We start from the raw sequence: 57,671 nt of genomic DNA, 5'->3' as shown, positions 1-57,671 counted from the left end.
ATGCGTTTTTTTCTAAGAGCAGAGTTTTGACCAAAGATATTAGCCAAAAATTCCAAAAGTTCTTTTACTGAGACATAATCCGGTAATATATTTTCTTCTGACAAGTAGCCAATTTTGCATCTAAGCTCATCACTATGTACATTAAAATTCTCACCAAAAACCTTAACCTCGCCTCCTGATTGCCTTAGCAATCCGGCAATTATATTTAGGGTGGTGGTCTTGCCGGCTCCGTTTGGTCCGAGAAGGGCAAAGATATCACCTTTGTATATCGTCAGATTCAAGGCATCCAGGGCTTGGACCTTTTCTAGGGAGAATAGATTAAGACGTCTATTGTAATACTTAGTTAAATTATTAATCTCTACAATTTCTTCCGGCATGGTTTTAAGTAAAAATGTCGAATTTATCTAATTAAATAATTACTACAAGGCACTATTTTTCTGAATAAGAAATAACAATATCAAAACGTTCTTGTTTTCTTTTTAAATCTTCAGGAAAAGGCGGAAAAGGACTTGAGGCAAGTACTGCCTTTAAGGCAAGCTCTCCTAAATCATCACTTGTGGCAAAGGCAACCTCTGGATCTGCCAACAACTTACCATCAGCACCCAGAACAAAAGAAATCTCTACTTTCCCAGATGAAAAATCATCTCTGGCAATATTGCTTGCCTGCTCAGCTATAATTTTGCGCAAGCGGGTAAGATATCCAACGTAACTTAAATCTAGGGAATCCTCATCGTTCTTTAATTCTGCTTGGCTCTCCTCGGACTTTAGCGAACGTATCTTGTCTGGCTCAGGTTTATTATAATGCTCTAAAGTATTAATGCTTTCTTCAAATTCTAAGGCATTAGCCTTGGTTTCAACTAAGGAAGGAGAGAGTATATGAGGAGTTAAAAATATTACAAGTTCCTTCTTTCTAACCTCATCACTCGTGTTTTTAAATAGGTGGCCGAGTATGGGTATATCTCCTAAAACCGGGATTTTATTTATTGTCTGAATTATCTCGTCTTTAATTAAACCAGCAATTATTATAGTTGAGCCGTCTTTAACCATCACCGATGTCTCGGCCTCAGAAGTAGAGACAATAGGTATTTCACTTATTGTATCGCCGCTTGTTATCTCTGTGCGTACAGCAGAGCTTACTACTGGCTTTATTTTCATTGTCACAAAACCTTCTTGATTGATAGTGGGCGTAACGTAAAGCTGAACTCCCACATCAACAAAATTAACGCTTTCGGCAGTTATAGTTGCTCCTGTGCCCGATTGAGAAGTAGTCTGGGTAATATAGGCTTCTTTTGTGCCGATAAGAATCTTTGCCTCCTCATTATTCAATGCCGTTACTCTGGGACTTGAGAGAACGCGCGTGTCTCCAATAGTTCTTAGCATGTCAACAACACTTTTATATTCACCTACCTCGTCTATCGCGCTAGTAGTACCCAGTGTCAATGTGCCGCCTGTAGTAAGGCTTAAAGGAAAGGTATTGCCAACCTTGAAATTCTTTTCAATCCAATATTCCCAGTCAATGCCAAGTTGAAACCTATCACTTAAGGTGATTTCAACAATCTTAGAATCAATGAGCACCTGACGCGTACGCGAATCAAAGGCATTAATAATCTTTGCAATATTATCTATTTTTTCAGAATAATCAGTGACAATAATCTTATTAGTGCGCTCATCAATCGTAATGGTTCCTATGTTTTTACTTAGCATTTCTTGAATTTTATTCTGGAGCTTATCCGAATCTGAGTAGTTAAGATCAAATATGCGCGTCTGGGTTGGACGGTCAATATGAAGTAACATCTGGCGCATCTGCGATAATCTCTCTGGGGTATCCATAAGTACAGCTACATTAGATCCCTCATCGACAAAAACCTTACCAATCGTAGACTTCATCTGGTTGAGGGTAGGGACCAAATTCGCTGCCTTAGCATATTTTAACTTTACGACAGAAATCTCTTTTTTGTCGGCAAATTTTTCACCGAAGCGCGCTTCATAATCGCGGTCAGTCATTACACTAATAATTCCATCCTGCTCTTCGTATGCAAGACCATTAGCCAATAAGATTATGTCAAGGGCCTGACGCGGCATAACACCTTTTAAGAAGATGGTGACCTTTCCCACTACATTTTTACCCACGACGATATTTAATCCTGAACGCATAGCCAATGTCTTTAGGACATCTACAATATCCATACCCTTGATATCAAGAGAAATCGTCTCATCCAAGGGCTCTTCTTTAATTTGCAGCTCCTTGTTCATTGGGTCTTCTTGAACTTCTGCTTCTTGCTGGGCAAGGACACCAAAAGGAAAGATCAGAAAAATCACTAATGTCAAAATTGGGAATATTTTCGTATTAATCATAATGGACCTCCATTTAATCTATTATGTCCACCTTAGCCAAACGTGTCCGCAGGTAGACAATCGTTTATAGATACAAATCAAACTTCTCACCCTTATAATCAAATAGCACTTTACCTTTTCCTACTTCTTCAACTAAGAACTCCTTTAAATAATCACCAACACTTAAGGTGTAATTTTTATTTTCGTTCTGATCCTCAACAATTGCTTGAGACTTAATGCCTGAAATTATGCCTAATAATTTTAGCTTACCAACATACTGCTCCGCATCAAATATAGAAGATGCTAAACCTTCGGATATCATCTGCATGCCAGAGGAAGTAAATATATCACGCCTCCTGCCGGCTGACAGATAGTCAGTAAATTCCCCCTCAAGGGTTTCAGGAAAAGAAGCAAATTCTAAATCCTTATCCTTTTCAAATCCCTCTCTTTCTACCTGGCTTATTTCTCTGCTGCTATAGATAATGTTAAAAACAAAAAATAAAAATATAATTACAAGCAAAGTATGCAAGACCTTATTTATAAATTTAAAGCTGAAAATAGGGGTTTTGAGCTTCTTGATCCGCTTTTGATGTGTCCGCAACTTTTGGGTTCGGACTGGAAGCTCTGGCGACGAAGGCTGCACGCTCTCCTGTGCATCGGCCTGCTTTTTCTTCTGCCGGGCCCCCTTTCCAGTAGCGTCTTTAATCAGGCGCAATAATTTTTCTTCTGGTGATGGTCTATCCATTTAAAAAAGACTCTCTGTTTATAATCTCTTCAACAATTCCTCTATCTACTATTCTCTTTTCTTTCATGATCAAAAGTTCCAATGCGTCATGGCAAAGAAGAGTAATCTTGCGCGGATAACCTTGAGTATATTCATAGATTAATCGCATCGCCTCTTCACTAAAGAGGCTGGCTCCTTTATCAAATCCCGCCTGATGTAATCTAAATTCAATCATCTGTTTTGTCTCGTTCTCGCCCAGGGGATTAATTATGTATTTTAAGGCTATACGGTCAGTGAAATTCTTCGCCCTTCTTAAACGTGGTAAGAGTTCCATTTGAGACATAATCACAAGTTGTAATAGTTTATACTCATTGGTTTCATAATTAAGCAGGCTCCTTAGAATCTCAAGGTGATCCGGAGTCAACTTCTGCCCCTCATCAATTAATAAAATTATTGTCTTGTTTTCCTCTACACCTTTTGCGAATAGATAATCCTTTAGTGACTCCTTATAATCCAGCGTGGACTTAAAATTCGGGTGTATCCCCAACATCTTAATCAATGAAGAAAGAAATTGAAATTCAGTTTTGTAATTAGGATCTAGTATGAGGTGAAAAATAAAGTCTGGCTCATTCTTAAATACCTGAAAGAGGGTGCGGCTAAGAGTGGTCTTTCCTGTGCCAATATCACCGACAATAAGACTTAATCCTCTGCGTAAGCGTATGGAGATCTCAAGCCGCCTCAAGGCAGTCTCGTGACCTAGGGAATGATAAAGAAATTCAGGATCTGGGCTTGTCGAAAATGGTTCCTGGGTTAGGCCAAGTTGGCTAAAATAGCTCATTTTTCTATTAGCTACTTAGTATACTTTTTATGTTTAATAATTTCTTTTATGCACGCAATGGATTTTTTTTCTTTACGCAGTTGCCGAATATAACCTAGGAGTTTAACTGTATTGTCTGTAAAATAACGGAAGTTAGTTTCCGGGCTACGGCCAAACTCCTTAATAAGACCAATTTTAAGATAATATTTTATAGTATGCGTTGAATAGCCTGTAATTCTTGCTAAGTCTTTTAATAGATATATGTTGCGAACCATAATCACTCTCCACCTAGAGAGTGATTTTACCGCAAAAATTAAACCTTGTCAAGTAATTTTTAATGGGTTCTGACTTCATTTAAGGAATTGCCACTCTAGAGACGGTTAATGTGGCATTAAGGAGATTCCCCTTAGAGATTCTTGAGCTGAGGTTAAACTTCTCAATCCTCAACAGGAGTTGTGAGGATTCTAACGAAAATATAAATCTTAAAATTTGCTGGCTTGTTCCTTCAGACTTTAATTCAATGAGAAATCTCTTATAAAACCTCTTATCTTCTATCTCATGAGGTCTTAAATTCAAGATATTCACACCTGCCTCTTTGGCTATTGACTCTATTTCAGAAAGTAAGCGGGCCATTTCCAAATCCTGGCTTTCACCCATCTTAATCGCAGCAATGAATGCATCATATTGACTTTGCACTGATCCGCCTTTAGAAAGTCGCCTCGCCCTTACCAGTTCTATCTCTTTTGCTTTAACCTCTTGTGTTAATCTCTGATTTAAATTAAACAAAGGCAACAAGATAAATTTGAATATCAGGCTAAAGGCAATAATTAATATAGTAAAATAAAAAATGTTCTTTTCTCTTTTCGACAGCTGACTTATCAATTTCATTTTATTCTCTAGCTATTCGCTATCCTTTAGGGGACAATCTATCTGAAAATCCGTAATTTCAACTGTTTTGACTTTTCTCTTCGTAGCATAACGCACGCGTACGTCTTGGAAATATGTACTTTTTTCCAAGGCCCCTACAAGAGTAAAGACATTAGATAATTTATCGGCCTGCCCCTTTATTATCAAAATCTCATCTTTTTGAATACTAAGGCTATTTAAATATATCTTGTCAGGAATGATAGTGTATATTTCTTTTATAAGCTGGGCGGTAAAAACCTTTGATTTTAACTGCTCGCGTATTATCTCCAGGCGTGAACTTATCTTCTCTCTCATAGTGGCTTCTGGCAATAATGTTGCTATCTTCTGCTCTAATGTTTTTAAGAGCCTCTGTTTATCATAAATATGTTTAACAAAGAGACCAAAAGAAAATGCAATAATTAATAGAACTAAAGATATACATTTGACTCGTTCCTTTTTTAGCCTTTGCCAATTTAGCCTGGCCTTAATATCCGCAGGTAAAAGATTTATAGAAAAATTCTGCCTGCTAACTGCAGCTCCCATAACTGAGGTAAAGGAGGTATCTGATTCTCGTAAGGTCTTTGCTATTGAGGCCTGCGACTTAATACATTCCTCCTCAAGTCTAGAGATAATTTCTACAGGACGAGAAAAATTTTCGGATAATGCCTTATCCGTATCCTTTGTGGCTAAACGGCTGCCGCTTAAGATAAGGCGAGTTATATTCTGCTTACCTATTTCCTTTTCAGCAGTCTCCAATGTACGCCTTATCTCATCCTGAAGTTTATTCTGCCAGGATAGACCTTGCGTATCTTGTAATTCGCGTGAAAAACTACGAGTAAAAATTAGTTCTCCCCCATTTATAATCATAATATCAACACTACTCGTATCGACATCAATAAGAACAATCGTCTCATTTTTAATGTTCACTTTATTAATAAATCTTAGCCAGTGAGCACATACTTCTGAACTTAAAATAACACTTGAGGCCTCTATGCCTATGGCCTTAAGAAACGAAAGATAACGCCTTACTAGATTTTCTTGGGCTAAAATCACAATACAATAAGTATAACCTTCACTATCAGAAGTAATCTTTTTGTAACTGGATAGTATTTCTCCCGGTGCATAAGGAAGCAATTTAGGGATTTGAAGCATAAGCATCTTTTCAATCTCTTGCTCTTCTAAACTGGGCAGCTTAAGATAGCGGGTTGTTACGTTGTGGCGAGGCAGACAAAGAAGGCAATTTGTAATTTCGATTTGCTCCTTGCTTAAGAGGCTCCTAATCTTGCCTTGAGTTTCTTTCTTAGATAGGTCGCCGACGCGGGAGTAAAAAAGATGGGTAAATTTTGGTTTTCCTAAAATTGACTCTGCCTGAGCAATTTTAATCGAGTCATGATTCAGCTCGACGCTGCTAAAGACATTCTTCTTGGCTTTTAATCTCTTCATTGTATTAATACTCTTGCCATTTAACTACCTTGGGCATCTTTACTGCTGCTCGGTCTTTCTCTAATATACACAATGCCCTCTTCTGAGCAACTTTATTTAAAGACTGGGCCCAAATATCTGCCCGAAAAAAACTGGAGTTGAACTTAATTATATCCGCGCACTTAGCAAACTCACCCAAAGAAGTTTGGCTACTCAAGGCCAAAACAATATCTTGGAACTTTTCAAAAATTCTATCATCTACAGTTCCGATCTCACCATCATCGCCAAGCCTATAATCAACAACCTCACCAGCTAATTTCCTGGCAGTCGAATCCAAAGTTCCGCGACTAATAAGCAGGGAACTCAAGAGGAGCTCACTTACAGTATTAATATTTATTTTACCATCACCATAAACAGTTATAAAGGGTTTAATTTTTTCAAATTTATCAGGATCCATGCCTTTAATAAATAATAATTCTTCAATGCTAGATAAGGGTGCGTTTTTACAATGATAAGGCATATCCAGGCCAGTATAGTAATCATCCTCAGCTCCGTCAAAAGATGTAATCTCATCCTCATCAATCCAATCTAAAATGGAAGCGGATATTTCTCTGGAATTCTCTATTTCAGCTTCTAGAAAAAATGTCTGCAAGTGATTGGCCGTAGCGGTATTGATATTCAGCCTCGCCTGCTCATCGCTAAGCCCATAGAGTAAAGATAGGACGCCAGTTTCATCATCTACTTTATGTATTATGCTAAATACAGCCTGTTTAAGCTTGACATCCTTAAAGATTGACTCGTTAAATTCATCCCATATACCATTAGCCCAGATCTCGTTCATGCTGTCGTAACCATTTATATCTTGGGCGATGATATAAGCTGCTGATTGTACTGCAGCCTCTAAGGCAGAGCAGGCCTTTAATCTGTCACGAGAGAATCTAATCAGATGAAGCTCAATAGATATGCGATGTGCCAGGCCAATAGCCAATAAAGTCAGAATAGCTACGATCCATAAGGCAACAATTAGAATCAAGGCCTTATTGTTAACTTTTTTATACGGCTTTATGTAATCCATAACTCCTAACAATAATACCCCATTATTCCTCAGGCCTTCCTAATTCTCCCGTCGGAATATATATGATTTTTGTCAACTCTATGGGTTGGCCCGTTTCAGGTTCATCTATCTTCAAATAAATCTTTACTGCTAAAGGCAACTCATCGCTTGCCAGCCAGTAATCATTCCAAACTACTGATTGAGCCTCTTCATCTTTATAGGGAAATTCAATGCTGAATTCACTTAAATTATCCAGCAGGAGACCAGCACTTACTTCTTCTTCGGAAAATGCCAAATTGCCAGCAAAAACCTTTCTAAATAATTCTTTATCCTCTTTCCAATATTCTATCTTGCAAATCTGAAAGTTATCTTTATGTTGTTCTGAAGTAAAATTCTTAAGAGTATAAAATGAGACCTTCGATTCTTCTGCTTTAAATCTGACATCGGATTCAGAAAATTTATAGCTATTTCGTAAATCCAAGGCAATTGAATCTAAGGCCAGACGTATCCCTTGATAGCAAGAGGCAAACCTCTCACCTCTTTTGTATGCAGTCAATCCTACTCTAAATGCCGAATACAGCGAGGTAACAATAATGGAAAATATCAAAATTGCAATTAAGAGCTCAACAAAAGTTATGCCTCTCTTATACCTAAGCACACTACTCTTTAGCCGATAGTTTAAGATATTAAAAATCATGCTAGACTGCCTCACTCTTCTACTTGTGCCGTCAGCACATACGTCGATGTTGAGAATTCTCCCTTTGTCCAGGAGACAGTCAAAACCATCTCTGAAAGATTAGGAAAATCCGTTAAAAATAATTCTTGCCTCAAATTAAAGTCTGTTTTACCTTTAGAAACTTTAGAGCTTTTAGGGAAATCCCCTCTACTTAGAAAAGGTTGGGAGTAGGTTTCTAACTTGACATCCCAGTTGAGTTCATCCATTAACATCAATGCCTCTGTATAAAGAGAGGCTCGTCTTGCAGCAAAAAGAGAAGAGCTTAATGCCTGAACAATAAATACAATCGCCGTACCTAGAACTACTACAGTTATCAACACTTCAATCAAAAGAAAACCAGCTCTTGCCTTATCCCTTAACCTACTATAAGAGTTCTGATTTAAAAACCCACGGAATCGCTTAAAAATCTGCTTAGTCATTATATCCTATTCTTTTTCCTCAATAATCTTAAATTCGCCAAAGACCCCTGACTTTCCTATTGTATAGACTCTGCCATCAGTATTTTTAAGAACAACTATTATTTCATCAGAATCTCCGCTTGGATAAAAATTGACATGATCTGCTGAGGTCTTAATGTTGATATCGTCTGTTATCTGAGCTATCTTTCCGAAGCGACCACTAATAGGCTGGAAGCCTTCGATTTTGTCATCGCTTTCTGTGCTGAGTGAGTAACTCTTATCTTCGATATCAAAATTTAGACGATAAATCCTTGACTCGACAATTGCCTTAGCCCGAGCATAGCGCGCAGTACTTAAAATATTAAGGGCAATATTTTCTAAATTCAGACGGTTATATGTTTTTTTGAATGCAGGCAGACTAATTCCAACCATTACGGAAAGAACCGCTACAACCAATAGAAGTTCAATTAACGTGAAGGCGAATTTATTTTTATGGAGAGATCTCACTTTGCCAGCTGGTAATATCATCAGCGCTTTCGATCCCGTCAGGCCCTAAACTGGATAGATCGTAATCCTGGCTGTGGTCTCCGGGAGATTTGTATACATAAGCTCTTTTCCATGGATCTTGGGGTATCTTTTTCAGATAAGGCCCGTGCCAATTGTTAGGTAGGGGCGAAACATCCGATTCAACAACCAATGTCCTTAAACCCTGTTCTGTCGTAGGATATCTTCCGTTGTCAAGCTCATACATATCTAAGGCTGTAGCTATATTGGCATTTATATCCGCGCCTGCTGCCGCAATCCTTGCTTGTTCTGACCTTCCGGCAAGACGCGGCAGAACCATAGAAACAAGGACGCCGATGATGATTACAACGAGCATTAATTCGATCAACGTAAAGCCACTATTACTCTTGCGCATATTTACCTCCGGTTATCTGCGATCATCCCTGCATCAACCCACAATCAAGTTAATCTGGAAAATTGGAAGCAGCATTGCTATTACTATAAAACCAACAACTAAACCAATGAGGAAAATGAGTGTTGGCTCTAAGGCTACGGTAAATGTCTTAATAATCCTTTCTACATCACGCTCAAAACTGCTTGCTAAACGCGCAAGCGACCTATCTAAACTTCCTGATTCTTCTGCAACGGCAATAATACTGGAGACGAATGCAGGAAAATATTTGCTCTCCTTTATTGAGGTTGAAAGACTAGCTCCCTCGCGTATTGCAGTAGACATTGTCTTTACCTCTTGCCTGATCATTCCGTTAGATAAGGTATTAGCCACCAGCTCTAAGGCAGTCACAATTGGAATACCGCTTGCTAAGAGTAGAGATAAGGTGCGAGAAAATTGAACGATGTGTTGTTTACGAATGAACATCCCTAAAAGAGGAGTTTTGAGTTTGCTGCGGTCAACAAAAATTCTACCTTCTTTTGTTTTAATCCTCTTATTAATGAAGAAAAATAAAACTACTATAATTGCAAAAAAAACAAAAAAATAATTTACTATCATTGAGCTTATACCCACGACTATCTGTGTGGGAAGAGGCAACACCTGACCCATATCCTCAAACATTACCCCGATACGCGGAATGACAAAAATCAAAAGGACTGCTACTGTTAAAATGCCTACTGCCAAAACCAATACAGGATAAACTAAAGCAGAGATTATTCTCTGACGTAGATCTTCGCCTTTTTCTAAAAAATCAGCTAAGGTATCTAATACGTGATTTAACCTTCCACTCAATTCGCCGCTTCTTACAACATTGATATAAAGGCTAGAGAAAATATCTTTATGGTGGCTTAGACTTTCGGAGAATGATGCACCATCTTTTACATTTTGGGCAATATCATCAACGAGAGAAACTAAAGCAGGCATTACTAATTGGCTTTTTATGGCATTAAGGGCTGGGAGGATATTTAATCCAGCTTCCAAGAGGCTTGCTAACTGGCGGGTCAAGCTAATAACTTCCTGATTTTTAATCTTGTTTCTCTGTCCAAACCTAGCGAATAAAGATATATTCTTTGACTGCTTATAAGGCCGTACCTCTACAGGAAACAGCCCTAAATCACTTATCTTCTTAATTGCCTGTTCTTGATTTTCAGCCTCGATTGAGCCTTGTTCTAATTTGCTGGGACCTAATTTTGCCTTGTAGGTAAATGTAGGCATAATCTTAAGTAGTCTAAAGATCTAAGACTATTAACTCATCCTATACTGGTAATTCTTCCTGCTGCGTTAGGCGGATGACCTCATCTATTGTAGTAATCCCTTCTAAGACCTTCTGCCAGCCATCCTGCCTTAAAGTAAGCATGCCTAAATCTATGGCCTTCTTTTTTATCTGCTGACTTGAGGCGCGACTTAAGATGAGCTCGCGTATAGGTTCCCTTACTAATAAAATCTCATATATCCCGGTTCTTCCGCGAAAACCTGTCATACGACAATCAGAACAGCCTTTGCCTTTATATGTCAAGACTTCATTCTCTTCAATGCGAAATCCCAATTCCTTAAGGGCAGCCTTGCTCATCTTCTGCTTGTTTTTACACTTAGGGCATATCACTCTCACCAAGCGCTGGGCAATCAAACACTCTATACTGGAAGAGATTAAAAACGGTTCAACGCCCATATCCAGAAGCCGCGTTACTGCACCAGAGGCATCATTTGTATGCAGAGTTGAAAATACAAGGTGGCCAGTTAAGGCAGCTCGGATTGCAATCTCTGCAGTATCAAAATCACGCACCTCTCCTACCATCATAACATCCGGGTCATGACGCAACATAGAGCGCAATCCTTGGGCAAAATCAAAACCGATTTTGGGCTGCACTTGAAGTTGAATAACACCTTTAAGTTGATATTCAATTGGATCCTCAATGGTAATTATCTTTAAGGGGCTCTTGTTTATCTTAGCTAGGCCCGCATAAAGCGTAGTAGTCTTACCGCTTCCAGTCGGGCCGGTAACAAAGATTATACCGTGGGATGTCTTAATCGCTTGCTCAATTATCTTAAGGTCCTTTTCAAGTAGGCCTAACTTCCCTAACTCCAAAAATGATTCTGGACTTAAGATTCTAATATGTACTGATTCTCCAAAATTAGAAGGTATTATGGAAACACGCAGGTCCAGTTGATATTTACCGATCTTCACTTTAATCCGGCCGTCTTGAGGAAGCCGTCTCTCAGCAATATCTAAATTAGACATAATCTTAACGCGCGAGACAATGGAGGCATGTAGATAGCGCAGATTAGAAGGAATGTTGATTGCATAGAGAACACCATCGATTCTAAAACGCACACGCAATTCATCTTCGAAAGGCTCAATATGAACATCAGTAGCCCTGTCCTTAAGGGCCTGAACAAGCAGCTGATTTACAAATTTGACAATTGAGGCATCTTCTGCCATTGCCTCCAGGTCCTCGATATCGGCCTTGGTTGAAATTGGCTTCTTTGTCTGGGGAGAAGTCTCTTTAACAATCCTATCAACAGTTTCTGCGCCTATGCCGTAATATTTTCTGATTGATTCTGCAATATCGTTATCGCCTGCTAATACAGGAACCACTTCTACGCCTAAAAAAAGACGGATATCATCAAGGGTATGCAAATCCAAGGGGTCACTCATAGCAATGGTCAATTTATTACCTACCATAGAAATGGGCATCAACTTATAATGGGAAACAAATTTTGCCGGAACCTTCTTTATTACCTCAGGAGCAATATTTATGTTTTTGATGCGGATATAGGGTATGCCTAACTGATTGGCTAGAATAGGAAAAATCTCTTCCTCTTTTGCAAATCCTAAATTTACAATTATCTGGCAAAGATAACCGCTGGTTTTTCTCTGTTCCCGCAGGGCAACCTCTAACTCCTCTGCAGTAACTATCTTCTCAGCTACAAGAATCTGACCGATTGTTTTTGTGGAATCGCGTAGAGGCACTCTGTACTCCTTTTAATTTCAATGTAAATTATACAACCTAAAACGCAAAAAGTAAACCCCGTTAAATGTTTGTTACCTAACGGGGCAAATCTAGCCCCTAACGGAGAAGGCCCTGTCAGATAAATCCAACAGGGCCTTATTCTCCTCCATGGCTGGTGGAGAGAATTCATTATAATCTATTAGTTTCCTACGCACACCGGTGCTGGGCCGCCCTTGAAGATGTAGTGAAGCAGATAAACAGCATCACCTATATTAACACTACCGTCTCCATTGGCATCGCCTGCCTCCAGAGGTTCAGGTGCTGGGCCGCCCTTAAAACTATAATTAATCAAATAAACAGGATCTCCTATATTGAGGCTACAATCTGCATTAGCATCACCGCAGAGGAAAAGATGTGGTTGTTCATCTGCAAATTTATCTTGTAAAGTGTAATACACTAAACGAGGTGTCATAATATCTGGCCCCCCATCATCAGGGTATGGACGGCTAATAGCCATAATCCCCCACCATTCAGAATTAAAAAAATTATCCGGACTAGCAGGCCACCAATCAATTCTTTCTTCATCATCAAGAGGATCAGGAGGACAGTCAGTATCAGTAGGGCCAACGCCATCGTAATCATGGATACCTGATTCTTCCCATTCAATCGGCTTCCACCACTCATCTGAATATTCCATAACTGTTGCTCCTATGCTTATCCCACACTTGGCAACTGATGAATTAGCAGCAATCTCATCCCAAAGCTTACCAACCCATTGAGCTTGGATATCCTGATTTTCAAAACCAATCCCAGGCTGCTCATCCTGCCAGTCATCAACATGCCAGGCATCTACGCCGTATTCAGCTATCCAAATTGGTTTATCTGAGTTAGCTGCAAAATCAGAGAACAGCTCACCAAAAGAATCCCCTCTATAGACGTTCGCTCCCCAAATATCCAAATGGCTCATCTGTGCATCTGTCGTTCCAAAATCATAATTTCCAATAACAACAGTATCTTTATCAAACATGATATCTCCGTTAACAACTGCAACTGGATGATAATAACCAAAGTTATCAGGATCTTCAACCTCATGAGCAATCTCAGCCATCTTATCTACGAACGCATACCACTCATGCAATCTATCCGGCGGTATATGAAAGTTGTTTTCGTTACCGATAGCCCAAAAGAGAATAGCAGGATCCCATTTAAATTTATTAACATAGGCTCGGAATCTAGATAACAAATCATCTTGTTCAAGGCTGCCCTCAGTAAGAAAAGCTAATTCATCATATATTACCTTCCCATCCTCACAGCGCGGCTGTTGCGTCTGGATCCAAAATCCCGCTATGACCTTGATACCGTATTCATCTGCAATATCAAGCGTTCCTGGGTTTTCTGGATTAAAAGTCCTGGTGATCTTACAAGGAAATTTGCCATTATCTTCTTCAGTATCATCTCCTTTCCAGATACGAATAGTGTTACAATTCATTGCTTGTAACAGGGAAAAATCACGATGAAGAATTTGGCTATCATTAAATATATTGGGTTTATTCCACTCAGTAGGCTGTCTGCCTATTGGATAAGGACTATAGCCAACACCCTTAATAAAATATAGTTCATATATTCCGTCTTTATCAAAATCTACTAAAAGCTTTCTACCTTCTATCTTGACATAGCCGTAAGGTTGCGTCTGCCCTGCCACTTGGCTATCTGTTTTTACGTCTAGAGTCAAATCAATAGCAGATAGTCGAGCTGTCCAAGAAATGCATATCAAACATACTAATATAAATAACCTTGTCTTTTTCATTCTAGGTCTTCTCCTATCTATTCTCTATTTATCTATTGCCCTTCGAACCGCTCTAAGGCCTTGAGGATATGTTGCTTTAACTCTTCTTTAGAATCAACGCCTTTACCTCCAACACCCATCTCCATCATCAAGTTAACCAATGCCTCGATTATCTGGGTGCGAGAAAGTTTCATCCCTGTTGAAAACCAGGCGTCTTTTCCTAGCTTGTCTAAGAAGTCTATCTCCTCGCGGTTTAGGAAGGTAACTACCTTTTGTTTTAGTGCTTTTCTTTTAGCGTCCATCTTCAATCACCCCACTTTTCATCAATTATACTTCAAAAAAATCCCCAAGCCTAAAAGGACAGCTTGGGGCAAATAATATTCTATAAATAGTTTATATCTTGGTAACCCAGCTGCCATGTCCCTAAAACATCTAGGGGACTTTAGGCCTTATGGCTTTGCCTTCCCTTAGGAAGATCCCTTCCGGGATGCCCTCTGGCTTTCACCAGAGTTCGCCTTTTTCAAGATTTAATCTTAGCCTTAATAAAGATTATTATAACTTCTGCTCTTTGAGCAGCCTTGGTATCTTGCCTCCTTCTTCCCAATTCATATAATAACTATACTTATGCAACTTTCCGTTGCGCTTTAGCTCTAACTCTATCTCTTCTTCATTTCTTAATTTATTATAAACATCTAAGGCTTGTTTTACACCTGTCAATTTCTGGTTATTGACCGAAATAACTATATCACCTTCGCTCACGCCAGTTGCCTTAGCAAGCTCTTCATCATTGATACGCACAATCTTTAATCCTGCTAACTTGCCCTTTTCAATGTGAGGAAACACAATACCAGCGCCAAAAACTTCGTTCAGATTCTTATAGCGCTCATTTAAAGCAGTGCGGTTAACAATGCGTTCGTTTCCAGAAACGATTGTGATGAATTCAGCGCCGCCTCCTAAGGGCAGCCTTAAGGAGGAAATCTTTCCTTGCCTTAAAAGTTCTACCTCTGCCCGTTTTATTCTAACAATGTAATATCCATCAAGAATTTGGCCAACCTTGTAACTTGCATCTTTATCATTCGTGCTATCTCTAATGATTGCCAAGGAGTCTCTAGGATTATCCTTGACAATCGTACCAATCAAGATATGGCGAGAATTCAATATCTGATTCTTTTCAAAATCAGTGGCATAGCAGGAAATGTTGATTGCAAATATAAACCCCAGGGTCATAGCAATAATCATCTTTGTTCTTTTGATAATCATGACTATCCTCCTGCCTCTAGCAAAAATTTACTTAGATTAACAAGTGGTTTCAAGAATAATCTAATTGCTACCTTTAAAGATTCCTTATCTTTAATAAACTCTGCTAATTTCGGAGAATGTTGATAATAGAATCTTACAAACATCTCACCAGCTCTATTGCTCAACAAGTATCTATCTCTGAATTCAGAAAGTGTCTTAACTTCTTCTTCTAGCGGACTGCCAAAGGCGGCTGTGGCAATAAAACAACTACCTCCTCCGCCACCTTCAGAAGTAGAAACAGGCAGAATAGGTGAATCTGAATCAGAAGAAACATCATCTCCGTCCTCACCAAGGCCTCCTAAACCAAACAAGCTAAAATGATTTATCTTTACGCGCACAGTCTTCTCTATTAGGTCAATCGTACTGTTAACCTTCTGCCAAACATTGCTGGCTTCATTAAATTGATAGATACTAAGCGTCTCTACATTAATAGAGGTGCCGTCCACAATGCCATCATTATTAAGATCAGGGTAAGGGATTACTAGTGTAAGGTCTTTATCAAAAAGGTATCTGCCGCTTTCAAGGCTAAATTTCTTATACTGTCTGGCATCTGCTAAGTCTTGACCTTCAAGTTTATTAGGCACTAATGCCGGATCAGCGATATTCATGATTAGCTTATCTTCAGCACCTAAAGCTCCCTGGGGAACAATAATTACAGTACCATCCCAGAGGCTAATTGTGTAATTTTCCTCTTTGTTTATTTTGACCTCCTTAGTATATTCACCCTGTGCATTTGCTGTTGTCTCTCTTATATCAGGATTAGAGTCATTATTATCCAAGGTTATAGTTATTGCATCAGATATGTATTCTCCGCCTCCTGCGTCAATTACCTTGGCACGAATATTGTATTCCTTAGAATCCGCTAGACCAGAAACATCCCATTTTAGATTGTAAGGAAATTCGGTTAAGGAGTTAGACACCTCCTGCCAAGTAGTCTCGTTATATGCCTTAAACTCGAAACTTAATTTCAAGATATCTATGCCAACAGGAGCATCAGCAACAAGCCCTATAGAATCTCCAGCTAGAGTCTTGCCATTAGAAGGTTCTGTCATTATTGGCTTGGCAACAGCATCATTTATCCAGATAATCCTACTGGCAAAGCTTACATCACCACCTGTTCCCAATACCCTTAATAATGGGGTATAAAGCCCAGGATTCTTATAGAGGTACGTCTTAAATTCGGCTGCCTTACTACTTAAATCAAAACTGCCATCGCCGTCAAAATCATAGAGGCTCTCTATTGAATTCTGACTGGCATTTGCAAATGTTACCAGCAAAGGGGCAATGCCTGTAGCCTGAGATAGAGACAATGAGCTTAAGACAGTTGAACCGCTTTCATCTGAGTCTTTTTCAGGCCCTTTAATCTTTATCTGTTTATATCCTAAGCCTGCGATGGATTTATCAGTGATAATCTTAAGAACAACATCAAAGGTGCCAGCATTGCGATAAGTGAATGCTCCTTCTGGACTATTGGATACCAAATCTACTACTTTATCTCCATCAAAATCCCATTCATATTTTAAGGCAGTAAAATCGTTGTCCTTGTTAACAGTAAAATTAACCAATAAAGGCACCTTTCCAGAAACCCTATCAGTTACAATTGAAAACTCAGGCGTTCCTTTTATGCTTCGGGCATCAATTATAACCTGGTCTTCTGCAGAAAGACCTTTACTATCCGTTACCTTAATTCGCGCCTGATAGACGCCAGCAACTATATAGGTATGGATAACCTTAGATGATCTACTACTATTAAGTTCAAATACACCGTCGCCATCAAAATCCCATTCATATTTAGATATTGTATTTGCGGCCTTAGCATTTGCAGTGAATTTTACCCTTAAAGGCGTACTTGCGCTTGTTGTATCTGCTGAAAGTGCTACAGTTGGAGCATCAGGATTTGCGTTCACATTAATCGCAAATGAATATGTCTCATAGTTACCAGCAGAATCAATCGCCTTGACTGTAGCCACATATAAACCAGCAGCAGTATATATATAACTTACATCTGGAGAGGAAACCACTTGCTTCATGCGAAATGTATTATGGCCCTCCAAGTCCCATTCGTATCTTACAATAGCGCCTTCAGTACTTGAGGCCTGAGCCTGGAAATCAACAGTCAAAGGTGCGGTGCCAGAAGTAGGACTTGCAGAAGCAGTCAATGTAATACCGCCTGTGGGCGCTGTATCAAGTGTAACAGTAATAGAGACTTCGGCTGTATTGCTTGCAGCATCTGAAGCAGTAACAGTAATTATATTCTCTCCTAGTTCTAAGGCTACCAAGGCTGAGAAGCTGCTATTTGAAAGCGCTACTTCCTCTGCATTGACCTTAACACTAGCTATAGAACTTAGAGCATCGCTAACTGTACCGCTCACTTGTATCGGGCTCTCAAAAACTATTGCGTTATCCCCGGGTGAAGTAATAGTTATGGCTGGTGGGGAGTTATCTATCTTATTAACAGTTATTGTTATATCTTCTGAATCAATTTCCGCACCATCGCTTACGCTAAAAGTAACCAGATATTCTCCTGCCTGTCCATAATCAGGCCTCCAACTGAATGCCTGGTTAATAAATATAGCTCCTTGGGGCAGACTAGAGGCTGAGTAAGTTAGGGTGTCACCATCTGGATCAGTGGCTGAAATATTAAAGGTAAGGCTTTCTCCTTCATTGATAGATCTATTGCCAATTGAGTCTAATACCGGCGGCTGATTTAATGGTGGAGGAGGTGGAGGCAGTGATCCTTGACCTTCAAGATTTATGATAAGTCTGGGTTTAAACTCCTGACCTAGGCTATTTTCTTTCGAGGCAAAGCCCATACCGCGTGCATCAAGAGTGTCTATCTCAAAAACGAGGCCATAATTAGGGTATGTCCCATCCAGCCATTTTTCAGCAATGTTATCACCTGATTCTAAAAGATTAAAGCTAGCCCATGTGTCTGTCATCCTATATAAAATAAGATCTGGCTTGGTAGGATTGTGAGTAACTAAAGGCGTAAGATTCCTATCGAGTCCATCTGCATCTGCTCCGGCTAAGGCCCAATATGTAGAAGAATTAGCTTTATTCCAAGTTACTTGAGATTCCACCCAAGGCCTCAAGATCCGGCGCGCCGAGATATTTTTTTTCGAAGTACGCGAAAGCTCAGAAGAAGTCGTATATATCTGTAAAATGCAATCTTTTATTTTTGACCCTTGAGGAATCGATGAAATATCAAATTCTATCACGAATTTATACTCTGCCGAACCCTCTGTCCAAAGCCCTAGAGCACCTGAGGAACCAGACACGCTGGTAGGTTTGGTGCTCAACAAAGAAGTATCTTTAGTTCCTGAATATCCATCCAGGCCATCCTGCAATATGAATGAAGGACAACTATCTGCTGTATTATCTATACAAGCCGTACCCAATGCATCACAAGTTCCCGAACAGTTAGAGTTAGTCACACAGAATTGATTCGGCCTGCATTCTTCATAGCCACAAGCTGTATACGGATTATATATATTACCTTCACAACAATATCCTGTATATCTTTGTTCTCCTTCACATATACATCCTTTTGCATGAATCTGGCCAAAAACAGTATCTCCTGTTACACACTGCTTGCAAGCCTCATCGCCGCTTCGACAATCATCATCTTCGCCATTGCCACAGATTTCTAAATGACCAGGATTGACATTAGGATTACTGTCATTACAATCTAAATCAGGAAATTGACAGGCAAATGAGGCAGGTTTACCATAACCATCATTATCATTGTCAACGCATGTACCTGGACAGCTATCCCCAACTATATCCTGACATGAACTCCAAGTGCTGCCGCTACAAGTCTGTAGGCCTTCGCAGCTATGAGTGGTAACACAGCTTCGCGTCTGGCCATCGCTGCAGGTTTCCGGAAACCACTCTGTCCATGGAGATACACTTAAATCAATGTATGCACCAGCGTCTAAAGTGAGTGCTTCAGAATTAATTGTCTGTAAATAACTCTTTGGGTCATTTTCAGGTAGGCTTGCGTCAGCCATTATTCGCAAAAGCGTTCCTGGGTTGGAGGCAATCTTTGAATTTTGATCCAACGCGCTTACCTGTTGCCACTCATCAATACTAGTGCTACCAGTTACTGCTTCCTCACTGCTATAATTTCTAAATCGATAGTCGCCATCTCTTCGATAGTAGATATTATTTCTCATGTTTAAATGGTCAGAATTCCTACCATTATAAAAAGGACCGTTAATCGCAACTATGGGTAACTGGATTCCATAACCTTGCTCTATAGAATCCACTACGATATTATTCCTAAAATAAACCTCGGCATTGCGCAGCCTTAACTCATCAGCCCAGATGCCATCAATGGACTTCTTCGCATTCTTGAATATTGAAAAAGAACCTGAATAATCAGTCAAGTAGCCCCGCGGAAATTCTTTTCTGTTTTTGTTATAAACTGTGTTGTTATACACAGAACAATTTTTACAAGACATCACTCGTAAGGCATCGCCTTGAGTATTTGCAATAATATTATTTCTGGCGATACTATCTTCAATCTCATAATTGTGGGGAGGCTCAGGGATATATGCAAGCATTGAGTCATCCCCTAGCCATAATCCGCCCCAAGTATCATTGACGTTATTCGGATCAAGCCCTCCAGTTCCAGTGTTGTAGAAAAAGTTTTCTTCCACTATAATACCTTTAGAATGGCCCTTGAAATAAAGTCCTGATCCTTGAATATCATGGAAATAATTATGCCGCACTATTGTATTATAGGTCCCCATGGCATCAATGCCCTCATCACCGATAGTGCTTTTAAGTCCAGAATCATAAATCTCATTATCTTCAATAAGTGCGTTCTGATTACATAAATAGTTGTCATAATCTAAGTTCCCACTCACTCCGCAACCAACAATCTTTATTACATCATATCCTGAGCCATGTATTTTATTTCCTCTTATGGTTACATCCTTGGTGTTTTCATAAATCTTTAAGGCATAAGAATAGCCACCTTCTATATCTAGGCCTTCAACAGTTACATTTTCGCAACTGTAGCCAGAATAACCCACTCCTAGGGTAAGTCTATGTGTATTTGCACTGTTGTCTCCTTCAAGCCAAACTCTTGGCCTTTCTCCAGGCCAATTTTTTAAAACTACATTGGAACGACGTAGATAAACAGTACCAGCATGATGATAATCTCCTGCTCGCATTACTACAGTCCTTAGCTGAGAATCTGCCTTATCAAGCTTTGCACTATAGTTTCCACCAACAGAGAACAAAGGAGCTAAAGTCCTGTAGGGCTTGGTGAGACTGCCATCTCCTGTAGTATCACTACCATCTTCAGCAACAAAAAAGCAGTGGTCTTTATCTGGATTTACACAAAGCTCCGCCTCTGTGTAGGCGAAAGCATTAGTTAAAGGAAGAAATAAAATGGCAAGAATAGAAGCTGTTATGAAACCAAATATTTTCTTTTGTTTTGACCTTATTTGCATACTCATCACTACCTCCTAATATGACTCTTATCCTTTTTAAAACATTTTAGAAAGACTACAAAAAAAATCCCTTGGCTTTTTCGTCTCGCCAAGGGGTCTTTATCCTCCTGGCAGCATTTCCACCATAGCCTCAATAGTCGGCCTTAGGTATTTGCTTTGAGTGTCTCAGGTTTCCCTGAGGTTTCCTTTTTCAAAAGGCGAAATTTACCAAATTACCAATTTACCAAATTATCTATACACAAGTATACCATGGGTATCGCTAAACGACAAGGGGCAATGAAATAAATTATTTGTCATAACTCCTTGTCTTATATTAAGTTATAGCAAGCATCTTATCAATCGCCTTTTTTGCCTTCTTGCGAATCTCCTCTGGTACCTTTACCTCTTCTTTTAACTCTTCTAAAGACCAAAGCACCTTTTCCAAAGTAGTGCGTTTCATATTAGGACAAGTTGCATGTTCTGAGGCAGGGAAAAATCGCTTTTGAGGGTTATCGCTACTTAGACGATGAAGCATTCCTGTTTCTGTTCCTATGATAAATTCCTTTGCATCTACATCCTTAACATACTTACACATCTTACCGGTTGAGACTGCTGCATCAGCTAGGGCAATAACCTCAGGACGACACTCAGGATGAACAATAACCTTAGCTTCAGGATATAGGCGTATGCTATGGATTATATCCTCGGGCATAATCTTTACGTGCGTAGGACAATAACCATCCCAGGCGATTAATACCTTACCTGTGCTTTTTGAAACAAAATCTGCCAGATATTTATCCGGAACAAATATAATCTCCTCACGATCTCTTAGATGATTTATGATCTGGACAGCATTAGTTGAGGTACAGCAAAAATCTAGCTCAGCCTTAACTTCTGCTGAAGTATTTACATAGCCAACAACTATTGCCTTTGGATGCCTTCCTTTAAGTTCTCGTAAATCCTCTGCAGTAATCATATTCGCCATAGGACAGCCAGCGTTAATCTCAGGCATAATGATTTTTTTGTCAGGACATAGTATAGAGGCAGTCTCAGCCATAAAATGTACTCCACAAAAAACAACTATATTGGCATCAGTTTGGGAGGCAATACGACTTAACTCTAAGGAATCACCACGATAATCAGCAATATCCTGAGTTTCCGGAAGCTGATAATTATGGGCCAGAATTACTGCCTTGTGTTCTTTTTTTAATCTTTGGATTTTTTCTGTTATCTCCGGCATTTTTTAATTTGAGCCTTACGCTAACTTATCTTCTCTGTGATTACACCGCCACCGATTACTGAGTTACGTTTGTAAAATACTACTGCCTGACCCGCTGCAACAGACCTAAGCGGCCTGGAGAATTTGACCTCTGCAGTTATATTGCTGGTGTTTCTTTGATTTGGCAAGTCAGACAGACTCACCTTTGCCCTTACATCTGGCTGATTATAGCGAATCTTTACCTTTAAATCAAGCCTTGGTTTATTCACAGGATATAAGAAATTCAGATTTTGGGCAATCAGGCCTTTGGCATAGGTATCTTTATCTCTGCCTAAAGTTATAGAGTTAGAGGCAGCATTTATATCAACAATATACAAAGGCTCTCTGAAACTTATTCCCAAACCTTGCCGCTGACCAATGGTATAGAATGCAATGCCTTGGTGCTGACCCAAGAGATTGCCTCCTAGATCCAGAATAGGTCCTGGTTTTATTTTCCTCTTCATCTGAGATAATCTGGTTTTCAAAAATCCACGGTAATCTGCGTTGGGAACAAAACAGATCTCCTGACTTGCCGGCTTCTCATGCACAGGCAACTTAAATCTCTTAGCCAAGCCTCTAACCTGATTCTTTTCTAATTTGCCGAGCGGAAACAAAATAAAAGGTAAATTTTTTCTCTCTATTGAATAAAGAAAATAAGACTGGTCCTTATTTCTATCCTTGCCTTTCTTTAATAAATAACATTTGGTTTTTCGCATCCATTCTAACCGCGCATAATGACCTGTAGCTAAAAACTCTGCATCTAAGGCACGTGCCTTGTTTAACAAGGCATCAAATTTTATAAATCTATTGCAGCGAACACAAGGGTTTGGAGTTCTGCCTGCTAGATATTCTCCTAAGAAATCTCTGATAACATACCTTTCCAGCTCTTTGGAGAAATTTAAAGTGTAGTGTTTGATTTTTAGTACATTGGCAACTTTTCGAGCATCTTCAATCGCTTCCGAGCCACAACAGAGGGGTCTTTTACCTGATTCTCCAACTGCCTTTCCAAAACACATAGTAATGCCAATAACCTCATAGCCAGCCTCCTTAAGAAGTGCGGCGCTGACTGAAGAATCTACTCCTCCGCTCATAGCTACGACAACGCGTTTATTTTTCATTAGACTCCTGTTACTTCCTCAATTGCTTTAAAAGTGACTTCCAGAAGATACTTTAGCTGCTTGGCAGTTATAACCAGAGGCGGCATTAACACGATAACATTGCCTAATGGCCGCAAAATAATGCCTTGCTTTCTGACTCGTTGACAAACCTTTACGCCAATCCTCTCTTCCCATGCATAGGGTGTTTTTCTCTTCTTGTTTTTAACCAACTCGATTCCGACCATAAATCCCTTCTGACGGATATCGCCTACATGTTTTAAGCTAGAAAATGCCCTTAATCCTTGCCTTAGTAGGGCAATCTTTGGCTTAAGCTTCTTAAGCGTCCTCTCCTTTAGAAAGATATCTAAATTGGCAATTGCTGCTGCAGCTGCCAATGGGTTTCCTGTATAGGTATGGCCGTGGAAAAATGTCTTTCCTGCAGCAGAGTCGCCTAAAAAAGCATTATAAACTTCTCCAGTTGTGAGTGTGGCGGCAATGGGCAAATAACCTGCAGTTATACTCTTTGCCAAACACATAATATCAGGATTCACTTTTTCATGTCTAGAGGCAAACATCTGTCCTGTCCTGCCAAAACCAGTTGCCACTTCATCAACAATCAATAACACGTTATATTTATCGCAAAGTTTTCTAATATGTCTCAGGATACCCGCCGGCCAAACAATTATACCAGCTGCAGCCTGTACAATTGGTTCTGTGATTAAACCTGCTATGGAATCTCCTCTTTTCTTTAATATATCCTCTAATTTTTCTAAGCAGGCTAAATTGCACTCGGGATAATTTAATTTAAACCTGCAGCGATAACAGTAAGGAGATTCGATTCTTATGGCGTTGAATAAAAGTGGTTTGTATGTTTTGTGAAATAGATCTATACCTCCCACGCTTACTGAGCCAATCGTATCGCCGTGATAAGAGTTGCGTAAATGTATAAATGTATTTCTCTTGAGCCTACCTTTATTATGCCAGTATTGATATGCAATCTTTAACGCAATCTCTACTGCTGTTGAACCATTGTCTGAATAAAATACCTTTTCTAAACCTCTGGGAGTAATTTTTACCAACCTTTGTGCAAGCTCTATTGAAGGGATATTACCAAGACCAAGAAGTGTAGAATGCGCTACTCTTTCAAGCTGGCCTTGAATAGCCTCATCAATCTCTTTCTTCCTGTGGCCATGTATATTTACCCATAGGCTCGATACACCATCTAGATACCACTTTCCATCAGTTGCCTTCAAGTAACAACCCTTAGCCTCTTCTATTATAAGCTGTTCTTGTTTTTGCCAATCCTCCATCTGAGTAAACGGATGCCATAGGTATTTCTTATCAATCTGAAGATAGGAAGCTCTCGATAGTTTTTTATCTTTTAATATATCCCTGATGTTTATCTCATCTTTTATCTTAAGTATATTCTTTTTATCAATCTTAGAAAAATACGGCAAAACACCCAAAAGCGGAACATCAATAAGATCTTTAACTACTTTTGGATTTGTGCGCTCAGCTAAGCCAATCCTTGATTTTGAATTTCTATTTAAGATTACACCCAAAACATCTATTGCTGATTTCCTGGCTTGGCTTAAAGTCAATAGAGTATGGTTTATCGTTCCCAATCCAAGCCTGCTTACAATTATTAAAGGCAGATTCATATCATAAATAAGATCCACCATATAATAATCTCTAGCTATAGGCACAAATAATCCGCCCGCACCTTCGACGATAATAAATTCGTGCCTTTTCTCTAACTGACTAAATGCATCAGAAATCTTATCCTTATCAAACTTCCTTGCTTCCAAAGAAAATGCTAAAGAAGGAACAACTGGATTCTTTAGATAAAAAGGATTAATGAGATCTTGGGGGTCTTTCAGGTTGAGCTTTTTCTTTAAAAAAGAGGCATCATTCCCACCACACTGGATAGGCTTCATTATGCCCACATCTATACCTTTGGCTTTTAATAGAGTAGCCAAGGTAAAGGTGGCTAGGGTTTTTCCTACTTCAGTATCTGTTCCTGTTAGGAAAATTGCTTTTCTCATTTTTCTGCACAAGCCTCAATCACATCAAAAGTAGCCAAGACCTTTCCGTTTTCCCTAAAGTTGGCTTGATAAAAATCATCTGCTTTATGAAATAAATCTCGCTTTATAAACTTGGGTTTCTTTAGGCAATTTGCACCGATTGCCTTCAGCCATCTTAACAGCGAAAACAAATCATCAAAATATTCACAATATTTCTCATTATTCAGAGAGATTTTCCTAAATCCACTTTTTTGAAGCGCGAGGCGAATCTTTTCTATATTCGGTAACTCACTGCCGTTAAAAAAATCTCGGCCGCCTGTTGCGTTAAAAGCTAATTTCAATTCCTTCAATGTGTCTTTTGCAAAACAGTTAAAATGAAAACTTGAGCCGAATTTTAATACCCGATAACCTTCAGAAAATGCTCCAGATAAATCAGGAACCCATTGATAAGTAAGATTGGAAACAGCCAGATCAAAGGCCTTATTTTTAAAAGGGAGATTACAGGCCTCTGCCTGAACTGTTTTTATTCCTCTTTTTCTAGAAACATAGACCATGCCAAAAGCGCTATCAACTCCAAGCACCTCTGCCTGATAAAACTTGGCCAGATCAATTCCCATCCAGCCTGTACCCAGACCAATATCTAGAATCCTGTAGGCCTTTACATTTTTATTCTTAACATTCTCAAAGAGCCTAAATCCGATTCTCTTCTGCAAATGGGCGTTTTCTTCATAAGACCCAGAGGCCCTAGTAAATGACTGTCTAATTCTATTTACATCCAACATATGCATCTAAATCAGCCTAAGTTCTTTTGCCGTCTTCTTAATCGCCGCTAAGGCGCGCTCTAAATCTTCCCTAGTATGACTGGCAATAACAGTTAGCCTTAATCGTGCCTGATCCTTAGGAACAGTGGGTGGTCTAATACCCTGAATAAATATACCTCTATCAAATAACCTTTGACTAAATTCCATAGTAAGTTCATTTTCTTTGGTTAATATGGGAATAATTGCTGATGAGCTATTCAAGGGTCCTAAGCCCATATCGGCTAAGCCTTGTTTTATAAACCTTATATTGCCCCAAAGTCTTTGGCGTTGCTGCGGCTCTTTTTGGATAATCTCTATTGCCTTAATACTTGCAGCTAAAACTGCTGCTGGCAAACTTGTCGTATAAATAAAAGGTCGACTTGCATTTATTAAATATTGGACTAGATTTTCATCAGCACAAACAAAGGCGCCAAAACTCCCCAAGGCCTTACTTAATGTCCCCATCTGAATATCTATTTTATCCGAGAGGCCTAACTCTTCCACCAGACCTCCACCATTAGGGCCTAAAACGCCAGTAGCATGAGCCTCATCTACCATGACAGAGGCATGGTATTTTTCTGCTAGATTTACAATTCTGTGTAAATCAGCCAAATCACCATCCATACTAAATACCGTATCAGTAACAATTAATTTCTGTTTTGCATCTTTGTGTTTTTCTAGGAGATCCTGCAGCTGACTCATGTCATTGTGATTATAACGAACTATATGGGCCCGGCTTAATATAATCGCATCTACAATAGAGGCATGATTTAACCTATCAGAAAAAATTACCCCGTGCTTTTGTATAAGGCTTGAGATTAGACCTAGGTTTGCAACATAACCACTGTTAAAAACCAAGGCGCTAAGGCTATGCTTGAATTTAGCGATTTTTTCCTCAAGTTCCTTATGCAACCGGAAACTGCCACAAGTCAACCTTGAAGCAGCAGAGCTTGTACCAAAGGCCTCTACTGCCTTAATCGCAGCCTGCTTTAGGCGTGGATCATTTGCCAGGCCTAGATAATTATTAGAGCAAAAATTAATTAACTTCTTGCCATTAAAAGAGACGATCCTATCCTGAGCGCCCTCTAATGTCTTTAGGGTCCTAAAAAGTCCCTGATCCTTTCTTTCCTCTAATACACTAGAAACAAAACTGTCAATACTCATATTGATAGCCCCGCAGCCTTGATCATTTCTAAATCTTGATTGGGGGAATTTCCTTTAGTAGTCAAATAATCACCGAAGATAATACTATCAGCGCCAGCCTTAAATATTAATGATTGTTTGTTACCTAAAACAGACTCTCTTCCGCCGCAGACCTTTATTTCTCTTCTAGGATGGACGAGACGAAAAATAGATATAATCTTTAAACATTCTTTGTAGGTTAGCTTTTTCTGATGTCCAAGAGGTGTAGCAGATATGGGATTGAGGAAATTCAAAGGGATACAATCAACCTCTAAGTCTCTTAAGGCAAGGCTGAGTTTTAGCCTGTCTTGTTGAGATTCTCCTAACCCAAAAATACCGCCGCAACAGACCTCAAGACCTGCTTCTTTCACCGCTTGAACAGTCTCAACTCGCTTGAGGTATGTATGCGTACTACAAATTTTAGGAAAATAATCAGAGGACGTTTCTAGATTGTGATTATAGCGGGATAGGCCTGTTTGCTTTAACCTCTTGGCCCTACCTTGAGTTAAAAATCCTAAAGAGGCATCAAGTTTTAAATCGGAAAATCTAGATTTGATTAAGTGAAGTCCCTCACAAATTTTATCAAATTCATCCTCTCCCAGACTCTCTCCGCTAGTAACAAAACAAAATCTCTTAGAAAAAGACTCATGCGCAAGGCCTGCTCTGCGCAACATCTCTTGCGGCTCTATTAGAGGATAAACAGGCACGTCTGTCTTATAAGCGGCAGATTGTGCGCAAAACTTGCAGTCTTGGCTACAGGCGCCGCTTTTGGCATTGGTAATAGAGCATAAATTTACTTTATTAGCGCGAAAATGCTGGCAAACTCTAGCTGCTGCCTCTAATAATAGAGGCAGGTCGCACCCTTTAAGAGAGATTAAGTCTTCGGCTTCTTTAAGACTTAAGTCTTTTCCGCCAATAATCTCCTCTGCCAGGACCTTTATGAATTTGCGCATAATGACCTCTTTTGCCTAACAAAAAACCCTACTACAATTATAGTAGGGTCAAAACAACTGTCAACTAAATATTAATTTGAGGTTTACAATCTCTTCAATCTAACAACATCTCCCGCCATAACCTTTTCGACAAAGCCGGAATCCTTCCTGATTAATAGCCCGCCGTCTAAATCGATATCTACTGCCTCTCCTTCGATATGCTCTTTCTGGCAAATTACCTTAATTCGCGAATGTAGCGTTGAAGTAAAATCTCTCCACTTCTGGATAATGAAACTTGAGCCTTCCTTAGTAAATTTTAAATAATTTTGCTCAATTCTTTTTAGGATCGTTTGTAAAATCACGACCCTTTCTACTTCCTTAGCGCCTTCTACTTTTAAAGATGTTGCCCCCGTAGGAAGCTGTGTCTTGGACTGACTGACGTTTAGACCTACGCCTACTATCACAAATTTAATGATGTCCATCTCCGCGTTCATCTCTACCAATATACCGCCTAATTTCCTATCACCAAGTAAAATGTCATTTGGCCATTTTATTGTAGGATCCAATCCACAGGTCTGCTTTATCGCTTCAGCAACAGAAACAGCAATTACAATAGTTAGGATTGATGCCTGTTGGGGAATTATCTTGGGCATTAAAATCAATGAAAAATATATGCCTTTGTGCTTGGGAGATATCCAAGACCTTCCGAGTCTGCCTCTTCCTTTAGATTGAGACTCGGCAATGACAACAGTGCCATTTTGCGCAGCATCCAAAGTAAGCTGCATTGCTTTATCCATAGTGGAAGAAAGTGAATCAAAATAAAAAATATTTTTCCCTATAAATTGAGTATTAAGATTATACTTAATCTCCCTGGGAAGAAGTTTGGGAGTGAGCTTTTCCAGCCTGTAACCAAGGTGAGGCACTGCAACAATCTCATAGCCTTCGTCAATAAGTGTATGGATATTTTTCCAAACTGCGGCACGGCTAATCTTTAATTTATGGCTTAGTTCTTCGCCAGAAATATAAGAATCGGATTTACGTAAGTGTTCTAGAATCTTCTCGTTCATGGTTTTTAACAGAGGTAGCAAGGTATATATAGCAAAGATACAGAAGTATTTTAAGACTAAACTCCTAACAAAGCAAGATAAAAGCTTTCCGGTTCTAAAATTCTTGACAAAGAGCCTCTGATATGTTTTACTAAGATTGCAATTAAATATGGGGAGGTCGTGAAGCGATCTGAGAGTTCTGCTTACGTTAGCAGATTACCCGAAGAACCTGATCTGGATAATGCCAGCGGAGGAAAGATTCTGCAATTACCCTTATGCTCGGCATAAGGGTTTTTTATTGATATAAATAAATTGAAAAAATGATTTTAAAAACGGGGGTAAGATGAAACTGGATGAAATAACGATTTCCAAGGCAATAATAGAAACCTATAATAAAAAACTTATTGCCGCACTTGATGTAGACGTGGCTATTGCCGGAGCAGGCCCAGCTGGCATGTGCTGTGCCTATTATTTAGCCAAGGCAAATAAAAAGGTGGTTATCTTTGAAAGGAAATTATCCGTTGGCGGCGGCATGTGGGGCGGCGGAATAATGTTTAACGAAATAGTAATTCAGAATGAGGCAAAGAAAATCCTTGATGAATTTGGGATTAAGACTAGGGTTTATCAAAAAGGATATTACACGGCAGATTCTATCGAGGCGGTCTCAACCTTTTGCTCAAAAACAGTCAAGGCGGGCGCTAAAATATTTAACCTCATGAGCGTTGAGGATGTAATGATAAGGAAAAATAGCATTTGCGGGCTGGTATTAAATTGGACTTCAGTAGAAATGGCTAATCTGCATGTAGACCCAATTACCATGCGAGCAAGATATGTAGTTGATGCTACAGGCCATGCATCAGAGGTCGTGCATATTGTCGAGAGAAAATCCGGCATACGCTTAAATACAAAAACAGGCAAAATCGTGGGTGAAGGTTCGATGTGGGCAGAGGTAGCTGAAGATATGACAGTAGAGAATTCTAAAGAGGTATGTCCTGGTCTATATGTAAGCGGTATGGCTGCTAATGCAGTATTTGGCGGCCCAAGAATGGGACCAGTATTCGGCGGGATGTTATTATCCGGCAAGAAAATAGCTCAAGATTTAATAAAGCGCCTCTAAAACCAATCTTTATTTTCCCGGATAAAGAGGTGACATCTGACGCAACTTTTCAATGACTGGCGATAATTGTTCCAGGCAATAGTCTATCTCTTCTTCTTTAGTCCAGCGTCCGAGTGTAAATCTCAAAGAGCCATGCGCTAATTCATGGGACAGGCCAATGGCAAGCAATACATGAGAGGCCTCAAGATTTGAAGATGTACAGGCAGATCCAGTTGAGACTGCAATACCTAACATATCCAGATTCAAGATAATAGATTCGCCTTCAACATATTTAAAGGAAAAATTTACATTATTAGGCAGCCGTTTAGTAACATGACCATTCAATAGACAATCAGGTATTTTATCCTGTATGCCTTTAATTAATTTATCTCTTAATGCAATTTGTTCTTTTTCTTCCCTGGCCAAATTCTGTTGGCAAAGCCTTACAGCCGCTCCCAGACCAACAATCCCCGTAGTATTATGAGTTGATGACCGCTTGCCTTTTTCCTGATCGCCCCCATGTAAAAAACGCCCTATGCGCGTGCCTTTCCTAACATATAAGGCTCCCACGCCTTTAGGCCCATAGAATTTGTGCGCAGAAAGTGAAAGCAAATCAACATTCAGCTCATCAACGTTAATAGGGATATGTCCGACTGTCTGGACTGCATCTGAATGAAAGGTTATGCCTTTGGCCTTAGCAATAGAGCCAATCTCCGATATCGGTTGGACAGTGCCGATCTCGTTATTCGCATGCATTATGGAAATCAAAATAGTCTCAGGTCTAATTGCCTTCTTAACATCCTCCGGATTAACCAGGCCTCCTTTATCTACAGGGATATAAGTTACATTGGTGTCGCGTTTTTCCAGAAGCTTTGCCGGCTCATGCACAGCATGATGTTCTATAGCTGAGACTATAATGTGATTACCTTTGTCTTTTTTGGCCTCAACCACTCCAAAGAGCGCCATATTATCTGATTCAGTGCCGCCAGAAGTAAAGATAATCTCCTCTGGCTTTGCGCCTAGAGATTGCGCTAAAGTGCTCCTTGCCTCTTCAATCGCCTGTTTTGCCTCCTGGCCAAAAGAATGCAAACTCGAAGGATTGCCAAAGCGCTCAGAGAAAAATGGCTTCATCGCTTCGACTACCTTCGGGTCAGTAGGCGTTGTTGCCGCGTAATCAAGATATATTCTTTTCATATCGTTCACACTAAATCTTTTATACAGCCTCTACGCTCTTAACCTCAGGAACTTCCTGCTTTAGCATGCGTTCTATACCATTTTTCAATGTCATGCTAGACATGGGACATCCTGAACAAGCGCCCTTAAGACGTACCTTTACAACTGCATCATCACTAATATCAACTAATTCTACATTTCCGCCATCGCTGGCTAACATAACACGAATCTTTTCGAGTGCCTTCTCTACTTTCTCGCGCATTATAAACCTCCGCTATACAAATTAGAATATTAATATGACAATAAAGAGAAACAACCGAAAAAAGCCTCTCTCAATCAAACAATTACAACACGGCTTGAGTTAATTGTCAAGCCTATATACAATAATCAAGTGAACTAGCTGTTGCACGCGCAAAAAACCTATTAGCCAAATCTTCAAATGTAACCGTATCTATAATCTCTGCTGTAGCTTCGGCTACACGAGTCCAGATATCTCTAAATACGCAATTATATACATCCTTACAACCTTTATATAAAGATTTTTTGTCAGCGCAGGCAATAGGTTCAATAGGGCCTTCGATAAACCTCACAACTTCACCTAAAGTAATCTTTGCCGGATGTTTTGCAAGGCGATATCCTCCATGCGTACCGCGCCTACTCTCTAAGAACCCTGCACGTTTCAAATCTAAGAGGACTTGTTCTAAAAACTTAAAAGGAATATCCGCCCCTTTGGCTAACTCTGTAATGGTTGTTGTTGTGTCAGGAAAACGTATGGCCAACTCCAGCATTGACTTTAAAGCATAATCACCTTTATAACTAATATGCATGAGTATCTCCTTTTCTATAATCCCTATCAACTAAGTAGAGTATATATGAAAATAAAAAAGCTGTCAAGTTAAATCATTTCCAGAAAGAATTTATATTATTAAACTGGATAAGCTCTCGCTAGATATAGGCGGGCTATCAAAGTACTCTTTCTTTCGAGTCCTTCTATCTTCTATGTCTATTCTCACCCTAGAAGCCACTCCTTTATCGCAATAGCGACTTACTATGGAACATGCTAATTGCCTCTGTTGAGTGTTAAATCTGCCTATGCCTAAGGCTGTTGGACCGGCTATTGTTTCTTCAGGTGTAATCATCAAATCATCATCCTTGACCAGTTTGAGAAGCGCATTATTTTCCTTTTCATTCCTGCCTACAATCAGCCTAGAGTCCTGATTTAATCTAAAATGTCTACCCAGCTTAAGCAGTAATATATCATTTAAACTAAAATCAGGCTTATAATTCATCAAATCTTTAAGCCTTCTGCAGAAATTAGGATCAGTAAGTAAACATCCACCAGCAGGACAAGGATAATCATTGATACCTAATTTCTTAGCAATTGCGATTTGTTCTTTTCTACCTCTGCCAACAATGTTGAGAAGCCTTCCTCTATCTATCCAATTTTTTTTCTCTGGAATAGTTTCTTCCAGTGATTGTGCGCAAAGCGGTCTTACGATTAAACCGTCTAATCCTGATTCTTTTTCGACTAATTGCAAGATATGTCGCCTCTGAGACATTGGCCTTTGTCCTAAGACCTCACCTGTAATTACAAAAGATGCCTCTATCTTTAGCATATATTCTTTAGTTTTCTTTAACATAAGAATGCGGCAATCAATACAGGGATTTAATCCTGAACCATAGCCATGTTTAGGTTTCCTGACGCATTCTAACATCTCGTTCGTATTGTCTATGGTTTTTAATTCTATGCCCAAACTCTTAAGGGTACTCGGCGAGTCATGATTACTACAGCCACCTTTTTTATTGCACATGCAAAATGGACTGACAAATTTTAATGCCTCTAGTTTTAGTCCCTGTTGCTTGGCAAGATGAGCAGCCAAGGTGCTATCAAGCCCTCCTGAGAAAAGAATAATTGCCTTGATTGATTTGGCAGGGTTAGATTTAGTTAATTCTGCGCACATATATGTCTTTTAAAATTTCCTCTTCGATGGCAATTTGAGTATGTTCTACATCTAATATTGGGGTGGGGAATCTCTGACGCAGAGATACCACAACTCCTGGCATGACACCCAGCGAAGATAATCTATTTAATCTGTGCAAATGCCCGGTGGTAATATAGACCACCTTACACCTTTGGCCAAATGGCATCTCTGAAAGCGGTAGGATGATTCTGGCGATTTCTTTCGTTGTCTTTAGACAACATTCACCTTGGGGTATGGGCCTGCCATGAGGACACTCCTTGGGATGTCCTAACAATGTACAGATTGCTTCAGCAACTTCATCATGAACAATATGTTCAAATTTACAGGCATTACTTTCAATTGTTCTGATATCCAATCCCAAAACATCAGTAAAAAGTCTTTCTGCGAGACGATGACCGCGAATTATCCTGCGGGCAATAGTCTCACCTTTAGTAAGAAAATAAATGCAGGACTCTTCTATCTTAAGAAAACCTGCCTTAACTAGATAATCAATTTCGCTTGTTTTGACTTTCTCGCCTTTGGAATCTAGGATTTTATCCAGTTGAGTCTTTCCATCTTCGCGTTGCATCCAGAAAAATTCAAGTAGTTCTTCAATATTTCTTTTATCCATACTCATGTTATAACCCTATATTTAAAAACTGTATAATAAAATTAACTGCACCGCCTATCAAAACCGCAATCGTCATTACTGAAAAGAATATCAACAAAGAAACCTTTAGGCCTCTTTCTCTCATAGTCACAAAAAATTGAGCGATACAAGGAACAAAGAGTGTAATTACGATTATACTTACCAGGATTTGTAGATTGCTCAAGGCCCCTTCTCGAGCTAAGACATACAAACCAGCAACCCCATAATCTCGCCTTAAGAAACCAAGTATAAATACCTCTGTCGCCTCTTGCGGCAGACCCAAAAAGCCTATAACTACAGGTGAGAAAAATTCTTTTATTTTTGTAAGCAGGCTTAATCTATCTAGAATAAACAGAAAAATCGTACCCAAAAGGAAAATTGGGACTGCTTCCTTAAGGTACCATTTTAACCTTGCGAATAATTTTGTCAAAACATTATTTACATGCGGCAGGCGTAAAGGAGGGATTTCTAAAATAAAATCCGAACGCCTTCCTTTAATCATACTGTCTAGGGCAAACCCTGCCAGAAACATTGTGGAAACTATAACGGTGATCCAGATAAATGTAGCCTTAACTGAAATACTGCTCAGCATCGCTAAAATAACTCCTAACTGGGCAGAACAAGGAATTGCCAAAGAAAGAAGAAAGGTGGCGATAAATCGCTCTTTGGGTGTATCCAATATTCTTGTGGTCAAAGTAGCCATAGCATCGCAACCTAGACCCAATACTAACGGTAGAACCGCCTTACCATGTAGACCAATCTTTCTGAACAATCTATCCGCTAATGCCGAAAGACGAGGTAAATATCCAGAATCCTCTAAAATACCAAAGGCAATAAAAAAAGTAGTCACTACAGGAAGGATTATTGCAAAGGCATAGGTTAAAGCCATGGTAAACAAACCATAATCTCCTATGAGAAAATCTCGCAAAAATGCAGAGCCAATCAAGCGATTTACGACATAAATTATTTTGGGATTAATAAACTCCTGAAACAAAACCGCCTCGAAAAAATCAACCATTATTCCCGCGCCAAATCCTCCTACAAATTTGTAAATTACAAATAGAATAAAAATAGCAAAGGTTATGCCACCTAGAGGAGTAAGCATTATATTCCCGATGCTCTCCAAGAACACCTTTGAGCTGTCAACGCTAAGGCGACAGACCCGTTTTATAATTTCCTCTGCGGCCATGGCTCTTCTGTTGTTTACAATAAAAGAAATGGGTTTTGATAATTTTGACTGTAACTTAGCCCTGACATCATCGAGCCTTACTTTCAAACCTCCAGATAGATTAGAATAAGCCAAATAATCCGAAACGTAAACTTCATCTGTCAAGCTATAAATTTTTTGGGCTAATACAGCGGGGGAGCGGTTTAAAGGTAAAAAGGCAAGCTCATCTAATGATTTTGAAATCTCGCTACCATAATCAACTTTGAAATTAGAAATTTTTGCCTTGGATATGAGCTGAGGCAAGGCCTCTATGCCAATTTTCTCTGTGGCCACAGAAAGCAGACAATCTATGCCTAGAATCTTAGATAGCTTATCTACATCAATCTTAATGCCTCTTTGTTTAGCCTCATCATAAATATTCAAAACTAATATTAAAGGCTTCCCTATCTCAATCAACTGAAAGGTTAAAACCAAAGAGCGCTTTAAATTTTTGGCATCTGCAATCTGAACAATTGCAGAGACATTCTCGTTGAATATTAAATCCCTGGTAACACGTTCGTCTTCCGAGGAGACAGAGAGATTATTTATCCCCGGTGTATCTATTATCAGTGTATATTTGGGGTTGAAATTAGCAATACCTTCTGCTATCTCAACAGTTGTACCAGGATAATTGGAGACAGTGACATACTGACCAGTAAGCAGATTGAAGATTACGGACTTTCCAACGTTAGGATTGCCGACTAGAAGCACGCGCCTTCTCTTGCTTAAATCGATTAGGGACTCATCCTTACTATGTATCATGTTTTAGTTCAAGAACCTATTAAATTAAGAGATAATCTGGAAGGTCTTCTCTCTAGAATGTTTCCCGCAAGTTATCAGGAAATCTCGTGGCCGTTTATTAAAAAATTTGGCAAGGATAGCGATAACAGACTTATTCGCCCTATTCTTTTCAGGAGAGGCAGTAGTATAAACCCTGAACTTGTCCCCTTCATGCTTAATCCTGTTTTCGCATGCTCCTGTTATGACCTTTACTTTTATAAATCTATTCTTGAGGCGATTCACTTTTAGTCAATGCCTGCTTAACCAATGCGCTGACGCGTCCTCCTTGAGCCTTTCCAGATGCCTTTTCCATAACCTGTTTCATGACTTTGCCCATATCCTTTATAGTTGCATCAGGAAATTCCTTTAATACCTGAGAGATTATCTCTTTTATCTGGGCATCCTCTAAGGATTTGGGCAGGTAAGTCTTGATAATCTCTAATTCCTTTGTCTCTTTCTCAACCAGATCCTGACGGTTGCCTTTCTTGAATTGCTCTATAGAATCCTCATGCCGTTTAGCTTCCTTTCTGAGAACAGATGCAACCTCAGCATCATCAAGCTTATCTTTTTTCTCTGCAATGGCTGCATTTTTAAATTGTGCACGCAGGAAACTCAAAATTGAAGAACGCACCTTATCCTTTTCCTTCATGGCCTGTTTAAAATCCTCTAAGATTTTTTCTTCCAGCATAATCTACTCCTTGTTTAACATCTCTTGCCATGTTTATATGGCCGTTTTTTGTTTTTTTTCATTTTTTTCATAATCTCTTTTTCTACATCGATGTTCAACCCGCCGCTTAAATCAAAAAGCCTAATAAATGTATCAGCGATTTCTTCCTTAAAATTCTCCTTATCATTTAAACGATAAGATTCCATGGCCTCGGCAAGCTCTGTAACAATAAGCATCAACATCTCTCCCACATTGCGTTTCTCATCCCAGAAACCTTTCTCTCTGGCGATTCTATTGCAAAGTTGAGTCAATGATTTTATATCACTCATAAGTTAAGCTCCCCTTATTAGAAAGAAGAAAATTAAAACAGATAACCCCCAGCAGTAATAAGCAAAGTGATAAAATTTAAATCTCGAAACTAAAACTAGCAAAATTCTTAAAGCCAAAAGAGAAAAAACAAATGCACTAATAAAGGCTATTAACAAATATCCGAAGTCAATACTGACAGAGGTGATTTCTTTTATCTTATAGAGCCCAGCCCCGATTATTGCCGGAATCGCCAACAAAAAAGAAAGACGCACTGCCAATACAGGTTCTATACCTCTAAATATGCAAAAGCTAATCGTCATAGCGCTGCGGGAAAGACCCGGAACAAGCGATAGGCCTTGGGCAAGACCGATAAAGGCCCCATCAGTAAGCTTTAAATCTTCTCTTTGGCGCATACAGCTAGCCTGCTTAAACTTTGTTAAAAAAAGTACCCCTCCAGTAATTACTAAAGACACTCCGACTACCCAAAGCGAAGAAAACATGCGTTCAATAAAATTATCGAAACTAATGGCAATTACTGCTGTAAAGATACTGGCAATAATTAAGAATTTAGCTACCTTTAGATAGGGCCCTGGCTTAACATAAGTACGCCTCAGTATGGCGCTAAGAATATTCTTTAATTCCGGCCAACAGAAAAGCACTATGGCGCAAAGGCTACCAAGATGTACTATGATATAAAAGACAATATCGCCTTCTGCCGTGTCTAGTAATCTGTGTAATATAACTAAGTGCCCGGAGCTACTAATAGGCAAAAATTCAGTTAGGCCCTGAATTACCCCTAAAAGCACATAACGAAAAACCATTATCCCCGACAAGGTTTCCTGCCTTTGTTGGCTCTTTTTGAACGCCAGGAAAGCTTGCCCCTACGTTTACGTCTGCCTGTACCCATATTAGGCCTCCTTTTAGTGAGTGAACAATTTAATCTAGGTTATCAATAATTTCTCTAGTTGTTTTATATTTGATATTATTTGATATGGAGCTTCTCTCTTGATTTCGTACAAACTGCTTGAACCAGTCGTAACAATAATTGATTTTATTTTTGCACTATTGGCAGTCTGGACATCAATGGCCATATCTCCGACATAAATTGCTTCATCGTGCTGCATACGAAAATACCTTAAAATCTTACGAAGAATCTCTGGGTGCGGTTTGCCTCTCTTTAGTCTATCCCCGCAGAGCAAAAAAGAAAAGTACTTATTTATATTAAGCGCCTTCAATATGATTTTGGAAAATCTTGTCGGTCTGTTGCTTGCAACAGCTAGATGATACCTCGAAGATAATCTCCCAAGCAACTTCCTGACTCCTGAAAATAATCTCGATTTCTTCGGCAGTGACTCCCTATGATGTGCCCGGTAAATCCTTAAGGCAGAATTCAATGCCTTTTTTGGCACAAAAGGCGATAATAACTTTTTATCTCCCCAGCCAACAGCCCTTTTGATTACTGACTTACTTTTTGTGGGTAGTCCTAATTTTTTCATAGTAAAATTAAAACTGGACTCGATCGCCTCATAAGCATCTATCAATGTGCCATCGAGATCAAAGATGACTAATTTAATATTGTTAAACGAAGTAGTTATCACCTTTTTAGGCTCTTCTCTCTAGCCGATGTAACTTATCAACATGGCTATTATATAGGTATTTTCTCCTGCCTATAGTAATCAGCAGTTCATTATCAATTTGAACCTTCATCCTATTAAAATTTGATCTTGGTTCTATCTCATTGTAATCAAATCTCAGCCGCCTTAAAGCACTAAAGAATTTAAACATCATATTTATCTTTGAATGGCTATTGCGTATTAAGCGACAATACTCTCTATCACTCAAAGGATAAGGAAAGAGACATTTGGGACATGAATCTTTCGCTAGACAACTATTGCAACCTCTCTTATTCTTCAAGTTAGACGATAGCATGTTCATGTTCCTGGCTATGGTCTTTGGTTCCTGACCAACCTTTGCTATCGGCTTAGCATTAAAACAAGGAATAATCGAATTGTCCCTATTTATTATGGCCCGTCGAAAACTTAAAGCAGGACACTCTTCGTCAGAGAATCTACATTCATCCAGAAAATAGCAATCAGATTTGGCCATGTCACCTTTTAAAATTAGATTATCAGAAAAGGAAGCTAAATCTATAAGACTCTCTATATCCTTAGGAGTAGATAGGTTAAAAATCAACTTATCAGTAACATTACTGCCTTTGGAAGCTGAATGATTATTGCGATAGCTCCCAAAAGGGATAAATTTAAATAGGCCTAAATTTAGGAACCGCTTAGTTTTATTAGATAGTATCTCACTTGCAAAGGTTACTTTATATCTTCCGGATATAGGATTTAAATCAGCTGGATTTATGCCATCATTATTAAGCAAAGAGAATAAATAAATATTTGAGATAGGCAAACCTGCAGAAATAATTTTTTTCATAAGTCGATAAAAAACTTTATCTTCAGCATAGCTGGTCAGGAAACCTATAGCTGGAGCAATCTCTGCATAATTTCTTAACCAGTGCAGAGTCTTTGAATCTAGATAATTTTCTCTCATCAGGAGGTCAGGATAAGCCCCTTTGCAAGTGTTGCTATATGTACCAGTCAACAATCTGCTCAGCTCTTCCCCTGTGTTAATCTCAATTATAGACTGGTCGTGATTCTTAATGTGTGGCATCTTGCGCTCATCATATGTATATTGGGTCTGAAGTGGAAGGCGCGTTAAAGGTCGTATTATTTCTAAGCCATGATCTTTATATGTCTTAGATAATTCTGTTCCCTGAAAAATTCTCAAATAGTTATAACTACAATCTGGGAGTTCTAACTGCCTAACAAATCTCACTGTTTCTCTGTCATCTTTAATGCTTGAGCCTGGTAAGCCCATTATTATATTGACTTTTGGCGTTAATCCAATTTCTTTCGCTATTTTCACATTTTCTTTAAGTTTTGATACGAATCTTTTTTCTGGAAGAAAGTTATCCTCATTATTTAAGTTTGTCCTCACCTTTTTTATGATACGTAATACTCTGGGCGAAGTACTTTCTAATCCAAAACCTATATCCTTAAATCCTGCCCTATACATAAGGTGAAGTAGTTCTTTATCCACTCTATCTGCTCGCGTCATAGTCCCCAATGGCAGATGGATTTTTTCCTCAATAATCCTGCGACAAACCTGCTTCGCCCTCCCGACATCTAGAGAAAATGCATCATCCATAATCCTTATTGTTCTTGCCCTTGCCTGTATGTCTTTATTTTCAAGCCAGTTACTTATCATCTTTAATTCAGAAACTACTCTATCTACGGAGTGATAACTGATTCTCCATCCAGACATTGCAGAGAAATTACAGTATACACATTTAAATACACATCCCCGAGAACTCAAGACTCCAATACAACCATCAGGGACCAAGATATTCTCCAAATAAGGCGAGGGAAAGATATCTAGCCCTGCATCTTTATTATCGCCTCTTATTGGAGGTCTATCTGGGCTACGCATGAGTTTAGATTTTATACGATAGGTTATTCCCTGGATATCAGATATATCCTGACTCGTTCTTAGACGCTTAACCAGTTCATATGCACTCTGCTCTGCTTCGGCCCGCACGCATATGTCTATAGCTGAATTATCCTGCATGATTAATTTATCAGAAAAAGTAGCTGTTGGTCCGCCAGCTATAATAGTTAATTTGGGATTTCTTTTTTTTAATAGCTGTGAAATAAGTTTAACAAAATAATAATTTATATCAAGACAAGTGAAGCCGACTATTTGCCCAGCCTGGTCCAATATCTTATCAGCCAACTCATTTAAAGTAATGGGATCTCTGTGGATAAACTGCTTGGCCCTAATGCCTTTCTTTTTTAGATAGGCTAATATATAGCCGCTGCCTAAATTATAATCAAGGGTAAAAGATAATAGAGCGTTATCCTGGAATCCTGGGAATATAAACAATATCTCTGGATTGGTCTTTTTTTCTTTTTCGCGCATGTTAACTGACATTTAAGAAGTGGTTGTAAGGGCCTAGCTTGGGCTTAGTTAAAAACTTGGCAAAAATTGGACGGGGTCCTGAAACTTGTTATCCTTCATAAGCGAAAAGTGTAGATGCGCCTTCATTCCTTTGTAATTTGCATTTCCGGTTTTGCCTACACTACCGATAACCTCGCCCTGCCTAACGCGCTCTAACATGTTTACCTCGATACTATCAAGATGTCCGTAAAGGCTAATAAAACCGCCTTTATGGTAAATCTCAACATATTTACCCAGACTGCGGGATGTCCTCGCTCCAATAACCCATCCGCTCCTTGCAGCGCAGACTGGGGTACCGACAGAAGCGCTAAAATCAATACCTCTATGCTTCAGCCCACCCTTACGACGTGCTCCAAAGTGGCCATTGCCATAAGAATCATCTCTTATAACCAGCTCTATATCTTTAGCCAGTGGTGAAACAAAAGCGACTCTATCTAGGAAGTACAGCTCATTGAAGGCAAAAAATAAAGCTAATAAAACACAAATACCAAATAAGATATTCTTTAGAAAATTAAAGAACTTAATCATGATAACCCTTAAGGAATATTCAACTTCTCAATGCTTATTGACTTTATTATATTTTTACCGGTTTCATCAATATAATAATCAATCCCGGCGCTATCGCCAGCCTCAATGTTTTCAAGCGAAGTAATATTTTCAAATTTGCTATCTTTATCAAAAATAAAAACTCTATCCTTCTCTGCATCTGAATCGTAATCAAGGTATCTTATGGAGAGCTCTTCCTTGAGACTATCAACTCCAATCACCTCACCCCATACCCATTTGATCTCCTTTAGGGAAGATGCTTCTTCCTCTAATACAACATCGGGTGATTCTTCAGAGCTGATATCTATTTCAAGATCCTGGTTTGACTCTTGTGCACATGTAAAGTTAGAAATAAAAAATAATATAGATAATAAAAGTATTGCACTTTTTAAAACATGCGCTCTTGACATACAGCCCACCTCCCATGTCGTATAGATCAATGCTCATTTATGTTTTTAAGGGTTCAGCACGCCTCCGGAAACAAAAAGTTTCAAGGCCTCCTCTGCAGATATATCCAAGGAAATCACATCCTCTTTTGGCACTAAAATAAAAAAACCTGTTAAAGGACCCGGAGTGCCTGGAACAAACACATTAAGCATTTCCTTGCCAATTTTCTTGCTTGCCTGAGGTATGCCTTCATTGGTAACAAAGGCCAGTGACCATATACCCTTGCGCGGATATTGGATAAGAACAACCTTCTTGAACAGCTGCCTCTTTTCAGAAAATAAAAACTGAACTATTTTCTTAACTGCGGGATAAATCTGACGGATTAAAGGCAGGCGTAAAAATATCCCTTCAAAAATAGGCAAAATTTTTCTTGTGAAAAAATGAGTACTTAGGAACCCTGCAATGATTATAATTAATGCAGCCAATAGCAATCCCAAACCGGGGATATCAAAACCAAAATTGCTTGATAGATAATTGTTAATGTGTTTACCTACCAAATTTTCAGCGAAATTGAAAAAAGCAAAAATAATGTAGCCTGTAAGAACAATCGGAAGCAATACAGCAAGCCCTGTAAAAAAATAACGCCTGAATCTTATCATCATAAAGACCACCTCGTAAATTTAATCATCGATAGAAAGGCAAGAATAACAATCCCAACCAAACAATACAAGTGGTAAAAACACCAACAGTCGCTCCTATCCAGAACCATTCAAAAAATACTATTTTGATATTACGTTCTTTTTCTAAAATACCCAGGGCAACAATATTTGCTGTAGAGCCAATCATGGTAATATTACCGCCAAAGCATCCGCCAAAAAGTAAGGCCCACCAGAGGGATGTTATATTGAATCCTATCTCTTCGAAGCTATGGATAATCGGAATAAAGGCTGCAACAAACACCACATTATCAAGGATGCTTGAGCCTATTGCGCTACTCCAGAGAACAACACTGATAAGCTGGCGCGGATTATGCCCTACAATATGTGCTAAGCTATTTGCTATTACATTCGTTGCTCCAGTATATTTTAATGTCCCTGCCTGAGCAAAAAGCAACATAAAGAAAAGTAACGTCCACCACTCCACATCTTTTTCAACATATTCACGCGCCTTAGATGACTTCCAAATCATAACAATAGCAGCAAAAATCAATGGCATAATTAAAAGCATGGTATTAGCTTCTAAATTAAAGAATACCTCCAAACGATGATGCAAGGCAATAAAGAGAATCGTCATCCCAAAGGTAAATAGTCCAATCTTTAACTGCCTGTCCGGCGGTACAGAAATAAGATGTAGGAGCATCTCATTTTTTCCGAAAATTTTTATATTTTTGTTAAACTGATCCAATGCCTTTCTGTACCAAAACATTAAAAGCAAAATGGTAAAGAATAAAGCTATTAGCATTAACGGAAAGGCCTTAATCATAAAATCTTCAAATGTAAGCCCACTTTTCGAAGCAATGATGATTCCTATCGGATTACCCAAAACAGTGCCGGCGCTGCCAACATTCGCACTAATTACTGCAATAATAATAAATGGAAGTGGTTTTACCTCAAAATAATCGCAGATCTCTAATATTGCAGCAACCACAAAAATAATCGCCGAGACCTCGTCAATCATCATTGTAAGTGCGGCCGAAATAAGAGCCGTAACAATTAAAAATTTCTTAGCAGTTAAATTTGGTATGCGTAATATGAGCTGCACTATCCAGGAAAAGAAACCACTATCCTTAAGCATGCCGACTATAATCATCATCCCCACTAAAAAGAGAATAATCTCTAAAGAGGCAAAGCGTATCAAATTCTCAAGATTAATAGTATTGGTCAAAAGTAGAAGTGAGACGCCTAAAAATGAGAAACTCAAGCGGAATTGCCAAAACAGGAGCGTTCCACATATTGAAAGGGAAAAGACAGCTAAGGAGAGTGCTTGTTGGAAATTAAATCCTAACCTTCCGGCAACAATATAGACTAAAAGACTCAAAAATATTAAGGCTGTAAATTTATAACGTTTTTTCATAACTTAGTGCTAATTAATCCTTGGCTATTGCTAGCATAATCGCACCGGCTAAAAGGAGAACAAATCCAAGACAGGCCTTTATAATTTCAACAACACTAGGCCAAAAGATTACTATAGATATTACGCCAATAATAACCAGGGCCATACCTAAAATAACTTTTAATGCTGTATTGAATCCCTTCCTGTTGATATCTTCTGCCATGGCTAACCTCCTATTTAATGCCCTTCTCCACTTGCTGGCCTGCTCTTCCAGCGGCGATGAATCCAGCTCCATTGAGCAGGATATCTCCTAATATAATTTTCAATAATCTTAGTAAGTTTGGCAATATTTACTTTTACTGTCTCATCGAAGTTTTCTTTCTTCTCTATCACAAACTCTGGTTCAATAATAATCTCCTGAGTATTATCCTCTTTTCTAATAATAAAGACTGGCATTATGGCCGCTTTTGAACGTAAGGCCATGACCACCGGCCCCGTAGCCGTAGCTGCCTGTTTACCAAAGAAATCCACAAACACGCCTCTGCCTGAACCAAAATTCTGGTCAAGTTGAAGAGAGAATATTCCATTCTTTTTCAAAAATGATAATGCTTTATCTACACAGGCCTTAGCGGGTTTAGTGTAAATACTCTCCAGGCCAAAGAATTTAATTTTCTTTAATAAGAACCTATCGATATTCTCATCGCGCATGGGACGTAATATTATTGCGCAAGGAAAACCAGCGAATTGTAAACGGACCATTAGAAGAGGAAAATTCCCAAAATGAGCACTGACGCATATTGCGCCCTTACCGCGCGTTAAGGCCTGCTCTAAATACTCGCTACCTTTTATTGAGATTTGTTCTTTTATCTTAGCTGGGCATTGACAACAAACCAATGTCTCCAGTGCGCCTTTTATAGATTCCTCGAAACAACCCAAGATAATAGTCTTTATCTGCTTTGAACCAATCGTATCGCCAAAAGCTATCTTAAGCCCTTCCTCTGCAACGCAGCGATGCCTTCCTGCCACCAGATAGACAATCTTAGCCAAAAATTTAGAAATTCTATAGATAGAATCTAAAGGCAGTAATTTAACAAGGAAGAGAGAGAAATACAAAGCTGAAATGCTTACCAAGCGCCTCCAAAATCTCTTAAATCTTTTTTTAGCCACGTTATCTGCGATTATAACATAGTAAAATTGTAATTTTCAAGCCTTAAGTTCAGTCCTGCGGCATAAATCAAATATAGCAATTGCCAACGAGGCAATTAAAAGCACAATGCAGACGCCGTAGGCAATGCTACGCTGGGAATCCTTTTGTTTAAAATTTGCCTGCGGATTCTTATATATAAAGAAAATTTCAGTCTCGGCTACTTTAACCAGATCTAATCCTTCTATTAACCTTTCAGGCTCTATGGTTAGCCTGTCTGGATCCTTAAGCCAAATTATCAATTTAGCATGTTTAAAAGGATTGATATCCCTAAATGGCATTATCTCCGGCAACATCGCACTTGTTGTCGCTCTCTGGCTAAAAACAGAAATAAAGCCTGCCAGATACTCAAAATTTGAAGCAATTAATTCATCCTGATTTGTCTGGTCCTCGACCACATCAATAACAGGAGAGAAGGTTTTAGGCAGGTATATGGATATCTCGTTTGTGCGCTCTCTGACTTCTTGAGAAGGGATAATATTTATATAAGTTGAACCTATGAGATTGAATTTAACGTCTGATTCATGAATTGAAATTGTAGGAGAAATTAAAAATATAGCAAAAAAAACTAAAGATATATAGGCAAGACTTCTAAAAACAGGCGAGGATTTAGGGAATTTATTAATTAATTTATCGTAGAAAAATTCTAAACTTAATGCCGCAAGTAAAATTATGCCTATCATTCCCTGGCCACTAAAGATTCGATAGCGCAGAGGCAAAAAGACTATTCCGGCAAAAACAAGAGCAATGAAAAAAAGAAACTTTTTCTTTTGCCTGATTGCTAAGAATATTCCGATAATGGCTAAAAGATATACGCTGATATTCAGTTCAAATGGAAAATTCTCTCTTGTCTTGTGCGGGTCAAAAAAGCTAAGATAACGCAGCTGATGGATTAATAAAGGCAGATATAAAAATAACGAGGCCGAGGTGATCTTTACAATATTCAACAATCGTTCTCTAAAAGTTAGTCCATAGATAATCAAGGCTAAAAAGAAAAAGAAGGAAATGCTGACATGGCTGTAGAAGGCAAGCGCCATAAAAATAATTGCGGCAATAATCCTGTTTCGCTCAAGACTATAAAAAACTAACAATCCCAGACAAAAGGCTAGACTTGCAGGAAGAAAATCAACACTCGAGAGATAAAACGAATACATGGAAGATGCTATTAAAACAGACCAAAACGCCAAACGGCAGCCGAAAACAGTCTTTATGGTTAGGAAAATAGTGCAGAGCATGAAAGGAAAGATTAATAATTCAAATATTCGAGCTGTAGTTAGAATATTGCCATTCAGTTTGAACACAATGAGCATCAGGATGTGCAAAAGGGGTGGATATAAATGCGGTCTACCGTAAGGTGCATACTCCCAGAAAGAAATAGAAGGTATTCCTCCGCAACGGTAAAAGTTAAGCACTGTCAGAAGATGATAATATATATCTATAAAAGTTGGCATCCATTTCCAACGCAAGATAAGAATAATAACAAATAAGGCAATTATGCAATAAGAATAAACATCAAAGCTTCTATCTCGTCTAGAAATCATGCCTTTGCCTTTATTTTCGTATAGATGCTCTTTGTAATTGCAAGCATGGCTAGAATAATACAGATTAATACGAATAAATCACCATGGCGATTATAATATGTCTGGTAATCTAATTTGACAGCCACAGGAAATGTCTTAAAGCCCCTAACAAATGTCTCTTCGCTAACAAATTTTTCCATCTTGCCTTTAGCATTGATTAATCCTGATATACCTGTATTAGCGCAACGCACAATGCTTACGCGATTTTCAACAGCCCTAAATACACTTTGTGAAAGATGCTGCTGGGGTTCGGCCTGTCTATCAAACCAGGCATCATTTGTGATATTCACTAGGATAGATGCGCCCTCCTTTAAGAATTGTCTAGATAAATTACTAAAGGCATCTTCAAAACATATGAGAACAGCAAATCTTATATCTTTTAAATTAAATATAGTGTAGGATTTTCCCCAGCTAAAATCTCCAATCCCTACTATTGAGGCCAAAAATGGAGTTAATCTCCGAAAAGGTATGAATTCACCATAGGGGACAAGATGTAATTTATCATATAAAGTCAATAAGCTTCCCTGCGGTGAAATCAATATAGCACTATTATAGAATTCATCTTGCTCAACCCTTACAGCCCCTGTTAACAGGTGTGTATTTAAATCCTTGGCTAATCCAGATACCACATCAAAAATCCCTGAGTCCAATTCGAAATATATAGGGAGAGCGCTTTCCGGCCATATAATCATATCTGGAGCATCTTTGGCTGCCTCTATACTAAGGTCAATGATCTCTTCTAAGATATAATCTTTTGCGTATGGATTCCATTTTAGGTTTTGAGATATGTTAGGCTGGACTATAGATACGCGCAAGATATCTTGTTTTTTACTAAAATTCTCAGCCAAACGTAGTAGACCATAACCTAAAACACTAACCAAGACAAAAGCAAGAGAGAGTAATAAACCTATGATCTTCTTGTAAATACCTTGTTTGCGCGCTATAACTTCCTCTGTAACCATCCAGAAAATACAATTGGCGAACATGACTACAAAGGATACGCCATATACACCAGAAGAATCCGCTATCTGAATCAAGGCAAGATTTCTAAATTGAGAATACCCCAGAGAGTTCCATCCAAATCCAGTTAAAAGATGTGAGCGAACGAATTCAAACCCGACCCAGATACAAGGTAAGATAAACAATAAATACAGCTTGCGATTTTCATTTATAAACGACTTTAAACAAAAGGAGGTTAACAATCCAAAAAAGGCAGGATATAAACTTAGGTATAGACCAAGGACTAACCAGCCTACAATAGTAACTTTAGTCAACCAAAATAGGCTAAAATAAAAAAATATTCCTGCAGCAAGATAACTATATAAAAAGGCTCCTCTAGCCGAAACTCTATTGATAACACAAAGCAAAGGAATAAAAGCAATCCAAGAAAACAGACTCAGATTAAAAGGCGGGAAAGAAAAAACAAGAAGAAAACCGGAGGCAACGCTTAGTAAAAAAGAGGAAAATTCGGAATTTTTAGTCTCTGGAGGGTTCATTTACCATGGCATTTCTTATATTTAATTGGCTTATTAGTAGCCGGATCAATTGCGCCACAGGGACAAGGATCATTACGACCAACCTTCTTATCTGTAATCTTAGGCTGTGGCTTGGCTTGAGTTAAATCCTGCTTAACTGGAGAAACCCCTGCTGGGTCAGCATTCAAAGACGATCTCTGTTCATGAATTAATTCCTGAGGCAAAGAGCTAAATACCCCGCGCACCCTCTGTTGTGTCGGCGCCTGAACCTTCAAAATAAACTCTACTGCCTCCTGTTTTATCTGCTCGATCATCTCCTGGAACATATTAAACGCCTCACGTTGATATTCAATCAAGGGATCACGCTGGCCGTAAGCACGCAGTCCTATACCCTCTTTAAGCGCATCCATATTCAGAAGATGGTCTTTCCACTTAGCATCTATGATCTGCAGTAGTATCATCCTCTCTAGATAACACATCATCTCTTGCCCTAGATTGTTTTCTTTCTCCTGGTAAAGTTTCACTACACGTTTAAATAAATCCTCGCGTAAAGAATCTTGCGATTCCGATAGAATCTTAGACTCATCTAATTCTAGTCTTAATCCAAATTTAGTTTTTAACCAGTTTTGACAACCTCCTAAATCAACTTCTCCCGGACTTGCGCTATTCAGATAAAGAGAAAGACCGCTTTCTAAATTAGCATCAATCATTGAGAAATATTCTTCTCTTAGACTTTCGCCTTCTAAAACCATTCTGCGTTGCTGATATATAACCTCGCGCTGTCTGTTCATTGCATTATCATATTCTAAAATCTGTTTACGAATCTCAAAGTTATGATTTTCTACTCTCTTTTGGGCTACCTCAATAGACTTACTAACCCAAGGATGTTCAATCGCCTGACCCTTTTCCAACCCCAGCGTATTCATTACATTAATCATGCGGTCAGATCCGAATAGCCGCATCAGGTCATCTTCGAATGATACATAAAATCTACTCGAACCAGGATCTCCTTGTCTGCCGCTTCTACCACGCAGCTGATTATCAATTCTTCTTGCCTCGTGACGCTCTGTGCCGATAACATGTAAGCCCCCTAAGGCAACTACCTTTTCATGTTCAGCATCTGTTTTTTTCTTAAATTCTTCTAGAAGCCTTTCATATTCCTTTAAAAAGAACTCTCTATCCTCGATATTTTTTTCATTTGTCATTGCCTTGGCAATATATTCAGGATTTCCTCCCAGGATTATATCCGTGCCGCGACCAGCCATATTTGTGGCAATTGTAATTGTCTTTAATCTACCGGCCTGGGCAATAATCTGCGCTTCAAATTCATGATATTTAGCATTAAGCACCTGATGTTGGACTCCACACTTTTTGAGCATATCAGATAAGGCCTCGCTTCTTTCTATAGAGATGGTACCCACCAAAACCGGCCGCCCCAGATTATAAAGATTGGTTATCTCTTCGACAACAGCATTAAATTTTTCTTCCTGGCTTTTGAAAACTGCATCTGGTAAGCTTTCGCGAATCAGGGGTTGATTAGTCGGCACAGAGACAACATCCAGACCATAAATATGTTTAAACTCCTGCGCCTCTGTCATGGCCGTACCTGTCATACCTGCTAACTTCTCATACATCCGGAAGTAGTTTTGGAATGTAATGGTGGCTAAGGTTTGGTTCTCCCTTTCGATTTTTACATCTTCTTTTGCCTCTACTGCCTGATGCAGACCATCAGACCAACGCCTACCAGGCATAAGCCTTCCTGTAAATTCATCAACAATTATAACCTTGCCTTCTTTAAGTACATAATGCACATCGCGCTTAAACAAATTGTGCGCTTTCAAGGCGCAAGTTATATGGTGCACCCACATGCCTGCTATATCATCATAAAGGTTTTTAACGCCTAATAATTTTTCGCTTTTTGCTACTCCTTCTTCGGTTAAGGCCGCTGTATGTAATTTTTCATCAACAATATAATCAAACCCCTCATTTAAATCTGTTCCTTTAAATTTTGCATCAAGTTCGTCTTTTTGCGTAATTATTCTTCCCTTCAATTTAGGGACGATTCTATCTATTTGATAATATTTTTCTGTTGATTCCTCTGCTGGACCAGATATGATTAAAGGCGTCCTGGCCTCATCAACGAGGATAGAATCTACTTCATCAAGAATGGCAAAACAGAATGGCCGCTGAACCATATCCTGCTTATCAATAACCATATTATCCCGCAGATAATCAAAGCCGAATTCATTATTAGTGCCATAAGTAATATCGCATGAATAAGCTATGCGACGCTGTTGCGGGCTCATATCATGCTGGATAACGCCGACAGAAAGTCCTAAAAATTCAAAGACTGGCCCCATCCAGTCACGATCACGACGCGCAAGATAATCATTAACAGTAACAATGTGTACACCCCTGCCTGCTAAGGCATTCAGATAAGCAGCCAGTGTTGCCACTAAAGTCTTGCCCTCTCCTGTTACCATCTCCGCAATCTTTCCCTGATGCAAAACAATGCCTCCTAAGATCTGAACATCAAAATGTCTCATCCCAATCGCGCGACGAGCTGCCTCCCTGACAACAGCAAAGCTATCTGCGAGATGCTCGCTAAATACACTATTATTTAAATCCTTTAGCCTTAGCCTTAGTTTGTCCTTTTCTTCAGAGGAGGTGGCAGTAGCAATCCTTGCCTGCAGATCTACAATTCCAGAAGAGACTGATTTATATCTTTCCTTTATTTGAGGCCGAAACTCATCTGTCTTAGCAGCCAGTTCCTTATCCGAAAGCCTTTGATAAAAAGATTCTTTTGCGTTTACCTGGCTGGCGATCGGCCATAATGTATTAAGCTCACGCTCATTAGACGTCTTGAATAATTTAGATAATATTCCCATCACTTTTGCTCGCCTTATATTTTAAAAATTGCTCAATGAATTTATCTACTTCACCGTTCAATACAGCGTTAACATTTCCCATTTCAAATTCGGTCCTATGGTCTTTTACAAGAGAATAAGGATGCATTACATAGGAACGTATCTGGCTTCCCCATTCTATCTTTTTCTTTTGTGCGTGCTCTGCTGATATCTCCTGCTGCCGCTCTTCTAGTGATTTTTCATACAGCCGAGCGCGCAAAATCCTCATAGCCACAGCCTTATTCTGATACTGACTACGCTCGTTCTGACACTGCACTACTATGCCTGTAGGAAGGTGTGTTATCCTGACTGCAGAGTCTGTAACATTGACATGCTGACCCCCGGCCCCGGAAGAACGATAAGTATCAATGCGTAAATCAGCTATATTTATCTGTATGTCTACATCATCTTGGACTTCTGGGATAACGCCTACGGAGGCAAAAGAGGTATGTCGACGCTTATTTGCATCAAAAGGAGAGATTCGTACCAGGCGATGCACGCCTTTTTCTGATCTCAAATATCCATAGGCATATTCACCTTTAACCGAGAATGTAACGTTTTTTATACCTGCCTCTTCACCTGCTAAGACATCAATAATCTTAGCAGTAAAACCTTTGTTTTCTGCCCAGCGGGTATACATCCTATAAAGCATTGAGGTCCAATCACAAGATTCCGTACCACCAGCGCCGGCGTTGATGTTAACTATTGCGTTGTTTTTATCAAACCTGCCTGAAAAAAGCGTCCTGAATTCCAAGGCATTCAACTCTTCATCCAACTTGGCCGCTTCATTCTTTATCTCTTCTATCAACGCTACATCATTACAAGTACTGGCATGCAATAATTCATCTAATTCTTCCAGCTTAACATTAATCTCTGACCAAAGCCGAACAGAAGACTTTAAATCCTTAAGCTCAGACGTCTTTTTATTTGCCAGGTTAATATCGGACCAGAAATCAGGCTCGCTCATCTGAGCCTCAATCTGGGAAATGCCCTTTCGCTTATTATCTATGTCAAAGATAACCTCTTAAATGTTCTAAGCGGTTCCTTAATTCATTGATGTGGATATTTAATTCTTCCTGCATAAATATTCTCCCTTCGATTGCATAATATAACAAAAGCCAAAAACGCCTGTCGTACGTTGAGTCTCAACGACTGACTTAAGGCAAACTTTATAGCCTCTTTATCCCTTTTAAATCAAGCTCTAATTCATCCTTGTTGTCGCAGAATTCCATTCCATCCTCAATTGTAATACTGTCATTACGAATCAGCTTTACAATAGATTGACGGAATGTCTGCATGCCAAATATTTCTCCCTCGTATAAGAAGGAAGTAATCTCCCAAATCTTTCCTTCTCGAATCAATCGCGAAATTGTAGGAGTAAGCAGCATTGTCTCATAAGCTGGAATACAACCCGGTCTGTCCTTTCTCGGAATAAGTCTTAAAGATATAACGCCCTTCAATAACATAGATAGCTGTACCCTTACCTCTAGATGTTGGTGCGGAGGGAAAAAATTAATTATCCGCTCAATTGTTTGGGCCGCATTAACAGTATGAAGTGTGCTTAAAACCAAGACACCTGTCTCAGCAGCAGTAAGGGCAGCACTCATAGTCTCTAAGTCACGGATATTACCGATAAAGATAACGTCCGGGCTCTGATAAGTAAAATGCTTTAGGGCATCTGCATAGGAATCAACATCCAAACCCAGCTCTCTCTGGTTTATTATCGATCTCTTATCTTCAAATGTAAACTCAATAGGCTCCTCTAAGGTAATAACATGTCTACTTATATTTTGATTCATATGCTCAATCATACTGGCAATCGTAGTGGATTTACCGCTTCCGGCAGCTCCGGTTAAGAAGACCATGCCTCTTTTCTCCAGGGACAATTTTTTTAAAATATCTGCTGGCAAATTCAATTCCTCAAAGGTCTGCAGGTCTCTACGCACTCGTCTGACAACAATCGCAGGAGAATTTCTCTGTACAAACAGACTTGCCCGAAAACGACCTAGGTCTTCGAAATATACAGCAAAATCTACGTTTCTTGTCTTATTAAACTGTTTGCGCTGTTCATCATTAATAATCTCATTTACCATGCGCATCAAATCCTCAACAGAGAGCACTTGTTCTCCTACTTTTTCCAGCCTTGAATGAATCCTCATCCAGCATTGCGAACCAGCACGCAGTATTAAATCTGATGCGTCTTTTTCCACCATCTGCTTAAATAGATCTTTCATCTTGGCCATTTCTTACTCCTTGGATTGCCTTTCTTCTTCTTTAAAATTTCTGCTATTTCTTTTTCAATCGCTAACAGATCTTTCTTTTTTCTTATGCCTCTTGAATACCCGCCAATCTCTCCATTAATCCTCACTACCCTATGGCAAGGAATTAATAATGGGTATGGATTTTTCTTTAAGGCTGCTCCAACAGCACGACATGCCTTGGGCCTGCCTATTTTAGAAGCAACCCACTGATAACTACGTGTCTGACCCAGTGGTATTTTATAAGTTGCCCTTAAGACTCCTTTGCTAAACTCTGTTAGCCCGCTTAGAACCTTACTAAAAGGGTCTCCTAAATCTATTTTATCACCAATTTTCTTTTTCTTGTGTTTATTTTTCATCTTTTATCTTTGATTTTAGCATATTTTTTTTACGTAGTAGCCGGTGATATTTAAGCGCAAAACGATGTGCCTCGTTGCGAACCTGCTGTATTAAATGTAGAGCAGGAGAATGTGGATTCAGAACGAGAAATTCTTTTTTCCCCGGCATAAATATATGCTCTTTCCTCTTTGCAATGCCAATAACAGCAATATCAAGACCTTGCTCAATCAATGCCTTCTTTAATGCTGAGACCTGTCCCTTGCCGCCGTCAACAATAAACAGATCCGGCCTCTTTAGATTATCCTCTTTTATCCTGGAAAATCTACGCCTTACTATTTCTAAAATACTCTCGTAGTCATTTGCCCCAGAAACAGTCTTAACTCTATAACGCCGATATTGACTCTTATCAGGTTGAGTCTTATAAAAGGAAACTAAAGAACCAACGTTATAATCTCCAGAGATATTCGAGATATCAAAGCCTTCAATCCTTAAAGGAAGACGTTTTAGGGCTAGGGCGCTTTTCAACTGCCAGAGGACATTGATTTTACCTAATTGCGGCTCATTCTTCCACAAAGACTCTAAGGCCTGGATTTGATCGCGAATCAATCCTGCCTCTTCAAATCTCTGTTTTTGCGAAAGTGTATGCATCCTTACTGAAAGATCCTTTAGGATGGTCCTTGTTTTACCCTCTAGAATTTGACGTATACGTCTAATATGACGCTGATAATCTTTCTTACTAATCTTAAAGATACAAGGAGCAGGACAAAGCCCCAAAGAATAATTCAAACATGGTTTTTTATGCATCTGAGAGCAAGTCCGAAACGGAAATATATTTCTGATAGTCTTTAATACTGACTTTAAGGTGCAGGAGCTGGTAAAAGGACCGATGAGAATAGCATCCTCGCCTGTTTTGGGCCTTGTGAACAGAACTCTAGGGAAGTCCTCCTTTGTAATTTTCACCCAGGGAAAACTCTTATCGTCTTTTCCAATCGTATTATATTTTGGATGCAGTTTCTTTATAAGTTCAGATTCTAGAATCAAGGCCTCTGCTTCACTGTTACACTCCTTAATATCAATAGTCGAAAGCCTTCCCAGCATAATCTGAATCTTAGGCTCTAAATCTTTTTTTCTATAAAAGTAAGATGTTATGCGCTTGTTTAAAGACGTGGCCTTGCCAACATAGAGTATATCTGAATTACTATCTTTCATAATGTAGACGCCAGCTGCATCAGGAATAGATTTTAATCTTTTCTTAATATCCATAGGAGGGCCTGCTTTATCTCATTGATTTTAAATAACAAGCCTGCGGCTAAATAAATAAAGGCAGCTAAAATCAAATTGAATATTAGGCGGATAAAAAGTACATGACAGATGAATAAATGCTGCCACGTCCAATTAATGCAAAATATCATAAATAGCGCGCAGGCAAATATTCTCAAAAAAGGTAGGCCAAAGATCTCCCCGTATTTAAGAGATGGAATGTGCCCCTTTAAGAATCTACACAAAAGAATTAAATTTATCGCTGCAGAAATAGAACTAGCAAGGGCAAGGCCTCCAATCTTTAAGGGAATGGCTAGAATAATGTTTAATATTAGATTTAGGACCAAACAGAAGGCAGCAATCTTAACCGGCCTTCTTGTATCTTCTAAGGCATAGAAACAGGCAAGTGTAATTTTTACCGCAGCAAAAAAGTATAGACCCAGAGAATAAAACAATAGGGCCAAAGATGTTATTTGGCTTGAAGCTATACCAAACTCTCCGCGCTGAAATATTGCTGTTGTTATCGGCCTGGACAGGAGGATAAGAAAGAAGCTAATTGGCAGCATAATAACTGTTATCATATTCATAGAAAAAACAAAGCTTTTAGCTAATTTGTCCTTTTCATTGAGAGCTACAAAAGCAGAAAAACGCGGAAGCAAGGCACTAGAAAGAGCAAAGGCAAATATTCCCAGAGGAAGCTGTATTATGCGGTTTGCGTAATATATCGCCGCAACTGCACCCGGACCGACAAGGGACGACAAAGAAGCAATAATAGTATCTATAAATACATTTATCTGATAAACTGCCGCCCCCAGAGTCCGCGGCCAGAAGAGTCGGCCAACCCTGGCTGAAGCATGCTTGACTTCAGGTTCTATCTTAAAATGAAAAATATTACTCCAAGGAGTTATGTGATTCCTCACTAGCGACGGCAGCTGACAAGAAAACTGCAGAATTCCTCCGACAATAACTGCCCAGGCAATGCCCAAAATAGGTTCATCCATAACTCTTACAGATACGAATGCACCAATGATAAGGCTTAGATTTAACAACATGGGGGCAATAGCGCTTGATGCAAAATTATTCATGGAATTAAGAAGGGAGGTATTGTAAGCCACAAGACCTATTAGCAAAATATAAACAAAAGTAATACGGGACATCTTTATTGCCAAAAACAACTTTTCAGGCTCATCCAAGAATCCAGGGGCAATAATCCGCACTAGAGCACCTGAAGCAATCTCGCTAAGAATAACAATGCCCACTAAGCTTGTGAGCATAAGTTTAAATAAAAATTGGCTTAATCTTAAGAATTCTTCTCTTTTAGCTTGAGAAAGCAATTTGGAGAATACAGGAACAAGTGTAGTATTTGTCGCGCCTTCTCCAATAAGATTACGTAATAGATTCGGTAGGCGAAAAGCAACAATAAACGCCTGCATCTGAATACCTGTGCCGAAGAAATACGCTAATACTACGTCCCGGAAAAAACCCGTGATTCTGGAGACAAATGTAGCAGCGCCAACAACAGAGGCTGAGCGCAAAATACGAGATTCAAGATATGGCAAATTATTAGTTGACATAAAATTTAATTTTTGGTATATTTGCTTAACTGAAGAAAGCCTTAAAGCATACTAGATTTATAAAGCTTTCTCGGATGAAACCTTTTTTAAAATCCCTAATAAGAGGTGAAAAGAATTGCCACAAAGAAAAGCTGGACTAAAAAGGCTGCGAGCCGATAAAAAAAGGCGCCTACGTAACATAAAGATAAAAACCAATCTCAAAAAATCTTTAAAAAAATTTCAGGCGCTTCTAAAAGATAAAAAAAGGGAAGAATTACTAGCTTCCTTAAAAGAGGCATTTGCCAAATTAGATAAGGCTGCCGCACAGGGAATAATCCACAAAAATACGGCCTCGCGTAGAAAAGGACGTCTCCACAAAAAGTTTCTCCTGGTTACGAATGCACCTTCTGACAAAGCCTAACTACCAATAGCTCTAAGGCAAGATCTGCAGACACCTTCCCCGTTTTAATCTTCAAATCCGTATCAAGAAATAAATCTAAATCCGCTTGCCAATTACGGCATCCCTTATCAGCTAAGGTATTATTCCAATACCAGAATAGGCCTCCTAAAACCTGAGGCGGCTGCGTACCGCCTATTAACAATTGTTGTAATATAGAAAGGCAACCAGGGGTATTGCCATAATCGATGATATTACGCGCCAAATCAAAAACACGCATTTCTCGTTTCTTGCGACAATGTATTTTCTGAACAGTCTTTGACTCTTCCAGATATGTAATTAATTTGTTGTGGGAGGCCTTTTTATCTTGACTTGTACATAGGATGAGTTCAAGAGGGGTGTTTTTTGAATTCCTGATAAAGTCAAGAAGATATGCGCAAACCCTTTCAGGAAGATGGTCTACATCTCTGATGATTAAAAGTCGCTTCTTGCAATCCACAGGCAGACGCGCAAGTATCTGGCCCAAACTATTAACCGTTAGCCCTTGCGAGTTGATATCATCGGTGTTAAATTCTGCCACTGCAGGAATAGAAGTTGTAAATTTTTTTTTCAGTAAAGTAATCTTGTCATCTTTTAATGTTACATCATCCCCTGAAATAAAAACAATAGCATTATCTACCATGCCTC

At 39.1% G+C, this 57,671-nt stretch carries 55 protein-coding genes and 3 riboswitches (2 of these 58 only partly in view); of the genes, 2 read left to right on the top strand and 53 right to left on the bottom strand.

Annotated features, from left to right (window positions below):
• The 25 genes from KJ593_00940 to KJ593_00820 form a co-directional block, all read right to left on the bottom strand.
• On the bottom strand, positions 1-377 hold the 5' portion of the coding sequence (locus KJ593_00940; GenBank protein ID MBU2540446.1) for an ABC transporter ATP-binding protein. It extends 367 nt beyond the left edge of the window; only the first 377 of its 744 coding nucleotides appear in the window; the start codon lies at positions 375-377; its stop codon lies off the left edge, out of view.
• 52 nt (positions 378-429) lie between these two features.
• Positions 430-2,355: a hypothetical protein gene (locus KJ593_00935; GenBank protein ID MBU2540445.1), complete on the bottom strand. Its 1,926-nt coding sequence runs from the start codon at positions 2,353-2,355 to the stop codon at positions 430-432.
• A gap of 64 nt (positions 2,356-2,419) precedes the next feature.
• Entirely contained in the window at positions 2,420-3,079 is a 660-nt protein-coding gene (locus KJ593_00930; GenBank protein MBU2540444.1) for a hypothetical protein, read from the bottom strand.
• Positions 3,072-3,896, bottom strand: coding sequence for an AAA family ATPase (locus KJ593_00925; GenBank protein MBU2540443.1), 825 nt, complete (start codon positions 3,894-3,896; stop codon positions 3,072-3,074). Before KJ593_00925 ends, KJ593_00930 begins: the two co-directional genes overlap by 8 nt.
• An 11-nt stretch (positions 3,897-3,907) precedes the next feature.
• A complete protein-coding gene (locus tag KJ593_00920; GenBank protein MBU2540442.1) occupies positions 3,908-4,150 on the bottom strand; it encodes a MerR family transcriptional regulator in 243 nt (80 codons plus the stop codon).
• Positions 4,151-4,229: 79 nt separating this feature from the next.
• Positions 4,230-4,763: a type 4a pilus biogenesis protein PilO gene (locus tag KJ593_00915; protein ID MBU2540441.1), complete on the bottom strand. Its 534-nt coding sequence runs from the start codon at positions 4,761-4,763 to the stop codon at positions 4,230-4,232.
• Positions 4,764-4,775: 12 nt separating this feature from the next.
• Positions 4,776-6,224, bottom strand: a complete 1,449-nt coding sequence (locus tag KJ593_00910; GenBank protein ID MBU2540440.1) for a PilN domain-containing protein — start codon at positions 6,222-6,224, stop codon at positions 4,776-4,778.
• A 4-nt stretch (positions 6,225-6,228) separates the two neighbouring features.
• On the bottom strand, positions 6,229-7,278 hold the full coding sequence (locus tag KJ593_00905; GenBank protein MBU2540439.1) for a general secretion pathway protein GspK: 1,050 nt from the start codon (positions 7,276-7,278) through the stop codon (positions 6,229-6,231).
• A 22-nt stretch (positions 7,279-7,300) separates the two neighbouring features.
• Positions 7,301-7,954 carry a prepilin-type N-terminal cleavage/methylation domain-containing protein gene (locus tag KJ593_00900; GenBank protein MBU2540438.1) on the bottom strand — a complete coding sequence of 218 codons (654 nt, stop codon included), beginning with the start codon at positions 7,952-7,954 and terminating at the stop codon, positions 7,301-7,303.
• An 11-nt stretch (positions 7,955-7,965) separates the two neighbouring features.
• Positions 7,966-8,412, bottom strand: a complete 447-nt coding sequence (locus KJ593_00895; protein MBU2540437.1) for a type II secretion system GspH family protein — start codon at positions 8,410-8,412, stop codon at positions 7,966-7,968.
• A 6-nt stretch (positions 8,413-8,418) separates the two neighbouring features.
• Complete coding sequence (locus KJ593_00890; protein MBU2540436.1) at positions 8,419-8,898, bottom strand: prepilin-type N-terminal cleavage/methylation domain-containing protein; 480 nt, start codon at positions 8,896-8,898, stop codon at positions 8,419-8,421.
• Positions 8,882-9,310 (bottom strand): type II secretion system major pseudopilin GspG, encoded by a 429-nt coding sequence (gspG, locus tag KJ593_00885; protein MBU2540435.1) that lies wholly within the window; start codon positions 9,308-9,310, stop codon positions 8,882-8,884. Before gspG ends, KJ593_00890 begins: the two co-directional genes overlap by 17 nt.
• A gap of 33 nt (positions 9,311-9,343) precedes the next feature.
• Complete coding sequence (locus tag KJ593_00880; GenBank protein MBU2540434.1) at positions 9,344-10,561, bottom strand: type II secretion system F family protein; 1,218 nt, start codon at positions 10,559-10,561, stop codon at positions 9,344-9,346.
• Between the two features lie 40 nt (positions 10,562-10,601).
• Positions 10,602-12,317 carry a Flp pilus assembly complex ATPase component TadA gene (gene tadA, locus KJ593_00875; GenBank protein MBU2540433.1) on the bottom strand — a complete coding sequence of 572 codons (1,716 nt, stop codon included), beginning with the start codon at positions 12,315-12,317 and terminating at the stop codon, positions 10,602-10,604.
• Positions 12,318-12,496: 179 nt separating this feature from the next.
• A complete protein-coding gene (locus tag KJ593_00870) occupies positions 12,497-14,104 on the bottom strand; it encodes a hypothetical protein (GenBank protein MBU2540432.1) in 1,608 nt (535 codons plus the stop codon).
• A 32-nt stretch (positions 14,105-14,136) separates the two neighbouring features.
• Positions 14,137-14,385 (bottom strand): hypothetical protein, encoded by a 249-nt coding sequence (locus KJ593_00865; protein ID MBU2540431.1) that lies wholly within the window; start codon positions 14,383-14,385, stop codon positions 14,137-14,139.
• Between the two features lie 97 nt (positions 14,386-14,482).
• Positions 14,483-14,609, bottom strand: a riboswitch (cyclic di-GMP riboswitch).
• Positions 14,610-14,635: 26 nt separating this feature from the next.
• Positions 14,636-15,343: a PDZ domain-containing protein gene (locus tag KJ593_00860; GenBank protein ID MBU2540430.1), complete on the bottom strand. Its 708-nt coding sequence runs from the start codon at positions 15,341-15,343 to the stop codon at positions 14,636-14,638.
• Positions 15,344-15,345: 2 nt separating this feature from the next.
• Complete coding sequence (locus KJ593_00855) at positions 15,346-20,850, bottom strand: PKD domain-containing protein (GenBank protein ID MBU2540429.1); 5,505 nt, start codon at positions 20,848-20,850, stop codon at positions 15,346-15,348.
• Positions 20,851-20,950: 100 nt separating this feature from the next.
• A riboswitch (cyclic di-GMP riboswitch) is annotated at positions 20,951-21,040 on the bottom strand.
• 117 nt (positions 21,041-21,157) lie between these two features.
• Positions 21,158-22,063: a quinolinate synthase NadA gene (gene nadA, locus KJ593_00850; GenBank protein MBU2540428.1), complete on the bottom strand. Its 906-nt coding sequence runs from the start codon at positions 22,061-22,063 to the stop codon at positions 21,158-21,160.
• A gap of 20 nt (positions 22,064-22,083) precedes the next feature.
• Entirely contained in the window at positions 22,084-23,199 is a 1,116-nt protein-coding gene (gene mnmA / locus KJ593_00845) for a tRNA 2-thiouridine(34) synthase MnmA (protein ID MBU2540427.1), read from the bottom strand.
• On the bottom strand, positions 23,199-25,223 hold the full coding sequence (gene bioA / locus KJ593_00840; GenBank protein MBU2540426.1) for an adenosylmethionine--8-amino-7-oxononanoate transaminase: 2,025 nt from the start codon (positions 25,221-25,223) through the stop codon (positions 23,199-23,201). The genes mnmA and bioA overlap by 1 nt, the downstream gene beginning before the upstream one ends.
• On the bottom strand, positions 25,220-25,990 hold the full coding sequence (locus KJ593_00835; GenBank protein MBU2540425.1) for a methyltransferase domain-containing protein: 771 nt from the start codon (positions 25,988-25,990) through the stop codon (positions 25,220-25,222). Before KJ593_00835 ends, bioA begins: the two co-directional genes overlap by 4 nt.
• Entirely contained in the window at positions 25,991-27,166 is a 1,176-nt protein-coding gene (gene bioF, locus KJ593_00830; protein ID MBU2540424.1) for an 8-amino-7-oxononanoate synthase, read from the bottom strand.
• The gene (bioB, locus tag KJ593_00825; protein ID MBU2540423.1) at positions 27,163-28,137 is read right to left on the bottom strand and encodes a biotin synthase BioB; all 975 of its coding nucleotides are present in this window, start codon (positions 28,135-28,137) and stop codon (positions 27,163-27,165) included. Before bioB ends, bioF begins: the two co-directional genes overlap by 4 nt.
• An 83-nt stretch (positions 28,138-28,220) precedes the next feature.
• Positions 28,221-29,183 (bottom strand): biotin--[acetyl-CoA-carboxylase] ligase, encoded by a 963-nt coding sequence (locus KJ593_00820; protein ID MBU2540422.1) that lies wholly within the window; start codon positions 29,181-29,183, stop codon positions 28,221-28,223.
• Between the two features lie 139 nt (positions 29,184-29,322).
• Positions 29,323-29,436: riboswitch (TPP riboswitch) on the top strand.
• Positions 29,437-29,505: 69 nt separating this feature from the next.
• Here KJ593_00820 and KJ593_00815 point away from each other — a divergent pair.
• A complete protein-coding gene (locus KJ593_00815) occupies positions 29,506-30,279 on the top strand; it encodes a sulfide-dependent adenosine diphosphate thiazole synthase (GenBank protein ID MBU2540421.1) in 774 nt (257 codons plus the stop codon).
• Positions 30,280-30,288: 9 nt separating this feature from the next.
• Here the strand turns inward: KJ593_00815 and nifS are convergent, their stop codons facing one another.
• From nifS to murJ, 26 genes are all read right to left on the bottom strand, one after another.
• Positions 30,289-31,452: a cysteine desulfurase NifS gene (gene nifS, locus KJ593_00810; GenBank protein ID MBU2540420.1), complete on the bottom strand. Its 1,164-nt coding sequence runs from the start codon at positions 31,450-31,452 to the stop codon at positions 30,289-30,291.
• Between the two features lie 19 nt (positions 31,453-31,471).
• Positions 31,472-31,693, bottom strand: a complete 222-nt coding sequence (locus KJ593_00805; protein ID MBU2540419.1) for a NifU family protein — start codon at positions 31,691-31,693, stop codon at positions 31,472-31,474.
• A 112-nt stretch (positions 31,694-31,805) separates the two neighbouring features.
• Positions 31,806-32,258: an Rrf2 family transcriptional regulator gene (locus tag KJ593_00800; GenBank protein MBU2540418.1), complete on the bottom strand. Its 453-nt coding sequence runs from the start codon at positions 32,256-32,258 to the stop codon at positions 31,806-31,808.
• 90 nt (positions 32,259-32,348) lie between these two features.
• Positions 32,349-33,392, bottom strand: coding sequence for a 7-cyano-7-deazaguanine synthase (locus KJ593_00795; protein ID MBU2540417.1), 1,044 nt, complete (start codon positions 33,390-33,392; stop codon positions 32,349-32,351).
• Positions 33,373-34,023 carry a metal-dependent transcriptional regulator gene (locus KJ593_00790; GenBank protein ID MBU2540416.1) on the bottom strand — a complete coding sequence of 217 codons (651 nt, stop codon included), beginning with the start codon at positions 34,021-34,023 and terminating at the stop codon, positions 33,373-33,375. Before KJ593_00790 ends, KJ593_00795 begins: the two co-directional genes overlap by 20 nt.
• 7 nt (positions 34,024-34,030) lie before the next feature.
• Complete coding sequence (feoB, locus tag KJ593_00785; GenBank protein MBU2540415.1) at positions 34,031-36,010, bottom strand: ferrous iron transport protein B; 1,980 nt, start codon at positions 36,008-36,010, stop codon at positions 34,031-34,033.
• 24 nt (positions 36,011-36,034) lie between these two features.
• Entirely contained in the window at positions 36,035-36,271 is a 237-nt protein-coding gene (locus KJ593_00780) for a DUF167 domain-containing protein (protein MBU2540414.1), read from the bottom strand.
• On the bottom strand, positions 36,252-36,716 hold the full coding sequence (locus tag KJ593_00775) for a GatB/YqeY domain-containing protein (GenBank protein MBU2540413.1): 465 nt from the start codon (positions 36,714-36,716) through the stop codon (positions 36,252-36,254). The genes KJ593_00780 and KJ593_00775 overlap by 20 nt, the downstream gene beginning before the upstream one ends.
• Before the next feature lie 14 nt (positions 36,717-36,730).
• Positions 36,731-37,024, bottom strand: coding sequence for a nucleotide pyrophosphohydrolase (locus KJ593_00770; GenBank protein MBU2540412.1), 294 nt, complete (start codon positions 37,022-37,024; stop codon positions 36,731-36,733).
• A 3-nt stretch (positions 37,025-37,027) separates the two neighbouring features.
• Entirely contained in the window at positions 37,028-37,825 is a 798-nt protein-coding gene (locus tag KJ593_00765) for an undecaprenyl-diphosphate phosphatase (protein ID MBU2540411.1), read from the bottom strand.
• Between the two features lie 120 nt (positions 37,826-37,945).
• On the bottom strand, positions 37,946-38,602 hold the full coding sequence (locus KJ593_00760) for an HAD family hydrolase (GenBank protein ID MBU2540410.1): 657 nt from the start codon (positions 38,600-38,602) through the stop codon (positions 37,946-37,948).
• Positions 38,603-38,606: 4 nt separating this feature from the next.
• Entirely contained in the window at positions 38,607-40,988 is a 2,382-nt protein-coding gene (locus KJ593_00755; GenBank protein MBU2540409.1) for a B12-binding domain-containing radical SAM protein, read from the bottom strand.
• A gap of 48 nt (positions 40,989-41,036) precedes the next feature.
• Positions 41,037-41,555, bottom strand: a complete 519-nt coding sequence (locus tag KJ593_00750) for a M23 family metallopeptidase (protein MBU2540408.1) — start codon at positions 41,553-41,555, stop codon at positions 41,037-41,039.
• 8 nt (positions 41,556-41,563) lie between these two features.
• Positions 41,564-41,983 (bottom strand): hypothetical protein, encoded by a 420-nt coding sequence (locus KJ593_00745; GenBank protein MBU2540407.1) that lies wholly within the window; start codon positions 41,981-41,983, stop codon positions 41,564-41,566.
• 45 nt (positions 41,984-42,028) lie between these two features.
• Entirely contained in the window at positions 42,029-42,622 is a 594-nt protein-coding gene (locus tag KJ593_00740) for a DUF502 domain-containing protein (protein MBU2540406.1), read from the bottom strand.
• 22 nt (positions 42,623-42,644) lie between these two features.
• Entirely contained in the window at positions 42,645-44,033 is a 1,389-nt protein-coding gene (locus KJ593_00735) for a hypothetical protein (GenBank protein ID MBU2540405.1), read from the bottom strand.
• A 13-nt stretch (positions 44,034-44,046) separates the two neighbouring features.
• A complete protein-coding gene (locus KJ593_00730) occupies positions 44,047-44,235 on the bottom strand; it encodes a hypothetical protein (GenBank protein ID MBU2540404.1) in 189 nt (62 codons plus the stop codon).
• A gap of 14 nt (positions 44,236-44,249) precedes the next feature.
• A complete protein-coding gene (locus tag KJ593_00725; protein MBU2540403.1) occupies positions 44,250-45,179 on the bottom strand; it encodes a lysophospholipid acyltransferase family protein in 930 nt (309 codons plus the stop codon).
• 36 nt (positions 45,180-45,215) lie between these two features.
• Positions 45,216-46,757: a glycosyltransferase family 39 protein gene (locus KJ593_00720; protein ID MBU2540402.1), complete on the bottom strand. Its 1,542-nt coding sequence runs from the start codon at positions 46,755-46,757 to the stop codon at positions 45,216-45,218.
• Positions 46,754-48,070, bottom strand: a complete 1,317-nt coding sequence (gene lnt / locus KJ593_00715) for an apolipoprotein N-acyltransferase (protein MBU2540401.1) — start codon at positions 48,068-48,070, stop codon at positions 46,754-46,756. Before lnt ends, KJ593_00720 begins: the two co-directional genes overlap by 4 nt.
• Positions 48,071-48,288: 218 nt before the next feature.
• Positions 48,289-51,159, bottom strand: a complete 2,871-nt coding sequence (gene secA / locus KJ593_00710) for a preprotein translocase subunit SecA (protein ID MBU2540400.1) — start codon at positions 51,157-51,159, stop codon at positions 48,289-48,291.
• Positions 51,143-52,259, bottom strand: a protein-coding gene (gene prfB, locus KJ593_00705) for a peptide chain release factor 2 (GenBank protein MBU2540399.1) whose coding sequence is annotated in 2 segments (ribosomal slippage) — positions 51,143-52,189 and positions 52,191-52,259 — 1,116 coding nt in all. Because the reading frame shifts where the segments join, the coding sequence is not laid out codon by codon here. The genes secA and prfB overlap by 17 nt, the downstream gene beginning before the upstream one ends.
• An 87-nt stretch (positions 52,260-52,346) precedes the next feature.
• Entirely contained in the window at positions 52,347-53,420 is a 1,074-nt protein-coding gene (locus tag KJ593_00700; protein ID MBU2540398.1) for a PilT/PilU family type 4a pilus ATPase, read from the bottom strand.
• Entirely contained in the window at positions 53,408-53,794 is a 387-nt protein-coding gene (locus KJ593_00695; GenBank protein MBU2540397.1) for an MGMT family protein, read from the bottom strand. The genes KJ593_00700 and KJ593_00695 overlap by 13 nt, the downstream gene beginning before the upstream one ends.
• A complete protein-coding gene (locus KJ593_00690; protein MBU2540396.1) occupies positions 53,784-55,037 on the bottom strand; it encodes an excinuclease ABC subunit UvrC in 1,254 nt (417 codons plus the stop codon). Before KJ593_00690 ends, KJ593_00695 begins: the two co-directional genes overlap by 11 nt.
• The gene (murJ, locus tag KJ593_00685; protein ID MBU2540395.1) at positions 55,016-56,608 is read right to left on the bottom strand and encodes a murein biosynthesis integral membrane protein MurJ; all 1,593 of its coding nucleotides are present in this window, start codon (positions 56,606-56,608) and stop codon (positions 55,016-55,018) included. Before murJ ends, KJ593_00690 begins: the two co-directional genes overlap by 22 nt.
• A 115-nt stretch (positions 56,609-56,723) precedes the next feature.
• On the opposite strand from murJ, the gene rpsT reads away from it, so the two are divergent.
• Entirely contained in the window at positions 56,724-57,008 is a 285-nt protein-coding gene (gene rpsT / locus KJ593_00680) for a 30S ribosomal protein S20 (GenBank protein MBU2540394.1), read from the top strand.
• On the opposite strand, the gene KJ593_00675 is transcribed toward rpsT, so the two are convergent.
• Both KJ593_00675 and KJ593_00670 read right to left on the bottom strand, forming a co-directional pair.
• Entirely contained in the window at positions 56,980-57,666 is a 687-nt protein-coding gene (locus tag KJ593_00675; protein ID MBU2540393.1) for a hypothetical protein, read from the bottom strand. The genes rpsT and KJ593_00675 overlap by 29 nt on opposite strands.
• Positions 57,660-57,671, bottom strand: partial view of a hypothetical protein gene (locus KJ593_00670; protein ID MBU2540392.1) — the 3' portion only. Its footprint extends 552 nt past the window's final position; the window shows 12 of its 564 coding nt (coding positions 553-564); the start codon falls outside the window, past its right edge — the gene reads right to left on this strand; the stop codon is at positions 57,660-57,662. The genes KJ593_00675 and KJ593_00670 overlap by 7 nt, the downstream gene beginning before the upstream one ends.

It is taken from the genome of Candidatus Omnitrophota bacterium, from assembly GCA_018830005.1.
Lineage (GTDB): Bacteria > Omnitrophota > Gorgyraeia > JAHJTE01 > JAHJTE01 > JAHJTE01.
Note: the sequence above shows the minus strand (reverse complement) of the source record. Positions and strands in the feature narration are given on the sequence as shown.

Excerpts from the sequence above, each read along its gene's own strand:
- KJ593_00920 (MBU2540442.1), bottom strand. The coding sequence starts at position 4,150 with ATGGTTCGCAACATATATCTATTAAAAGACTTAGCAAGAATTACAGGC.
- KJ593_00790 (MBU2540416.1), bottom strand. The coding sequence starts at position 34,023 with ATGGATAAAAGAAATATTGAAGAACTACTTGAATTTTTCTGGATGCAA.
- feoB (MBU2540415.1), bottom strand. The coding sequence starts at position 36,010 with ATGATACATAGTAAGGATGAGTCCCTAATCGATTTAAGCAAGAGAAGG.
- bioA (MBU2540426.1), bottom strand. The coding sequence starts at position 25,223 with ATGAGAAAAGCAATTTTCCTAACAGGAACAGATACTGAAGTAGGAAAA.
- KJ593_00775 (MBU2540413.1), bottom strand. The coding sequence starts at position 36,716 with ATGCTGGAAGAAAAAATCTTAGAGGATTTTAAACAGGCCATGAAGGAA.
- KJ593_00865 (MBU2540431.1), bottom strand. The coding sequence starts at position 14,385 with ATGGACGCTAAAAGAAAAGCACTAAAACAAAAGGTAGTTACCTTCCTA.
- KJ593_00880 (MBU2540434.1), bottom strand. The coding sequence starts at position 10,561 with ATGCCTACATTTACCTACAAGGCAAAATTAGGTCCCAGCAAATTAGAA.
- KJ593_00690 (MBU2540396.1), bottom strand. The coding sequence starts at position 55,037 with ATGGATATTAAGAAAAGATTAAAATCTATTCCTGATGCAGCTGGCGTC.
- KJ593_00695 (MBU2540397.1), bottom strand. The coding sequence starts at position 53,794 with ATGAAAAATAAACACAAGAAAAAGAAAATTGGTGATAAAATAGATTTA.
- KJ593_00860 (MBU2540430.1), bottom strand. The coding sequence starts at position 15,343 with ATGATTATCAAAAGAACAAAGATGATTATTGCTATGACCCTGGGGTTT.
- KJ593_00835 (MBU2540425.1), bottom strand. The coding sequence starts at position 25,990 with ATGCATATGTTGGATGTAAATAGAATTAGACAGTCATTTACTAGGGCC.
- murJ (MBU2540395.1), bottom strand. The coding sequence starts at position 56,608 with ATGTCAACTAATAATTTGCCATATCTTGAATCTCGTATTTTGCGCTCA.
- KJ593_00750 (MBU2540408.1), bottom strand. The coding sequence starts at position 41,555 with ATGATTAAGTTCTTTAATTTTCTAAAGAATATCTTATTTGGTATTTGT.
- gspG (MBU2540435.1), bottom strand. The coding sequence starts at position 9,310 with ATGCGCAAGAGTAATAGTGGCTTTACGTTGATCGAATTAATGCTCGTT.
- KJ593_00800 (MBU2540418.1), bottom strand. The coding sequence starts at position 32,258 with ATGCATATTAGTTATAAAGGTGATTATGCTTTAAAGTCAATGCTGGAG.
- bioF (MBU2540424.1), bottom strand. The coding sequence starts at position 27,166 with ATGAGTATTGACAGTTTTGTTTCTAGTGTATTAGAGGAAAGAAAGGAT.
- KJ593_00935 (MBU2540445.1), bottom strand. The coding sequence starts at position 2,355 with ATGATTAATACGAAAATATTCCCAATTTTGACATTAGTGATTTTTCTG.
- KJ593_00735 (MBU2540405.1), bottom strand. The coding sequence starts at position 44,033 with ATGAAAAAACGTTATAAATTTACAGCCTTAATATTTTTGAGTCTTTTA.
- KJ593_00930 (MBU2540444.1), bottom strand. The coding sequence starts at position 3,079 with ATGGATAGACCATCACCAGAAGAAAAATTATTGCGCCTGATTAAAGAC.
- KJ593_00805 (MBU2540419.1), bottom strand. The coding sequence starts at position 31,693 with ATGCGCGAGAAAGTAGAGAAGGCACTCGAAAAGATTCGTGTTATGTTA.
- KJ593_00755 (MBU2540409.1), bottom strand. The coding sequence starts at position 40,988 with ATGCGCGAAAAAGAAAAAAAGACCAATCCAGAGATATTGTTTATATTC.
- KJ593_00870 (MBU2540432.1), bottom strand. The coding sequence starts at position 14,104 with ATGAAAAAGACAAGGTTATTTATATTAGTATGTTTGATATGCATTTCT.
- KJ593_00910 (MBU2540440.1), bottom strand. The coding sequence starts at position 6,224 with ATGAAGAGATTAAAAGCCAAGAAGAATGTCTTTAGCAGCGTCGAGCTG.
- nadA (MBU2540428.1), bottom strand. The coding sequence starts at position 22,063 with ATGCCGGAGATAACAGAAAAAATCCAAAGATTAAAAAAAGAACACAAG.
- KJ593_00855 (MBU2540429.1), bottom strand. The coding sequence starts at position 20,850 with ATGAGTATGCAAATAAGGTCAAAACAAAAGAAAATATTTGGTTTCATA.
- KJ593_00795 (MBU2540417.1), bottom strand. The coding sequence starts at position 33,392 with ATGTGCGCAGAATTAACTAAATCTAACCCTGCCAAATCAATCAAGGCA.
- KJ593_00720 (MBU2540402.1), bottom strand. The coding sequence starts at position 46,757 with ATGATTTCTAGACGAGATAGAAGCTTTGATGTTTATTCTTATTGCATA.
- KJ593_00700 (MBU2540398.1), bottom strand. The coding sequence starts at position 53,420 with ATGGCCAAGATGAAAGATCTATTTAAGCAGATGGTGGAAAAAGACGCA.
- KJ593_00905 (MBU2540439.1), bottom strand. The coding sequence starts at position 7,278 with ATGGATTACATAAAGCCGTATAAAAAAGTTAACAATAAGGCCTTGATT.
- KJ593_00915 (MBU2540441.1), bottom strand. The coding sequence starts at position 4,763 with ATGAAATTGATAAGTCAGCTGTCGAAAAGAGAAAAGAACATTTTTTAT.
- KJ593_00740 (MBU2540406.1), bottom strand. The coding sequence starts at position 42,622 with ATGATGATAAGATTCAGGCGTTATTTTTTTACAGGGCTTGCTGTATTG.
- bioB (MBU2540423.1), bottom strand. The coding sequence starts at position 28,137 with ATGCGCAAATTCATAAAGGTCCTGGCAGAGGAGATTATTGGCGGAAAA.
- KJ593_00675 (MBU2540393.1), bottom strand. The coding sequence starts at position 57,666 with ATGGTAGATAATGCTATTGTTTTTATTTCAGGGGATGATGTAACATTA.
- KJ593_00895 (MBU2540437.1), bottom strand. The coding sequence starts at position 8,412 with ATGACTAAGCAGATTTTTAAGCGATTCCGTGGGTTTTTAAATCAGAAC.
- KJ593_00900 (MBU2540438.1), bottom strand. The coding sequence starts at position 7,954 with ATGATTTTTAATATCTTAAACTATCGGCTAAAGAGTAGTGTGCTTAGG.
- mnmA (MBU2540427.1), bottom strand. The coding sequence starts at position 23,199 with ATGAAAAATAAACGCGTTGTCGTAGCTATGAGCGGAGGAGTAGATTCT.
- KJ593_00770 (MBU2540412.1), bottom strand. The coding sequence starts at position 37,024 with ATGAGTGATATAAAATCATTGACTCAACTTTGCAATAGAATCGCCAGA.
- nifS (MBU2540420.1), bottom strand. The coding sequence starts at position 31,452 with ATGAAAAGAATATATCTTGATTACGCGGCAACAACGCCTACTGACCCG.
- KJ593_00745 (MBU2540407.1), bottom strand. The coding sequence starts at position 41,983 with ATGTCAAGAGCGCATGTTTTAAAAAGTGCAATACTTTTATTATCTATA.
- KJ593_00820 (MBU2540422.1), bottom strand. The coding sequence starts at position 29,183 with ATGAACGAGAAGATTCTAGAACACTTACGTAAATCCGATTCTTATATT.
- KJ593_00925 (MBU2540443.1), bottom strand. The coding sequence starts at position 3,896 with ATGAGCTATTTTAGCCAACTTGGCCTAACCCAGGAACCATTTTCGACA.
- secA (MBU2540400.1), bottom strand. The coding sequence starts at position 51,159 with ATGGGAATATTATCTAAATTATTCAAGACGTCTAATGAGCGTGAGCTT.
- KJ593_00730 (MBU2540404.1), bottom strand. The coding sequence starts at position 44,235 with ATGGCAGAAGATATCAACAGGAAGGGATTCAATACAGCATTAAAAGTT.
- KJ593_00815 (MBU2540421.1), top strand. The coding sequence starts at position 29,506 with ATGAAACTGGATGAAATAACGATTTCCAAGGCAATAATAGAAACCTAT.
- KJ593_00765 (MBU2540411.1), bottom strand. The coding sequence starts at position 37,825 with ATGGTTTTTCGTTATGTGCTTTTAGGGGTAATTCAGGGCCTAACTGAA.